Source organism: Paenibacillus sp. SSG-1 (assembly GCF_002224835.1).
GTDB lineage: Bacteria > Bacillota > Bacilli > Paenibacillales > Paenibacillaceae > Paenibacillus_AQ > Paenibacillus_AQ favisporus.
In genome coordinates this window covers 4,415,297-4,472,967 of record NZ_MBRK01000001.1, presented here as the reverse complement: position 1 = coordinate 4,472,967, position 57,671 = coordinate 4,415,297, and the positions used below count along the sequence as shown (strand labels likewise).

Here is a 57,671-nt window from a genome sequence, read left to right as displayed (position 1 = left end):
TGAAATCTACCACTTTGTGATCTATGTCCTGCCCGGGGCACACCGCAGCCGGGAGAAAGTACGGCAGCAGAAGGAACTTCAAGCATAAGGCAGCATGCTCTAACAGAGCCCGGCTGCACCAGATCGGCAGCCTTCCGAGTGAAGGCTGCCGTTGCTGCGTTTCAGGGCCGAAGATGGTGCAAAAACGAAAAAATTGTGCAGGAAACCGAAGTTCATGCTACAATGAACCAAACATCCTATGTTTGGAGGTATTCAAATGAACTTGCAGCGTCCAACGCGTTCAACGCTTGTCGAGCAGGTCGCATCCCAGCTGGAGAAGCTGATTGAAGAAGGGCAGTGGCCCGTTGGGGAACGCATTCCTCCGGAACCGGAGCTGGTGGAGAAGCTGGGCGTCAGCCGAAACACGATCCGTGAGGCGATCCGTGCCCTGATTCATGCGGGACTGCTCCGGACGCGGCAGGGGGACGGGACGTACGTCGTCGCGTCGAGCAGCCTCGGTCCCGTCCTTCAGCGGCGGATGGAGCGCTCCAAGCTGAGCGAGACGCTGGAGGTTCGCGCTGCGCTGGAGCAGGAGGCCGCCCGGCTCGCCGCCCAGCGGAGCACGGCGGATGATATCAAGCAGATCCGGCTTACGCTTGCGGCCTGCAGCGCCGCAGAACAGTCCGGAGATATAGAAGCTTATCTCATCGCCGATTTGGCCTTTCACAAGCAGGTGATCGCCGCTGCGTATAACCGGCTGCTCAGCGAATTGTATGACAGCATTAGCGAATCCGTGACGAGTTCCCTCTCGCTGGGCAGCCTGAGCTGGGATCTGGTGCTTGTGCACGGCCGGCTCAATGAGCGTCTGCTTGAAGCCATCATCCGCCGGGACGCGGCGGAGGCGGGTGAAATTGTCCGGTCTTATATCCAGGCATCCCAAGATGCCTTGCTTGATTTGTCTGAAGGAGGAAATACAGAACATCATGAATAAAACATACGAAATATCTACGCAGCCGGCGGAGAATCCCCAGGTTTCCACAGGGATGAAGGCGCTGCTGCTGGTTCTTGGAATTATCCTGATCGCGACGACGCTGCGGGCGCCGATCACTTCGGTGGGTCCGCTCGTTGAAACGATCCGGCTCGATACGGGAATGTCGCATACCCTTGCGGGGCTGCTGACGACGTTCCCGCTGCTGGCCTTTGCCGTCGTCTCCCCGATTGCTCCGAAGCTGGCCCGGAGATGGGGCATGGAGAAGACGCTGTTTAGCGGAGTGGCCGCTGTAACGCTGGGCATTGCCCTGCGGTTCGTTCCTTCGGTCGCCGCTTTATTTGCCGGCACGATTCTGCTCGGCCTCGGCATCGCGGTCAGCAATGTGCTGCTGCCGAGCCTGATTAAGCGGGATTTTCCGCTGCGGGTGGGTGTCATGACGGGAATCTATTCCGTTTCGATGAACATCTTTGCGGCTATCGCCTCCGGCGTCAGCCTCCCGGTGTCGAATCATCTCGCTTCCGGCTGGCGGGGATCCCTGCTCATCTGGGGAATCCTGTCGTTGATCGCCCTCATCGTCTGGCTGCCGCAGCTCCGGTACCGGCATCGGACCGGCGGGGTGCGGATTTCGTCGAAAAGCAGCATCTGGCGCTCGAAACTGGCGTGGCAGGTCACGATTGTTATGGGTTTGCAATCCTTCGTATTTTACTCGGTCGTGTCCTGGCTGCCTGAAATTTTGACCGATCGGGGCATGAGCGGATCGACGGCAGGCTGGATGCTGTCGCTGATGCAGTTTTTCAGCGTCCCGGTCACGTTCTTCGTGCCGATTCTGGCGGGACGCTTTCAGAATCAGCGCGGCCTGGTCGTCGGGACGTTCCTCTGCTTTGTTCTGGGCTTTGTACTGCTGCTTAGCGGATGGAATGCGATTGTTCCGGTCGCGGTCGTATTGGTCGGAATCGGCACCGGTGCGGCCTTCGGCCTCGTAACGATGTTCTTCATGCTCCGCACCCGCCGGACCGAACAGGCTGCGGAATTGTCCGGTATGGCCCAGTCGGTCGGGTACCTGCTGGCCGCTGTCGGACCTCTGCTGATTGGACTTGTCCATGACCTGAGCGGCAGCTGGACGACCGCGACCTCGGTCCTGCTGATCGTGGCGACCGTCTATATGCTGGCCGGATGGGGCGCCGGAAACAACACTTACATTGAAGAATAAAGCACAACCTCCGCCGGAAGGGCGGAGGTTGTTTGCATTTTTCTTGAGACGGCCGTTACAAATAGATGCCGCTGCTGAAGCCCTGAATGTACATGGCATGCTTTCTTCGGGAGCTGCGGCGCACCGTAAGGATGCGGGACTTGCTGCCGCTACCGGTTGCAGATTTGTGCCGGGAGTACCTGGAGTGTCTGGAGGCTTTTCTCCGCTTCCTCATGACGACCCTTTCACTCTGTTCCCTTTCGCTTCGGTGGCGGGAGGATGGTTTTCTAGGCGAATGTTTGCGGGTTTTGCGTTTCATAAGCAGATGCCGGGCTTTTCTGTCCGTGCTTCTTTTGATGGGCGCCGGGAGTACCGGCTCCTTGCTCCATGGCGTTAATCTCAGATGATCCTGATAGAGGACATATCCTGGGGAAAGCGGGTCCCAGCACTTCATGTCACCGGCAAAGTGAACGATTTTCTGCTGGAGGTCCATTTCTGCACCCGGGACGTAAAACCAGTTGAACCGTTGGTCCAGCAGCAGGCAGTTTCCCCCGAATACATGGTTCAGGCAGTCCTGGTCCGGCATCGAGGTGCCGGGAAAGGCGCGGAAAAAGTTCAGCATTTCTTCAAACCACGTCACGTGCTGCCGAATGGCATTGAGGTCAAATAAAAGGACCCCGGAGTTAAAATAGGTTTCGGGGTTTAAACCCTGGACGGCCACAACTTCTGCGATGCCGTGGATGCCTTGGTCGTGGATAGCCCCAAGGTAGCCCCCGTTCAGGTTGATCTCCCACAACTCGGTGATGTCCATATTGACCATCACGTCGCAGTCGAGATAGATTACCCGTTCAGCAGGTACCACGGCTGGCAGCAGCAGCCGGTAAAGACTGCCCCACGTCCATCGGTCGATGGAGCCGGTTCCCGACAGAACGTCCATCATCTCGACAGGCAGGGTCACAGGATAGAAGTGGATCGGGTGCTTGAAATCCGCCGCCAGCTGGGCGAGCTTGTTCCTGTTTTCTTCCAGGAGCGAATCGTCATGGAGGATGTGAACCTGAAGCTCGGAGGAAGTGTTACGGAACACCGAAGCCAACGCGGCGGCAGCGTGCTCGGAATAGCTTCCGTCCTTATCCGTAAAAGCTAAAGCCAATTCAATCATTTGCGGGGACACCTCTCTTTAGAATTGGTTTTCCGTTACATACCTGCATCACGAGAAGGCAGGCGGGTGAAGCATGGGCTTACGGCGCAGGGTCACCGGAACCGGAATCCGGTGATTGCGGGTCCTCTTTTAACAGCTCGCTCATTTCGTCCTGCAGGTGCTGCTTCAGCTGCGCTCTTTGCTTCGTCAGTGCCAAAATGGCCTTCACATAACCCAGCGGATCACCGACGTCATGCCAGCGGCCTTTAATCTCGCAGGTATAAATCGCTTCTTTGACAAGTAATTGATTCAATGCGTCCGTCAGCTGGATTTCGCCGCCAACTCCCGGGGATTGGTTTTCCAGGATATCGAATATGGATGGAGTCAAAATGTAACGGCCCACCATGGCCAGCCTCGAAGGAGAGGCATCGACCGCGGGTTTTTCCACCAACCGGTTCACATACGCAAACGAATCGACCAGCGGTTTGGCGTCGACGATGCCGTAGCTCGATACCTTGTCAGCCGCCACGCTTTGCACGCCTACAATGGACGTCTGCAGCCGGTCATACCCATCCATAAGCTGTTTTAGCGACGGCGGATCAGCGTCAAAAAACGTGTCTCCAAGCAGGACGGCAAAGGGCTCGTTTCCGATAAACTTGCGCCCTACCCCGATGGCGTGCCCCAGACCTTTACGCTCTGATTGGCGGATATAGTGGATATCGACAATGCCGGTAAATTCCCGGATTTTGCGGAGTTCCTCGAACTTGCCTTTTTGCTCCAAATAATATTCGAGCTCCAGCGCCGAGTCGAAGTGATCCTCGATCACCTTTTTGCCTTTGCCGGTCACGATCAAAATTTCCTCAATCCCGGAAGCCGCGGCTTCTTCGATAATAAACTGGATGGTGGGCTTATCGATAATCGGCAGCATCTCTTTGGGCATTGCTTTGGTGGCGGGAAGAAACCGCGTTCCGTAACCGGCTGCCGGAATGATCGCTTTACGAATCTTCAAGCGGTCCTCCTCCTTTGCTGATAGCAATTTCGCATACTGTCATCTTATGCCGGAGAGAGCTGCGGATCGTGGACATTTATCCAGTGCGGAAAAATTATTGGACGGCCGTTTTTTTGCAGGCAGAAGTAAGACTCCAAAAAAAATTTATCCGTTCCGGGACACGGTTTTTTCGCTGCTCTGCCAGGTTGGGAAAAGCCCAATCTTTTTTTTCTGTGGTATATTTTAATGGATGGGTCGGAAGCGGGTAATGATGAAATATCAATTCAATTGAAACTAAAGGAGGGAATGGAACTCTTGAAAAGCTTCGAACTGCTCACCAATTATTTGAAGAAAAACGCGCTTCTCTACCTGACCGCCGTCATCCTGATCATCCTGTCCAACGTGGATCAGGCGCTGCTGCCGCAGATTCTCGGTAAGGTGACGGACGGACTGAAGGAACGTTCGATCGGTCGTGAGGACATCATCCGCTACAGCCTGATCCTGCTGGGGATCGCCGTGTCCTATGGCGTTCTGTTCGGCTTAGGGCAGTTTACCATTATGCGTCTCGGCCGGCGGTTCGAGTTTTTGACAAGGGGCCAGATCTTTGCCCAGTTTTCCCGCCTCAGTGAGGATTTTTTTTCCAAACAGGGGACCGGCAAGCTGCTCAGCTATGTCATGAACGACGTGACTTCGGTTCGGGAAGCGATTTCATTCGGAGTCACGCAGACGACCAACGCCGTGTTCATGGTCATCTCCTGTGTTGTCATGATGCTGGTTACAGGTATACCGGTAACTCTAATTCTGGTCAGCGTGTGCCCGCTGGTCGCCATTCCGTTTCTGGTCATTTATTTCGGTCCCCGTATCCGGAACCGGTCGATGGATGTGCAGGAAGGGTTGGCCACGATGACGGAATCCGCCGATGAGCAAATCGGGGGCATCCGCGTCACGAAGACGTTCGCCATCGAGGAGACGGCGCAGCGCCGGTTTGACGAGACGGTCGACGGGGTGCGCAGCGCGCAGCTGTATCTGGTGAGGATGTCATCCTTGTTCCAGGCGTTGCTTCCTTTCTTAGGGGCGTTATCCCTGGTCGTCTCGCTGCTGGTCGGCGGATATATGACGATTCAGGGCCGGATGACCCTTGGAAGCTTCGTTGCGCTGACCTTCTACCTCCGGATGCTGACGGGACCGCTCCAGCAGATCGGCAACGTGATTAACATGATGCAGCGCTCGGGAGCATCCCTGGAACGCGTCAACCGGCTGCTGGCCCGGGTGCCGAGCGTGAGGGACAAGGACGACGCTTCGGACCTTGCCCGCATCGGGGATATCGCCGTGGACAACTTGACGTTCTCTTATCCGGGGACGTCGGAACAAGCGCTTAAGGACGTCAGCTTCACCATTCCGGAAGGCCGCACCGTCGGGCTCATCGGCCGCACCGGCAGCGGCAAATCGACGCTGGCAAAGCTGCTTCTGCGCATTTATGAGCCTCCGGCCGGCAGCATTAAGGTGAACGGCCAGGATATTACCCGTGTGACCCTGGAGTCGCTGCGCCGCAAGATCGGCTATGTGCCGCAGGACGGGTTTTTGTTCAGCACGGATATCGCCGACAATATCGCCTTCAGCGACCGCTCCGCCAGCATCGAGCAAATCCGCGAGGCAGCGGCCCAGGCTTTGCTGCTGGAAAGCGTCAACTCCTTTGAAGCGGGATTTGAGACCCGGCTCGGCGAGCGGGGCCTTACGCTGTCCGGCGGTCAAAGGCAGCGCGCGAGCCTGGCGAGAGGGCTGATGAAAAAGCCCGAGCTCTTGATTCTCGACGACAGTATGAGCGCCGTCGACGCGATGACGGAATCGGGCATCCTCGGCAATTTGATCCGGGAGCGAAGCGGCAAATCGACGCTCATTATCGCGCACCGGATCAGCAGCGTCCAGCATGCCGATGAAATCATCGTGCTGGATCAAGGCCGGATTGTCCAGCGGGGCAGCCATGAGGAATTGATGGCCTGTCCGGACGGGCCATATGCATCTTTATACCGGATCCAACAGGAGGGACTGCAGCATGCCTAATTCTTCAGCCGCTGCCCTCAAGGCAACGCAAGCAAAGGATGCAGCGGACAAGAAAAAATCATTTGAAGCCTTCAGGGCGATACTGGCTTACGGCAAACCGCACAAGTGGGCTTTTGCCGGCGTGTTTGTCTGCGCGATCCTCGGCATTTCCGCCGATCTGCTGCAGCCGTATCTGGTCAAGATCGTGATCGACGATCATTTGGCTGTCGGCGGCAGGGACATGGGCTATATCGCTACGATCGCCGGCATTTATCTCGGCATTTCGATCGTCAGCTTCTTATTCACGTATTTGCAGAATAACCTGCTGCAGTACGCGGGTCAAAGCATCGTGGCACGGATCCGGAAGGATTTGTTCCAGCATATTTCCAAGCTGTCGATGTCCTATTTCGACCGCGTGCACCGCGGCAGTCTGGTGACCAATGTCTCCAGCGACACGGAGACGATCAGCCAGTTTTTCACGCAGGTGCTGCTCAGCTTGATCCGCGACGGCATGACGCTCGTACTGATCATTGTCTTTATGTTTCAGCTCGATACGACGCTGGCCTGGTATTCAATGATCGTCCTGCCCGTCATCGGCCTCGTGGCCTTCCTGTTCCGCCGATATCTACGCCAGGCGTACCAGGTAACCCGGAGCCGCTTGTCGCGGTTAATCGGATTCATTGCGGAGAATTTGTCCGGGATGGGGCTGATTCAGGCGTTCCGCCAGGAAGAGGAGCAGACCCGGCGTTTTAACGAAAATAACCAGAGCTACTGGGAAGCGAACATGAGGGAGGTCCGCGCCAACGTGCTGTTTAACCGGACCTTCGACATTCTGGGCAACGTCGCCCTCGTCACGGTTGTCTGGCTGGGCGGACTGGCGGTATTCCATGAGCATATGGCCGTCGGCGTTCTGTACGCGTTTACGAGCTACATCCGGCAGTTTTTCCAGCCGATCAACCAGATCACGATGCAGTGGAACACGTTCCAGTCGACGACCGTATCGATGGACCGGATCTGGAAAATATTCAGTACCGAGCCGGAAGTGAAGGACCCGGAGCCTGACAAAACGTGCCGGCTGCGCTTGTCCGAAGCCCGCGGCCGGGTCGACTTCAACCACATTTCTTTCGGCTATTCGGAATCCAAGCCGGTCATTCCCCATCTCGACCTTCATTTGAAGCCCGGGGAGATGGTCGGCATCGTCGGCACGACGGGAGCGGGGAAGAGCACGATGATCAGCCTCTTGAACCGGTTCTATGACGTTAATTCCGGCAGCATCAAAATCGACGGGGCGGATATCCGCGATATTCCGCAGCAGCAGCTCCACCGTCTCGTCGGACTGATCCAGCAGGAGCCCTATCTGTTCGCGGGAACCGTTCTCGATAACGTCCGGCTGTTTCAGGAGGACATCTCCCGTGAAAAGGTGATGGATGCCTGCCGGTTCGTCGGCGCGCACGACATGATCATGCGGATGTCCGGCGGATACGACACGCTCCTATCGGAGCGGGGCAGCGGCCTGTCAGCCGGGGAGCGGCAGCTGATCTCCTTCGCGCGGATCATGGTCTTTGAGCCGCGGATCCTCATCCTGGATGAGGCGACCGCCAACCTGGATTCGCATACGGAGCAGCTGGTGCAAAGCGCGCTGGCGAACGTGTCTACAGGGCGGACGACGCTGGTGATCGCCCACCGGCTGTCCACGGTCATGCACGCCGACCGCATTCTGGTCATGAAAGACGGCCGGGCGATTGAGGAAGGCACCCATGACGAACTGCTGGCCATGCACGGATACTATGAACAGCTGTACAATCATGCAAGACAGGCGGCCGATGAAGAGTAGCCCGGGATGCAGGGGCCGATTGGAAGCCGGCTGAACCGGATGTATAGAAACGGGGAGAGAGCGATGCTCTTTCCCCGTTTTATTTTGCAGACAGGAAAACGAGGCTGCCAGCGTAACAGGATCGGATCATAGCTGTAGCTGCGGCGCTCCCCTGGGCGCAGGCTCTGACGCGTAAAATACTCCCTCAACCGACGAGTTTTTAGAGGCAAAACGGATTCAACTGCGACTTTTTAACCATTTACTTAAGACCTAGTGATCTTCTAAGATAGTGAATAAACCTAACATGAACCTCTGTGATAAAGCCAATTGGTTTATTAGCAAGCGTTTTCAATGTTATATAATATTACATAACTATTTCATAAACCGACGTAGGAGGGATCATATGCAGCATTGGTTCGGAACATCCTTGAAGCATAAGCTGTCTCTGCTCACCATTCTGGCCGCGCTGGTTCCGCTGCTGTTCCTCGGCATTTTCTCCTACAAAATGGCCGAGAGCCTGACCGAGGAAAAGGCCAAAACCTCCGGGATGAACAATCTCAGGCAGCTGGATGTCTACCTGGAGACGATGGTCAAGGACGTTGAGAACATTTCGCTTTTTCTGATCGGCAACGAAGGCGTGCAGTCCTATTTAAAAAGCTCGGAAAGCAATTACGTGCAGCAGACCGCCGTCATCAACTTTCTGACAAGCCTCGCCTTTTCCAAAGATTATATCGCGAACATCATCGTCGAGCCGCTTGGGGCCAAGGACTCGATCTCCTACAAGTCGCTGGTGCGGTCGGAGTTCCAAGATGTCACGGAGAGGGATCCTGATTATTATGTCGAGCATCCCAAGTGGTGGTCTTCGGTCCACCGGCAGTGGACCTTTGAAGGGGTGAGGAAGATGATCACGCTGGCAAGACCGATCCGCAGCACCGATAAATACAAGCCGATCGGAAACCTGCAGATCAATCTGGATCAGGGGGTCATCGCCAGCCAGGTCCGGCAGGTGGCATTGGAAAAAACGGGCTTCGTGCTGCTGCTGGACGAGAACAACCGGATTCTCGCAGGCCCCCCGGATATGGAAACGAATCTTGCGCTGGACGCTTATTATCCTTCGATCGGCCCTTTTGAGGGACAGAGCGGGGATTTGGTCTACGGGCAGGGGAGCGGCAAGAAGACGATTTTGTATAAAAAGATGTCCAGCGTGGGCTGGAAGCTTGTCGGGATCATACCGGCTGCGGAATACAGCTCGCAAAACCAGTATTTTCTAAGGCTTACGGCTGTCGCTGTCACCGCTGCGATCCTGTTTGTCATCATTCTGGTTCTTTTTCTGATTCAAAAAATAACTAACCCGCTCTCCGCGCTCACCAAATTCCTCAGAAACGCCAGGCCGGAAGAACCTCTGCCTGCACTGCCGGTCAAAACGATAGACGAGGTAGGTCAGCTGATCATCAGCTATAACCGGCTTACTTCGCGGATCGTAAAGCTCACCGATGAGGTCAAGCGCAATGAATCACTGAAGAAGGAAGCCGATATGCATGCGCTGCAGGTGCAGATTAACCCGCATTTTTTGTATAACACCCTCTCCTCGGTGCAATGGCTGGCGCTGATGAATCAGGACGGTGCCAAGATCGCCGAGATGGTCGGCTCGCTGAGCGATTTTCTGCGGTTCAGTTTAAATGCTGGCCAGGAATACTGCACGGTGCTGCAGGAGATCACGCATGTCCGTCATTACATGAATATCCAGTCGATCCGGTATCCCGACAAATTCGATTTTCGGGTCGATGCGGCTGAGAGTTTGCACCATCTAACGATGCTTAAGCTGCTGCTTCAGCCGCTGGTGGAGAATGCGATCCTTCACGGCCTGCTCGGCCGAGACGGGCGGGGCATGATCCGGATTGCGGTGGAACGCAGCGGGGGGTTCCTCGATTTCGCCGTTGAGGACGACGGGATCGGAATGCCTGAAGAGAGGCTTCAGTGGCTCCGGAATCGGCTGGCGGAGCATCCTGCGGCCTACGGGCAGGGGCCTGACGCCCACGGGAGCTACGGGCTGCGCAACGTCAACAAGCGGCTGGCGCTGCATTACGGCAGGGAGGCCGGACTTCAGGTGGAGAGTGCGGAAGGAGCGGGCACGCGGATTACATTCAGGATCCCGATCGTGCAGGAGCCAAAGGAATGGACTCGGGAACAATCAAGCAAAGGGGAGAACGAAGATGAAGGTTATGATCGTTGATGACGAAGTGATTATCCGAAACGGGCTAAGCACGGTGGTCAATTGGGAGGAGAACGGTTTTACGGTGCTGGAGCCGGCCGCTTCCGCCGAAGAAGCGCTGCAGCGGATTCCGGATGAGCAGCCCGAAATTATATTTACCGATATCCGGATGACGGGGCTCAGCGGGATCGATATGGCCCGGGAGGTGAAAAAGCAGTTCCCGGATACCGAAATCATCATCATTTCCGGATTCGACGAGTTTGCCTATGCCCAGCAGGCGATGCGCGAAGGAGTCAGCGACTATTTGCTGAAGACGAGCAGACCGGGGGAAATCATCCAGTCCGCGGCCAAGGCCAGAGAGCGGCTGGAGGTTCGCCGGCGGAACGAGGAAGGCGGCAGGGTCCAGCAGACGATCGTGAACCGCGGGTTCTTGAGGAGACTGTTGGCTTCGGGATCCGCGCCCGATGCCCGAACCGAAGCCGAGTTTTGGGACCGGTTCCCCGACCTTCGGCCCGATGCTGACGGGTTCACTATGCTCCGGATTTGGCTGCTGTCGGCCCATTCCTCCGGCTCGGGGGAGAGCATCAGCCGTCCGGACACCGATGTATACCGCATCGTCGGCAGCCGGCTGGCTGAACGATTGCCATGCGCATGGCTCGAATGGAACGGTGCACTGCTTCTTCTGGTAAAAAGCCGGGGCGAGGACGACTGGAGCCGCATGAGGCCGGTGCTGGGCCATGTGGAGGCTGAGCTGGGCTGCCGGGTCACGGCTGCCGTCGGGTTGCCGTTCACCCAGCTTCAGGATCTGCCCGGCGCCTTAGCTGCCGCAGCGGAGGCCGGCTCCTATGCATGGCTGCTGCGTGCAGAACGGCGCATCCGGTATGAAGAGGTAGCTTCCCGCCGGGGCATCCGGACGGTATGCACGGCGGAGGAAGAAACCGAGCTGTTTGCCCTGCTCCGGGCGGGCGACACGTTCCGCCTGCGGTCCTGGATTACGGATTTGCTTGAACGGATCATACGGGACCCCGAGGCTACACCAGGATCGATGCAGGCTTACCTCCATTCCATTCTTGTCTCGGCCCGTCGGTGGCTGGAGCGTGCCGCCGCTTCGATCGGTTACTCCAGTCCGCTTCCTTCCGGGACTCCATTCGATATCTACGAGCTGGCCAAGTGGCCAGAACGAATCATGGTTCATGAATTGAAACAGATCATGCAGCAGTACAGCGGGATGGTATCGGCGTCCAGTCCGGTAGAACGGGCCATTGCTTACATTCACGACCACTTGGACCAAAGCCTGTCGCTGCAGCAGGTGGCGAAGCACGTCCATATGAACCCGAACTATTTCAGCGAGCTGTTCAAGCGGGAGACCGGCCGCAACTATCTCGAATACGTCACGCAGGCGAAACTTCGCAAGGCGATGAGGCTCCTGCGGGAAACGCCGGCCAAAATCAGCGAGGTCGCCGGCGAGATCGGTTACGAAGACCTGAAGTATTTTAATCGCCTGTTCAAGAAATTCACCGGTCTGACCCCTTCGGAATATCGGGCAAGTGCTGAAGTTTGTCCCTCCCTTGACTGAATTCTATCCCCTGTGGGAGACGTTCATCCTCTTTTATACTTGGGCTAATCATCGCAAGGCTGATTGAACTTCAGATTTATATCAGAGGGGGATGACCATGAAAACTACACGTAAATTAGGCATTGTTCTGCTGCTCATGACGATGCTCCTTGCCGCCTGCGGCAGCGGGGAGAGCGGCAAGCAGGCAGAGGGAAGCGCGGACGGTCAGGAGAAAGTGAAACTGACGATCTGGCACAATTTTGCAGGGGATGATTTGCGGGCCAAATCGGTCCGGAGCTTCATCGAGCAGTTTGCCAAAGACCATCCGGAGGTAGAACTCGACGCCCAGGCCATCCCGCCTGACGGTTACCGCCAGCGACTGAGCACGGTTGCCGCGGCGAATGAAATGCCGGACGTATTTTTCGTCTATGCGGGCAGCCAGTCCTCCGAGCTGTATCAGGCCAAGCTGCTTCAGCCAATTACGGAGGTGCTTGACGCGCATTCGGATTGGAAGGACAAGTTCCTGCCAGGCGCTTTTGAACCGTATGAGTTCGAGCAAGGTCAGATCTACTCGGCTCCGCTGGGCATGTCGGCCACCTCAATCCTGTACTATAACAAGGCCTTGTTCGAAAAAAACAACGTGAAAGTCCCGACCACATGGGATGAGATGATGACGGCCGTCAGCGCATTCAATGCCAAAGGCATCACCCCGATTGCGCTGGGCAACAAAGCCCCGTGGGTAGCGCAGTCCACGATTCTCGGTTCGCTCGCCGACCGGGTAACGGGAACGGAATGGTTCAAGAACGCCGCTGCGCAGAAAGGGGCCAAATTCACTGATCCGGAATTCATCCAGGCGCTAGGTCATTTTAAGGAGCTGGTGGATCACAAGGCGTTCCAGGACGGCGCCAACAGCATCGACAATACGCAGGCTGAGCAGTATTTCATACAGGGCAACGCGGCGATGATGATCAGCGGCGCCTGGACGCTCACGAACCTGGCGGCATCCTCTACGGAAGACCAGATGAAGGATATCGAAGTGACTGTGCTGCCGCCAATCCCCGGAGGGAAAGGGAAGGCAGGCACGATTTCCGGCGGTGCCGGCGGCGGACTTGCGCTCAGCAGCCGGACGGAAGGCAAAGCAAGGGAATTGGCGCTGGAGCTGATTTATGCGGTCAGCGGGCCGGATGCCCAGAAAGCGATCGCCGAGAGCAACTCCATGGTGATGTACGACACCGATATCGACAAGTCTAAGGTAACTTCCCTCTACTATAAAGCCTTCAACCTCGTCAAATCGACCGAAGTCACGCCGGTCTATGATGCTTATTTGTCGGCGGAAGCGGCCGAGGTCATTAATAACGGCCTCCAGGAAATCATGATGGGCGGCTCCGTAGAAGGCGTCGCACAGAAGCTGCAGGACGCGCAGGCCCGGTCGGCCGCGCCTTAATGACGGACATGAGAAAGGGAGGAAGCTGCCATGCCAACAGCGATGCGAAGTAAAGGATTCATAGCGCTAGCTCTTCTTCCGGCGCTTCTGCTGTTTTTGATCTTCGTCATTATTCCGGTGTTCTGGTCGGCGTATTACGGGTTTTTCAGCTGGAAAGGCTTTGGCGACGCCAAATTCATCGGGCTGGACAATTATAAGGAGATGTTCCGGGATCCGATTTTCTGGCGGGCGCTGCGCAACAATCTGATCTTGGTCGTATCGTCGATCGTCGGCCAGGTTCCGGTTGCGCTCGTTTTGGCCATCGTATTGTTCAAGAACTCGTTGTTCTCCCGGTTTGTCCGTTCGGCCGTTTTCATGCCGATGGTGCTGTCGACCGTCGTGGTCGGCCTCATCTGGGGATACATTTATCACCCGCAGTTCGGGGTTGCGAACCATGTGCTGGATCTGCTCGGCCTCCACTCCTGGACCCGGGCCTGGCTGTCCGACCCGAAGGTCAACATGCTGGCTATATCCATTCCGATCAACTGGGCGAACATCGGCCCTTACCTGGTCATTTTTGTCGCGGCGCTGCAAAATATTTCACCCGAAATCCACGACGCAGCCAAAATCGACGGCTCCGCCGGCTGGAACAAGCTGATTCACGTCACTCTCCCCATCATTTGGGGGACGGTGGTCGTCACGATCGTACTTTGCATCTCCGGAAGCCTGAAAGCCTTCGACCATGTCATCGTCATGACGGGCGGGGGGCCGGCGCGGTCAACCGAGCTGCTGGCGACGTACATGTACAACAGCACGTTCAGCGTTTACCGGTACGGTTACGGCTCGGCCGTATCCACCATGATCATGATCGTCAGCGCGGTGCTCATCGCCTTGAACTATTTGGCGACGCGCCGCAAAAGCAGCTGAGGGGAGGAGAAGCTAGGATGAATGCAACGATTACGGCCGCTTCCCGGAGCGGCACGGGCAAAAGAGCCGTCTTCAAAGGGCTGGCCGGCTTCGGCAAGCTGATCCTGCTGGCGTATGCCGTCGTTACGCTGTATCCGCTGTACTGGCTGTTTACGAGCGCCTTTAAAACAAACCAGGACTTCTTTGCCAATCCGTATGGACTGCCGAAACAGTGGATGGCGCAAAACCTGGTGAGGGCTTGGGATCTGGGGAATATGGGAAGGGCGATGCTGAATTCCGCGGTGGTTACGGTCTCGGCGGTCATCCTGACTGTCCTGCTCAGCGTGCTTGCGGGGTATGTGCTGTCGAGATTTTCGTTCCCGTTAAAAAAAGTCGTCGTCGTGCTGTTTACGATGGGTCTTCTGATTCCGATCCACAGCACGCTGGTTCCCTTGTTTATCATGATGAAAAACATGGGTCTCCTCGACACCTACGGTGCGCTCATTCTGCCCTATACAGCGTTTGAGCTGCCGATCGCCGTGTTTCTGTCCATGGCCTACATGTCCTCGATTCCGAAAGAGATTGAAGAGGCGGCGATGATCGACGGCAGCGGATGGTGGGGAATATTCGGCCGGATGATCCTGCCGCTCTGCACGCCGATCGTGGCGACGATTTCGATTCTGGCGTTTCTACGGTTCTGGAACGATTTTTCCTTTGCGCTCGTCTTTATCAACACGCAGGCGCTGAAGACGCTGCCGCTCAGCCTGTCCCTTTTCTCGGACGGTTTCGGCACGGATTACAGCCTGACGATGGGGGCGATGGCCATCGCGGTGCTTCCAACGATCGTCATCTATCTGATCCTTCAGGAGAAAATCATGAAGGGCATGGTGGCCGGCTCCACCAAAGGATAGGGTGGATGTTCCATGATCGAAAACAATCTGCTCGCGTAAAATCAGGCAATCCGTCAACGGTTCATACCGGGCGGGTTGCTTTTTGGTATAACCGTTTATTTGTCCGGCTGCGGCTTGGCGTCAGGTGCGAAGCTCTCCCTGTATTGGGCCGGCGACATCCCGTAGGTGCCGCGGAACACGCGGTGATAGTAAGAGTAGCTGGCAAAACCGCAGGTTTCAGCGATCTCCTCCTGGGTCATGGTGCTGTATTTCATCCGTTCGATGGCGGCGTTCAGCCGGATTTCCAAGGCGTATTGGATCATCGTTTTGCCGTACTGCTCCTTGAAGATTTTGACGGCTCTGGACAGGCTCAGGCCAACATGGGCGGCGGCTTCCTCCAATTTAAAGGTAACGGTGGCATGCTCCTCGACGAAACGCTTCAGCCTCAGCGCGGTATAAGCGGTGCGGTTCGCCGGCTTCGTCTCCGTGATGGCCCGGTCCAGGCAAAGGCACAAGCTTCGCAGCAGGTAACCGGTGAGCTCCACGTTCTCCCCCTCCAGGCCGCGCCTTTTTTCTAGCAGCAGCTGCCTCCACAGACCGAGCAGGCGATCGTCGCTGCCAATCCGGCTGACAACCGGCCGGCTCATCCGGCTCCACCAGGCATCGATCCAGCCGCCTTCGCAAAACAGAAAATAATCCCCGCTCGAGACGCGTCCCCCGCCGGCATCTTCATGCACCATAAGCTCGTATTCGTCTCCCGGTTTCAGCAGCAGCAGGTCCCCGCCTTGGACATGGTAATCGGTACCGTTGCAGAATATGGTGCAGGATCCTTCCGTCTGCAGCCGGAACAAATAGGTCGTCAAGCCCGCGCGGTGGCTGTTGCTGAACTGCTGGAAATGGTAGGAGTAATCGCAAATCAGCAGCCTGGCTTCCATCATGTGCTCCCCTTTCTCAAAAAACAAGCAAATAGTTCATGTTGCAATCATATTGTTTATGTTCATTTTAGCTTACTTGCATGTATGATAGTAGCAGATAGAGCAATCATTTTATTGGGAAACGAGGTGCCCTTTTTATGAAAAAATTGAACATTGGCTTGCAATTGTATACGCTTCGTGATGAAACGGCTAAGGATTTCCGAGGAACGCTTCGCAAAGTGGCTGAGCTTGGGTATGAAGGTGTGGAGTTTGCCGGATACGGTGACATTCCTGCCGAAGAAATGAAAACGCTTCTTCAAGATCTTGGTCTTCAAGCGATCGGCGCTCATGTGGGCCTGCATCTGCTTCGGGCCGACCTGCAGAAAGAGATCGATTACCTGAAAACGATCGGCGCGACAACCATGATGTGTCCTTACGTTGCACCGGAAGACCGGGAGAACATCGAGCAGTGGAAGGAACTGTTTGCTTTCCTGGAGGAAGTGGGTACCGAGGCGCGCAAACAAGGATTGACCTTCGGATATCACAATCACGATTTTGAATTCGCGGACAAGATTGACGGCGAGTTTGTATTCGACGCTATGTATTCCTCCACTTCGCCTGAAGCTGTTCAAGTGGAAATGGACGTATGCTGGGTACAGTTTGCCGGACAGGATCCGCTCACCTATATCCCGAAATATGCCGGACGCCTGCCGCTCCTTCACCTGAAGGACTTCAGCAGGGATGCCGAAGGCAACATGAAGACGCTTGAGCTTGGTCAAGGGGACGTGAATTTGCCGGGCGTCATTCAGGCCGCTACCGATGCTGGTACGCAGTGGCTGATCGTCGAGCAGGACGTGTGCCAGAATCCTCCGCTGCAAAGTGTGGAGAACAGCATGAACTGGCTGAAACAGAACTACCTGAACCAATTTTAATGTGATTGAGATTAGAGCTGAAGAAAGGGAGATTTATATCCATGAGTAAAATTAGAGTAGCGGTTTTCGGCTGCGGCTCCATCGCCCAGCGCAGACATATTCCTGAATACGCAGCGAACCCGAACGTGGAGCTGGTTGCTTTTGCGGATCCGCTCAAGGAGCGCGCTGAAGAAGTGGCGGCACAATACGGTGCCAAAGCATACACCGACTACAAGGAACTGCTGAAGAACGAGAAGCTTGACGCAGTCAGCGTATGTACGCCGAACTACCTTCACGCTTCGATGAGCATCGACGCAGCGAATGCCGGGCTGCACGTCCTGGTGGAAAAGCCGATGGCGACCACGAAGGAAGAAGGGGAGCAGATGATCGAAGCGGCCCGCAAAAACGGCGTCTTCCTGATGGTCGGCCACAATCAGCGCCTCATGCCTCCGCACGTGAAGGCAAAAGAAATTCTGGATTCCGGCAAGCTCGGCAGAGTGCTGACGTTCCGCACGTCTTTCGGCCACGGTGGTCCGGAAAGCTGGAGCGTCGACGGACGCGACAGCTGGTTCTTCCGCAAGGATGAAGCGATCATGGGCGCTATGGGCGACCTCGGCGTGCACAAATCCGACTTCATCCGCTATTTGCTGAACGATGAGATCGTGGAAGTCGCCGGCTTTATCGGTACCGTACATAAAGAAGGTACGGACGTGGACGACAATGCGACCTGCATCGTTCGCATGAAGAGCGGAGCTGTGGGTACGCTGATGGCGAGCTGGACGCACTACCGTTCCGGCGACAACGGTACGGTGCTCTGGTGCGAAAACGGCTGCATGAAGATCGGAACCGTTGAAGGCGACGAGGTGATCGTCGAGCTGACCAACGGCACAGTGGAGACATACAAAGTCGGCGCCATGGCGACGAACGAAAAGCAAGTACCGAGCGGAGTCATCGACGCGTTCGTGGAATCGATCCTGACCAACACGCCGCCGCAAATTTCCGGTGAAGAAGGTCTGCGTTCCCTGAATGTCATCCTGGGCGCGTTTGAATCGCAGGACACAGGCAAAATCGTTAAGCTGTAACAAGCATGGAATAGAGAGGACCTTGGGGTAACCCTGGGGTCTTCTTTTTTGTGTTCAGCTGAGCGAATGGGTGGGGAAGGTTATAAAAGAGGAGATTATCGGTGCGTATGCTCCGACGAACTCCTGTAGGGGTTCTCAATTCCCTTCTGGAACCAAAAAAAGCTCTCTAACAAGGAGAGCTTATCAAACGTCTCAGTTCGGGATACCGCCCAAACGGGCGGACTGCGAAGTGGATGCTACCGTATCGTATGCTCCGACGAAGCTCTGTAGGGGTTCTCAATTCCCTCCTGGAACTAAAAAAATCTCTCCAAATAAGGAGAGATTTCTAACGTCCCAGCTCGGGATGCCGCCCAAACGGGCGGACTGCGAAGCGGGTGCTATCAATGTTTATGCTCCGACGAACCCCTGTAGGGGTTCTCAATTCCCTTCTGGAAATAAAAAAGCTCTCCAATAAGGAGAGCTTCCAAACGTCCCAGCTCGGGATACCGCCCTGCGGGCGGACTGCGGAGCGGATGCTAACGAAGTCTATGCTTCGACGAACCCCTGTAGGGGTTCTCAATTCCCTTCTGGAACTAAAAAAAGCTCTCCAATAAGGAGAGCTTTCTTACGTCCCAGGAGGGATTCGAACCCCCGACCGACGGCTTAGAAGGCCGTTGCTCTATCCAGCTGAGCTACTGGGACATGAAAAATTCAAGCAAGAAAGATCATAACATATATTTGGAATAACATCAACATGTTTTTCTTTCCTTTCTCATAGTCCCCCTCATCTGTTCTCAGGGCAAGAGAAAAAAGTTGTTTCAATCCCCGTTTATATTATTAATGGTTTCTATACGTTTTTCATAGAACGAATGGTTTCCCCGTCCATTCACATGTTTTTTTTCAAGTTGAAAGAGGTATGCTATAATCAACAATTATTTGCACAAGCACGGGGAAAGGAGGGAATACATATTAAAGAACATATTTCCCCAGCGAAGGACAACGTCATTCTTTTTCCAAAGACGCTCGACTTCTATCAGATTCAGCTGACCGTCATGCTGGAAAATGAACGGTACGGGGAAGCGATGGAGCTTTTGCGTTTCCTGCTGCAGTGCCAAGGGCAGGATGAGAGGCATTATGAAGAATGGCAGGCGCTTCTGGAATGGCTGGAAGCCGCTTTTCCACAATATATGAATCACGGCGGCGGGCACGGCGCAGGCTTGGACTCTTATGAGCATGAGGAGGAGCCCGATGAGGAAGAAATGAAACGGCAGAACGTGCGGGCCAAGCTGGCCGAAGACCAGCATTACGCCGACAAGCTGCTGCACACCGCCATGGAAGAGCCTTTATCGGAGCAGACCATGCTCGCTCTCGAGCAGCTGTCCTATCTGGAAGGCTCGGATATTGACGACAAGCTGGTGGGGTGGCTGATGCAGGCTCGCCTTCATCCGCTGCTGCAGTTCAGGGTGCTTCAAACGCTGCGCAAGCGCGGTATGCAGGGCACAGTGCAGTTTAAGCGCGGACAGGAGCAGGTAAGCGTCGATATGGAGACGGTGCCCTTAACGCCGGAGGAGTTTCCGCCGCAGGTGGCAATGGTAACGGAGCGCGTGGCTGCGCAGACCGAAGTGCAGGAGCCGACGCTGTATTATTTTGCTCAGGAGCTGTGGTCGCAGTTTATTATGGCGATCTATGGGACGGAGGATTACCGGTCGATCCTTGACGAGGACGACACGACGATCGACATCTGGGCGGCTGCCCTGCATCAGATCGTCACTGAGAGCCTCACAGGCAGCCGCAACGAGGAGGAGTCCCGGGCGATGTACGGGATCACGGACACGATGCGCTTCCGTTTTGAGCAGGCTTATCGAAGCTTCAGGCAGTTCGTGTCGGCCGGCATGCAGGAGTAGGCGATCGGAAACGTTTACCTGAAGAGTTGCCAAGGGCTTGCCCTTGAAAAACACGGCAATGTTGTTTATACTATAATGGTTATTCTGTGCGTGCTGATAACTTAAGTACATGTGAATTATTTTTGGAGGGGAAAGCATAAAATGAAAGCAACCTGGGAAAAAATAGAGAAGAACCTTGGCGTTCTTGAAGTTGAAGTGGAAGCAGACCGCGTAGCTGCAGCCCTCGACAAAGCTTTTAATAAAGTAGCAAAAAAGGCTAACGTGCCTGGTTTCCGTAAAGGTAAAGTGCCTCGGCCGATCTTCGAAGCCCGTTATGGCGTCGAAGCTCTGTATCAAGACGCAATCGACATTTTGCTTCCTGAAGTATACACAGAAGCTGTCGACCAAACGGACATCTTCCCTGTAGACCGTCCTGAAGTGGAAATTGACAACTTTGCTAAAGGCGAAGTGTTCAAATTCAAAGCGAAAGTAACGGTTAAGCCTGAAGTAACTTTGGGCGACTACAAAGGCGTGGAAGTTCCGGTACAGAAGGTTGAGGTTTCGGACGAAGAGCTTGACGCTGAACTGAAGCGTCTGCAAGAACGTCATGCCGAACTGTCTGTTATCGACGAAGGTGCTGCCGAGAACGGAGATGTCGCTGTGATCGACTTCGACGGATCTGTTGACGGCGTTCCTTTCGAAGGCGGACAAGCAGAGCGTTATTCTCTGGAACTGGGAAGCGGCACGTTCATTCCTGGATTTGAAGAGCAGGTTGTCGGTATGGCGACTGGCGACTTCAAAGACGTGGAAGTGACTTTCCCTGAGACATATCATGCGGAAGAACTGGCCGGCAAGAAAGCCGTGTTCAAAGTGAAAGTGCATGAAATCAAGCGCAAGCAGCTTCCTGAGCTGGACGACGAATTCGCTAAAGACGTAAGTGAATTCGAAACGCTCGCCGAGTACAAGGAAGACCTGAAGAAAGAGCTCCTGGCCCGCAAGGAACAAGAAGCCAAAGGCAATAAGGAAGCAGCTGTCGTAGACAAAGTTGCCGCCAACGCCGAGGTGGAAATTCCACAAGCGATGATTGACAGCGAAATTCAAAACATGATGCGTGATTTTGACAACCGTCTGCGCAATCAAGGCATGAACCTTGAAATGTTCCTCAGCTTCTCTGGCCAAACGACGGCCGATCTGCAAGAGCAAATGAAGGACGATGCCGAAAAACGCGTTCGCAACAACCTTGTTCTGGAGCAAATCGCCAAAGAAGAGAACATTGAAGTAACTGAGGAAGACATCAACAAAGAGCTGGAAGTGATGGCTGAATCTTACAAGCGTACGGCTGACGAGATCCGCAACATCCTTACAGCAAACGGTTCGCTGGGAAGCCTGCGCGAAGAAATTTCCCTTCGCAAAACGGTGGATCTCCTGGTTGAGAACAGCAAAGAAGTGGAAGCAGCCGAAGAAGCTGCTGAAACTGCTGAAGAAAAATAAGAAGGAAACGGACGCGGTCATCTGCATCTGATCTAAGTGCGGAGGCTAACATAAGGGACCTATAGAGAGATAAGGCACGTATATTCATTTGCGTGCCTTATTTTTAACTAAAAGTATCCATTTATATCTAAATCTTGCATGAAAATGGATGCTTTGTTTCCATACATATTCGATTCAAGAGTCCGTTTCGGGTTATAATTGTTAGAAGACTCATACACTGTATTAAATGGTGTGGAGTGAAAAAATGACATCGTGCTTTGAACATGTTAGAATAGTGCTGTAAACTTGATTGAAGCACGCATCACATCTTTTACATGGAAAAGAGGTTGGACACATGAGTCTGATACCTATGGTTGTAGAACAAACCAATAGAGGCGAGAGATCGTACGATATTTACTCCAGATTGCTCAAGGACCGCATTATCTTCCTGAGCAGTGCGATTGATGATGATGTTGCCAATCTCGTCATAGCTCAATTATTGTTCCTGGCTGCGGAGGATCCGGAGAAAGATATTCATTTGTATATCAATTCACCGGGTGGTTCTGTCACAGCGGGGATGGGTATATATGATACGATGCAGTTTATCAAGCCTGATGTATCCACGATTTGCGTTGGTATGGCGGCGAGCATGGGATCCCTGCTGTTGACGGCCGGAGCACCCGGCAAGCGTTTTGCGCTGACGAACAGCGAGGTCATGATTCACCAGCCGCTCGGCGGTGTTCAGGGCCAGGCGTCCGACATCCAAATCCATGCGAGCTGGATTATTAAAACCAGGGAAAAGCTCAATCAAATTTACGTGGAGCGCACGGGTCAGCCCCTTGAAAAAATTGAGCGCGATACGGATCGTGACTTTTTCATGAGCGCGGAGGAAGCGAAAGCATACGGCATAATTGACCAGGTTCTCACTTCACCGATTAAATCTTAAAGGGGTGTTTACATGTTTAAATTTAACGATGAAAAAGGGCAGCTGAAGTGCTCTTTTTGCGGGAAATCCCAGGAGCAAGTGCGCAAACTTGTTGCTGGCCCCGGTGTCTATATATGTGACGAATGTATCGAGCTCTGCACGGAGATCGTGGAGGAAGAGCTCGGACATGAGGAAGAGCTGGATCTGAAGGATATTCCGAAACCGAAGGAAATCTGCGATATTTTGGACCAGTATATCATCGGTCAAGAACAAGCGAAGAAATCGCTGTCCGTTGCCGTGTACAACCACTACAAACGGATCAATACCGGCAGCAAAATTGAAGACGTCGAGCTTCAGAAGAGTAACATTCTGCTTTTGGGTCCAACCGGTTCGGGTAAGACACTGCTTGCCCAGACGATGGCCAAAATTTTGAACGTTCCGTTCGCTATCGCCGACGCGACTTCCCTTACGGAAGCCGGGTACGTGGGTGAGGACGTAGAGAACATCCTGCTGAAGCTGATTCAAGCAGCCGATTACGACGTGGAAAAAGCCGAACGCGGCATTATCTATATCGACGAAATCGACAAGGTTGCGCGTAAATCCGAGAACCCTTCGATTACCCGTGACGTATCGGGTGAAGGGGTACAGCAGGCGCTGCTCAAAATCCTGGAAGGAACGGTCGCTTCGGTTCCGCCACAAGGCGGGCGCAAGCATCCGCACCAGGAGTTTATCCAAATCGATACGACGAACATCCTGTTTATTTGCGGCGGTGCCTTTGATGGCCTGGAGCAAATGATCAAGCGCCGGATCGGCAAGAAAGTTATCGGCTTTAACGCGGGTACCGACAACCAGAAAGATCTGAAACCGGGTGAATACCTCGGTCTGGTTCTGCCGGAAGACCTGCTGAAATTCGGGCTGATCCCTGAATTCGTGGGACGTCTGCCGATCATTTCGACGCTGGAGCCGCTCGATGAGAAGACGCTGGTGCGTATTCTGTCCGAGCCGAAGAACGCGCTGACGAAGCAGTATCAGAAACTGCTCGAAATGGATAACGTAACGCTGAAATTCGAGCCGGAAGCCCTTGAAGCGATTGCCCGCGAAGCGATCAAACGCAATACGGGTGCCCGCGGACTTCGGGCCATCATTGAAGGCATCATGCTGGACGTAATGTATGAGGTTCCTTCCCGCGAGGATATCAAGGACTGCATCATTACGGAGCAGGTTGTCAAAGAGAAGATGATTCCGGAATTGATCAGCAAAAAAGATAAAAAACAAGAGGAAAGTGCGTAATCTGATTGTAAAACAGATGCCATTTTCCCAAATTTAGGTGCCGATTCTCCACTTCCGCCCTGCCGCTTGCTTCGCGGGGACGGGGTGGAGTCTTGGCGTTATGGGAGAGAACAATCATGTTTTTGAGACAAGACACACGGCCGGTCAAGGTCGGTAATTTGACGATTGGCGGTAACAACGAAGTCATTATCCAAAGCATGTGTACGACGAAGACCGCTAACGTGGAAGCCACGGTGGCGGAAATCCTTCGGCTCGAAGAAGCCGGCTGCCAGATTGTCCGGGTAACGGTCAACAATGTGGAAGCGGCGGAAGCCATTAAAGAGATCAAGAAACGCATTCATATTCCGCTCGTTGCGGATATTCATTTTAACTACCAGCTGGCGCTGAAAGCCATCGAGAACGGCATCGATAAAGTCCGGATCAACCCGGGCAATATCGGCAGCCGCGAGAAGGTGGAAGCGGTCGTCCGAGCTTGTAAAGAGCGCGGGATTCCGATCCGGATCGGCGTCAACGCCGGTTCGCTCGAAGCTCACCTGCTGGAGAAATACGGGTATCCGACGCCTGAAGCTATGGTGGAAAGTGCCCTATATCACATAGGCATTTTGGAAGAGCTCGATTTCCACGATATTATCGTGTCTCTGAAAGCCTCTGACGTGCCGATGGCCATCGAAGCTTACCGTAAGGCGGCCGAAGTGATTCCTTATCCGCTGCACCTTGGTATTACCGAATCGGGAACGCTCTTCTCCGGTACGATCAAAAGCTCGGCGGGCATCGGCGCCCTGCTCTCGATGGGCATCGGCAGCACCGTGCGTATTTCCCTGAGCGCAGATCCGGTGGAAGAAGTCAAAGTGGCGCGTGAGCTGCTCAAGACCTTCGGCTTGATCTCGAACGCCGCAACGCTCGTGTCCTGTCCGACCTGCGGGCGGCTGGACATCGACTTGTTCTCCATCGCCAACGAAGTGGAAGCCTACATCTCCCAGCTGAAAGTGCCGATTAAAGTGTCCGTGCTTGGCTGCGCGGTCAACGGTCCGGGCGAAGCGCGTGAAGCGGACATCGGCATCGCCGGCGGTCGCGGCGAAGGACTCCTTTTCCGTTACGGAGAGATGATCCGTAAAGTGCCGGAAGCTGAGATGGTGGACGAATTGAAGAAGGAAATCGACAGCATCGTTAAAGTATACGAAGAAACCGGAACGATCCCGGGGCGCAAACACTAATTTTGCCGCAAGAAGCCGCAGTCCTGCTTATGCAGTGCTGCGGCTTCTTTTTTGAATGAGGGCGGACAATTTTCCAAAAAAGATGCAAAAATCCCGGCCCATCCCGTTTACTCATGGGTGAAAAGGCTATACTACCATGTATCAGGCTAACGAACCTATTTCCGGCAAGATGATGTATCAATCTAAAACCATGCCGGAGGAGAAGCCACTGAACTGAGAATCGGGAGGGATTTACTATGGATTTAACCATGATTATGATGCTGGTACAATTTTTCTTTGCGATCATCATCGGCGTCTATTTTTGGAATTTGCTCCGCGGGCAGAAGACGAACCGCACCGCGGTGGATCGGGAATCACGCAAAGAGATGGATAAGCTGCGCAAGCTGCGTTCGGTTTCGCTGACCAAGCCGCTGGCCGAAAAAACGAGACCGCAGTCGCTGCAGGATATCGTCGGACAGAAGGACGGGCTTCGTGCGTTGAAAGCCGCGCTGTGCAGCGGGAATCCGCAGCATGTCATTATCTATGGGCCACCAGGGGTCGGGAAAACCGCAGCCGCCCGGGTCGTGATGGAGGAAGCCAAAAAAAATCCGGCCTCGCCATTTAAAGCCGACGCCAAATTCACCGAAATCGATGCGACCACCGCCCGTTTCGACGAGCGGGGGATTGCCGATCCATTAATCGGATCGGTCCATGACCCGATCTATCAGGGGGCGGGCTCCATGGGCGTCGCCGGCATTCCCCAGCCTAAGCCAGGTGCGGTTACGAAAGCGCACGGGGGAATTTTGTTTGTCGACGAGATTGGGGAATTGCATCCGATCCAAATGAATAAATTGTTAAAAGTACTTGAGGACCGTAAGGTCCTGCTCGAAAGTGCATACTATAATTCGGAGGACAGCAACACCCCGGCCTATGTGCACGATATTTTCCAGAACGGCCTTCCGGCCGATTTTCGTCTGGTCGGGGCAACGACACGCTCGCCGCAGGAAATTCCGCCGGCGCTGCGTTCGCGCTGTATGGAAATCTTTTTCCGCCCGCTGCTTCCTGAGGAGATCAGCCGCATTGCGGAGGATGCGATTCAAAAGATCGGTCTGAAGCCATGCCCGGAGGCGGTCGAGGTTGTGAAGCAGTATGCCACCAACGGACGCGAGGCGGTCAATATCATTCAGCTGGCAGCAGGTTTGGCCTTGACGGAAAAAAGGGACTCCCTGTCGGCTTCCGACGTCGAATGGGTAGCAAGCAGCAGCCAGCTTCAGCCCCGTCCGGACCGGAAGGTTCCGGAGCGTCCGCAGGTTGGCCTGGTCAACGGCCTTGCCGTGTACGGTCCGAATATGGGAGCACTGCTTGAAATCGAGGTGACTGCCGTTCCTGTCGCCAAAGGACAAGGTATCTACAATATTACCGGGGTCGTCGAAGAGGAAGAGATCGGCGGGGGCAGTTCCAGAACGCTGCGCCGAAAGAGCATGGCGAAGGGTTCCATCGAAAACGTGCTGACCGTTCTGCGCTCCATGGGTCTTTCGCCGGGCGATTACGATCTGCATATCAATTTCCCTGGAGGAACGCCGATTGACGGTCCTTCTGCCGGCGTCGCCATGGCTACCGCCATCGTTTCGGCGATGAAAGGGCTGCCGGTTGACAATCGACTGGCCATGACAGGCGAAATCAGCATTCACGGCAAAGTGAAGCCGATCGGGGGCGTTATCGCCAAAGTCGAGGCGGCCTTCCAGGCAGGAGCGACGACAGTGATCATTCCGAAGGAAAACTGGCAGACTCTGTTCGAGGATTTGAACGGACTGCGCGTCATTCCGGTGGAGTCGATCCAGGAAGCGTTCGGGCATATTTTCGGAGGCGAGCTGGACCGTCAAGTCGACAGCAGCGCAGAGGAAACGATCGAACCCAGCGCGGCCCCGGAGACATTCCCGGCAGCTTCAGCTTCCTTCCTGCATGCCAAGCCTGCGCGTAACAGCCAAATAACGGATGCCGGCTCCTGCTGATCAGGCTACAAAGATTGGTGTTTTATGTGAACATTTGCTAAAATAAAATCGAATGTCATAACCCTGAGAACGGCTGGAGGTGCAAAAGCGATGGGGCCCAGTAAATCAAAAGGCCGCCGGTTTCCTTTACTGCCTTTGCGAGGCCTTCTAGTCTACCCGAGCATGGTTCTGCATCTCGATGTAGGCCGGGAGAAATCGGTCAAAGCGCTGGAAAAAGCAATGGTGGAAGATAATTTGATTCTCCTTTGTTCTCAGTCCGAGGTGAACATAGAAGAACCAACGCAAGAAGATATTTTCCGGGTTGGCACAGTCGCCAACGTCAGACAGATGCTGAAGCTTCCGAACGGCACCATCCGGGTGCTGGTAGAAGGGATGGAGCGCGCCGAGATCATTCAGTACACGGACAATGAAGAGTATTACGAAGTCATTGCCCGCGAGCTGAAGGAGGAAGACAGCGACGATCCTGAAGTGGATGCACTGATGCGTACGGTACTCAGTCAATTCGAGCACTATATTAATTTATCGAAAAAGGTAACGCCCGAGACGCTTGCCGCGGTGTCTGATATCGATGAGCCCGGCAGGCTGGCTGACGTCATTACGAGCCATCTGTCGTTAAAAATCAAGGATAAGCAGGATATTCTGGAGACCGTCGACGTTGGCAAACGGCTCGAGAAACTCCTCGATATTCTGAATAACGAACGCGAAGTGCTGGAGCTCGAGCGCAAAATTAACCAACGCGTCAAGAAGCAGATGGAAAAGACGCAGAAGGAATATTATTTGCGCGAACAGATGAAGGCGATTCAGAAGGAGCTGGGCGAGAAAGAAGGCCGCGCCGGAGAAGTGGAAGAGCTGCGTGAGCAGATGAACAAGCAGGAGCTTCCCGAAAGGGTCAAAGAGAAGGTGGAGAAAGAAATCGACCGTCTCGAAAAAATGCCTGCAAGCTCGGCGGAAGGCGGTGTGATCCGCAATTATCTCGATTGGCTGCTTGGCCTTCCCTGGTCGGCTAAAACCGAGGACGATCTGGATATCCATAAGGCGGAGCAGGTGCTCAACGAGGATCATTACAGCCTCGACAAGCCGAAGGAACGCGTACTCGAATACCTGGCCGTTCAGAAGCTGGTGAAGAAGATGAAAGGGCCGATTTTGTGCCTGGTCGGACCTCCGGGCGTTGGTAAAACTTCGCTTGCCCGGTCGATTGCCAAATCGCTGAACCGCAAGTTTGTCCGGATATCGCTCGGGGGTGTGCGGGATGAAGCGGAAATTCGCGGTCACCGGCGCACCTATGTGGGAGCGATGCCAGGGCGGATTATCCAGGGAATGAAAAGCGCGGGAGTACTGAACCCGGTATTCCTGCTGGATGAGATCGACAAGATGGCTTCGGATTTCCGGGGTGACCCGTCTTCGGCGCTGCTGGAAGTGCTCGATCCGGAGCAGAACAACACGTTCAGCGACCATTTTATCGAGATTCCGTTCGACTTGTCCCAGGTAATGTTTATTACGACGGCGAATGCCATTCATAATATTCCGCGTCCGCTGCTGGACCGGATGGAAGTGCTCAACATCCCGGGTTATACGGAACTGGAGAAGCTTCAAATCGCCATGCGCTATCTGCTGCCGAAGCAGAAACGGGAGCATGGCCTGAACGAAGACCAGCTGGAGATCGGGGAAGAGGCGCTCATGAAAGTGGTCCGCGAGTACACCCGGGAATCCGGCGTACGGAACCTGGAGCAGCAGGTCGCGGCGCTGTGCCGGAAGGCTGCGAAGATCATCGTATCCGAAGAGATCGATAAGATTACCATTGGGCCGGACGATGTCAAGGACTATTTAGGCAGTCCGAACTTCAGATATGGCGTGGCCGATCTGGAGGATCAGATTGGTGCGGTAACCGGCCTGGCCTGGACCGAGGTTGGCGGCGTAACATTAATGGTCGAAGTCACGGTCGTGCCGGGATCCGGCAAGCTGACCCTGACCGGCCAATTGGGGGACGTGATGAAGGAATCGGCGCAGGCCGCTTTCAGCTACACGCGTGCCAAAGCCGATGAGCTTGGCATCGACCCCGATTTTCATGAGAAGAATGATATCCATATTCATATCCCTGAAGGGGCGATTCCGAAAGATGGACCTTCGGCAGGCATTACGATTGCCACGGCCCTCGTGTCGGCCCTGACCAAGAAACATGTCTCCAAAGACATCGCCATGACCGGTGAAATCACCCTGCGCGGCCGGGTGCTGCCGATCGGCGGACTGAAGGAGAAATCGCTGGCAGCGCACCGCGCCGGCTACAAAAAAATACTGCTCCCCAAAGACAACGAGCGGGATCTGCGCGAGATTCCGGACAGTGTCAAAGAAGAAGTGGAGTTTGTTCCGGTGTCCCATATGGACCAGGTGCTGAAGCATGCACTGGTGGAGCAGGCGGGAGTGCACTAGAGAGGGTTTAATTTAACATGAAAGTTACGAATGCAGAATTTATTATCAGCGCCGTCGGCCCTGACCAATATCCTGTGGACGCCTTGCCGGAGATTGCTCTGGCAGGGCGTTCCAATGTCGGCAAGTCCTCGCTCATCAACCGGATGATCAATCGGAAGAACCTCGCGAGAACAAGCTCGACCCCGGGCAAAACCCAGCATATGAACTACTATCGTATTAATGAGGCTTTGTATTTTGTGGACTTCCCAGGGTACGGCTACGCCAAAGTGTCCAAGACGCAGCGGGCGGCCTGGGGCAAGATGATTGAGAAATACATGCTGGAGCGGCAGACGCTGAAGCTGGTTCTCATGGTGGTGGATCTTCGCCACCCGCCGACCAAGGATGACGTCATGATGTATGACTGGCTTCAGCATTATGACATTCCGATCTGCGTCGTGGCTACAAAAGCGGATAAAATACCGAAGAGCCGCTGGCAGAAGCATGTCAAGCAAATGAAGGAGAGCCTCCTTCTCCGCAGCACTGATTTGTTCGTCATGTTTTCTTCGGAGCTGGGTGTGGGTAAAGAAGAGTTATGGGCTGTGATTCAGTCATTTACGGAAAACGGAGACTCTCCGCAGTCCGGGGCGGTTCCGCAGGAAGGGCAGCAGCAGGAGAACCCGTAACGTCTCAACCTAACGAAAATGCGATAAATTCGCTGTATACTATAGGGATTCAGACTTTTCACGGGAGGAAAGTGAGCATCCCATAAGATTTTTCGGCTACAATCCGGTTTAATCCGTTATTTTATGAAATATGAAGGAAATTCATGGTTTGCTCAGCAAGCCAATGCTCGAGGATGTGCTGTATAATAATACTAAAGGTTGTTTAAAGAGGCCTTGAGCTCCTTTAACGATCTTCCCCCGCCATGTCCGGCGGAAATTTTTCTTGCGATTATAGAATCGAACCGTGCTGGAGCACATCGTTCTGTAATCATAAAAAAGAATTGAGGAGATTTTTATGGCTCAGCGGTTAGCCACAGAGTATGTTCAAACGACTTTACAAATGACGGAGCAGCAATTGAACCAATTTTTGCATTCGGCGGAAAGCTGTCATGTGCATTCTTATGTGAAAGTACTGGACGGCGGAGGACAAGAAATTGTGCTTGAAGACGAAAGCGGCGAGGCGGTTCATCTCCCTCTGGAGCGTAAAGGTTCGTTATACATCTGTGAATTGTCTTGCCGCTTGGTGAACCCTCATCTGACAAACGCGGTCCGCAAACTGTTCGTCGCCTGCAAAGGAGACGGAATCGTCAATCGCATTTATCAAGGATTCACGATGATGTATTATTATGAAAAAGGCTCGGTTCGCAAAATTGCGGAAGTTACGACTTCCCAGAGTAAGCTGGTGTATGAATATAAGCATACGGCCGGAGAACTCCAGCGAATGTTCCAGCTCACCGAGGTCGAACAGGAAATATCCCGTTTGTACCAGGATATTAATTTTTGGCTCGATGAACGGAACAAAGCGGTGACTCCTGAACAGATTGCTGTTATTGACCAGAAACTGCGCCTCACCACACATAAATGGTTTGCACTTGAGGCTTGAGATGGCCTCGGAGAAAGAGAACCCTTCGGTAACTGAAGGGTTCTTTTTACGTCTTAAATGCCCGGTAAAACGGGTCAGGTGACGCGGGGATGAGTGGCTGAAAATAAATATTTGCAAAGGATAAAAAAGGGTTGCAATTAGGGCGGATAGATGTTATTTTTAATCTCGTTGAAAAGAATTATATAGGAACCAGGATTCACTCAGGACATTGAATGTTGCGAGAGATTATTCCCTCGGGAAGTGAATGACGTAGGTCCTAGCGGATGAAATTTTCAAACATTTTATTCCTAGGAAGGGGGAACCGAAGGATGGAATATTCAACTTTCGGAAGACACGTTGCTGTTGATACTTGGGGTGTAGATTTTGACATGCTGAATGACGCGGAATTTCTGCAGGCTCAAATGGTTGAGGCAGCCGAAGCATGCGGTGCTACAGTCATGTCGGTACAATCCAAGCAGTTTGAACCACAAGGCGCTACAGTACTCGTATTGTTGTCAGAAAGCCACCTCTCGATCCACACGTATCCTGAGAGAGGATTCGCAGCGATCGACTGCTACACTTGCGGTGAGACGGTAGATCCACAGTTGGCCATTGATTACCTGGTATCCGTATTGAAACCTGAGAAAACTTACGCCAAGAAACTGGTGCGCGGTTTGGGTGAATTGACGGTAGAAACCCCTGAACTGAAACAGACCGAGCTGGTGTAACTTCGCGGCACGAATAACGATATCTAAATCATAACCATGGACATCTCCATGGTTATTTGTTTTTTTGGACCCCCATACAATGAGTAGTAAGCTTGTTAACAGGGGGGTTCGCTTAAGCGTGAGAAGGAGAAAACAGAGGGATTTGCTGTTTGTTGGTCTGCTGCTGGTCCTGCTTGTCAGCCTTGTCTACCAAGGATACCGGATGATGTGGCCTCATACCGAAGGAGAGAATGCCGAAAGGATGCTGTTCGAGGTGGCCCAGTTTCAAATGCAGGTGCTGGGAACGTCCCTGGCGGATGCGGCTGGCAGTTCGCGCACCGATGAGCTGAACGCCCTCAAGCTGGCGGCTTATTCGGCGTCGTATGCTCACGACCGGCTGGCAAAAACATTTGGGGACGGTGCCGTCGATCCGCTTAAACCGGTCGGTGATCTGGTTAATGTAATCACAGAGTGGCAAATCGGCGGCAACCGCCTCCTCACCGACGCGGAGAAGGACATGCTGCTTCGGTACAGCCAGCTGTATGCAGGTGTCATGCCGGTATACGATAAGCTGCTGAGCGAGGACGGGCACGTGATCGCCTCGCAAGCGGGCCAGCTGAAGAAAATCGGCAAAGAACTCTCCAAGACGCTGGAAGAAACGCAATAAAGAGGGTATAAAGCCCAGTGCTTTGTGACACAATAAATCACATGTAATTTCATAAACATTTCAAAAATAGTTCAGAGAGAGCAGGACATTTGTGATATAATGAACACGTTGTTAATGAACGTACCGTAAGAAAAAACGTCCTGAACTGGATCTTTTTTTTTGAAATGAAACATAGGCAGGTGAACACGTAATGCACATCGTCGTTGTCGGATTAAACTATCGTACAGCGCCTGTAGAAGTGAGGGAACGTTTTACATTTGATCAAAGCGAACTTCCAAAGGCACTCAGCCAGCTGATGCTGACGAAAAGTGTAATGGAAGGCGTGATTGTGGCTACGTGCAACCGCACTGAAATATACGTGGTGGTAGACCGTCTTCATATGTGCGGATATTTCATCCGCAGTTTTGTGGAGCAATGGTTTGACATCCCAAGAGAAGAATTTACAAAGCATTTATATATATATGAAGACGAACAGGCCATTTCCCATTTGTTCCGGGTGACCTGCGGCCTGGACTCCATGGTGATCGGGGAGACGCAAATTTTGGGTCAAGTCCGAAGCGCCTTCCTGCAAAGCCAGGAGGAGAAAGCGACGGGCACCTGGTTCAACATGCTGTTCAAGCAGGCTGTAACCCTTGGCAAGAGAGCCCATTCGGAGACTTCCATTGGGGAAAGCGCAGTGTCCGTGAGCTACGCGGCCGTTGAGCTGGGCAAACGGATTTTTGGCATGTTCAACGACAAGAAGGTGCTCATTCTCGGTGCCGGCAAAATGAGCGAGCTGACCGTCAAGCACCTGTACGCGAACGGGGCCGAAGAGGTGATCGTCGCCAACCGGACCCTGGCGCGGGCGGAAGAGCTGGCCAGCAAGTTTCAAGGTACGCCGTGCACGATGGAGCAGGCGATTGCCCGGCTTCACGAAGTGGACATCCTGATCAGCTCGACGGGTGCCAAGGATTACGTCCTTACACCGGCGCAGGTCAGCGAGAGCATGAAGAAGCGGCAATCCCGGCCGCTGTTTATGATTGATATTGCGGTGCCGCGGGACATTGATCCGGCTATCGCCGAGATTAGCAACGTATTCCTGTATGATATTGACGACCTGGAAGGAATCGTTGAGAGCAACCTCGAAATGCGCCGGGCCGAAGCCGCAAAAATCGAAGTGATGATCGAAGAGGAGAAGACGGCGTTCTATCAATGGCTCAAGACGCTCGGCATCCGGCCGGCGATCCGTGCGCTTCAGGAGAAGTCCACGGCGATTCATGAAGAAACGCTGGAAAGCCTGTTTAACAAGCTGCCTGAACTGAACGACCATCAGCGCAAAGTCATCCGCCGGTTGACCAAGAGCATCGTCAATCAGATGATGCACGATCCGATCAACCGCTTGAAGGAAATGGCCGGCGGCAAGGAAGGCAACGAGGCGCTAGAGTTTTTCACACACATATTTGCTTTGGAAGAGGACATGAATGCGTCCGGTCATGGCAGCAGCGTCATGGAGAAATCCGGCAAGGTCCCGCAAGGGAATAGCAAGAACCCATCGGACATGAAGCTGTCCAAGGTTTCTTTGACTCCTGCAAGCCTGTAAGCCGGTAGGGGGAGTTGACATTGCTCACTGGTTTTTACGATGCCGGCATTTATATCTACGCCCTGAGCCTTCTGTTTTTTATCTCGGATTGCATACGACGCAATCAGGGGGCAAAGCGGATGGGTACAGGGCTTCTTGTTGTAGTTGGCGTTTTGCAGGGAGGCGCGCTTCTGATTAGAGCGTGGCAGGAGAGCATGCTGCCGATCTTTACCCCATTTGATTTTTTGCTCTTATTTTCATTTAGTCTCGTCATCGCCGCGCTGATCCTGAACTGGGTGCAGCGGTCGGAGTTTGCCGTCCTGCTGCTCGGCATCATCGGATTCAGCGCCATGGTGCTGAACCGCTTATGGTTTGCGGCCGGGAATAACCCGCTGCGTCATTGGGAGACGGTACACGGCCTGCTCATTCTGCATATCACGCTTGCCAACCTAAGCTTCGCCGTTTACACCATTGCCGCCGTATTTGCCGGCATGTATTTGTTCCTTCATAGAAGGCTGAAAGGGAAAAAATGGAGCGACACCGTCCGCAGGCTTCCGAGTCTTGAGCTGATGGACAAGTATACGTACCTGCTCGCATCGATCGGAACCCCGCTCTTATCCGTTTCGTTCATCGTCGCGGTGCTGTCGCTTATTTCCGAAGGCAAGCTCAGCCTGCTGCTGGACTTGAAAGTAGTGGCTACGCTTGCCGGACTGGCGATTTATTATTTTTTTCTGATTCGTAAACGTTCCAAACAGCATTCCGGTCAAGTGATGGCCCAGTGGATTCTGATCGGATATGCGTTTATTATCTTTATTTTCGTACTGAATACGTGGTCCGATTTTCACCGTTGGACAGGAGAGTGAGCCCTTTGTCGGTATATTTGCCCGTAATGCTGGATTGCAAGGGGCGCTGCTGCGCCGTGGTGGGCGGCGGGGCCGTGGCCGAAAGAAAGGTAAACTCCCTGCTTGCGGCTTCGGCCGATGTGACGGTGATCAGTCCGGAAGTGACACAAGGACTGCGGCAGCTTGTAATGGAAGGCCGGATCCGCTGGATTTCCCGCGAGTACGCGGCGGGAGATTTGGCGGGGGCCTTTTTGGTCTATGCGGCAACCTCCTCGCCTGACGTGAACGGTGCCGTGATCGATGAGGCAGAGCGGATGGGTGCGCTGGCAAACGCGGCCGGCGGCAGTAAGCCGGGTTCTTTTATCAGCCCGAGCGTGCTTCGCCGGGGCAGGCTGGTGATCGCCGTGTCCACCTCGGGCGCCGGACCGGCGCTGGCTGCGGAGATTTGCGACAGGCTGGAGGAAGAATACGGCCCCGAATACGAGGAATATCTCGAATGGATGTACCGGATGCGCAGCAGCATCAAGAGGCAGGTTACGCGCCCGGAAACCCGGCAAAGATTATTAATGAAAGCGGCAAAGCTTGAAGTGCTGGATGATATCCGCAAGGGCACGTTTGAGCCGTGGGATACGGAACAAATCAAGCAATGGATAGCGAACAACCAGGAGGAATCATGATGCGGACAATCGTAGTAGGCAGCAGACAAAGCGCATTGGCATTAACGCAGACAGGGCAGGTCATCGACCAGCTGAAGCAGCTGTGCGTGGAACATGGGTTTGATTTTCAATTTGAAGTGAAAAAGATCGTGACGAAAGGCGACCGCATTCTGGATGTGACGTTGTCCAAGGTCGGCGGGAAAGGCTTGTTCGTTAAAGAAATCGAACAGGCTATGCTGGACGGTGAAATCGATATGGCCGTGCACAGTATGAAGGACATGCCTTCGGTTCTCCCCGAGGGTCTGATGAACGGTGCGGTGCCCCGCCGCGTCGATCCGAGGGACTGCCTCATTTCCCTTCATGGGCAAAGCATTGACGAGCTTCCGCAGGGAGCGAAAGTGGGAACGAGCAGCCTGCGCCGCTCCAGCCAGCTGAAGGCTCACCGGCCGGACCTGGAACTGGAGCCGGTTCGCGGCAATATTGACTCGCGTCTGCGCAAGCTCGAGACGGAAGGCTTTCAGGCGATCATTCTCGCCGCTGCCGGGCTGTACCGCATGGGCTGGGAGGATAAAATCAGCTCCTATATTCCGGTGGAGACCTGCCTGCCGGCTGTTGGCCAAGGAGCGCTCGGCATCGAATGCCGCGAAGATGATGCGGATCTGCGCAGACTGCTTGATTTATATAACGATAAGGAATCGGAGCTGACCGTTGCTGCCGAACGCAAGTTTCTCGCCGTACTGAACGGCGGCTGCCAGGTGCCGATCGGGGCCCACGCCGTACTCGTTCCGTCCGAAACGGAGCATTCCCAAGGGACTCCGCCCGTTATACAATTAACGGGAATGGTAGGATCTCCCGAAGGGGACGTCATTTTAAAAGAAACGCTGACGGGAACGGATCCACAGAAGCTTGGGGAAGACGTTGCCAATAAGCTGATTGCCCAGGGAGCCGAGAGAATTCTGGAACAGACCAGGGAGTAGGGGATGAGAACATGGCGGGAAGAGTATTTTTGGTGGGGGCCGGGCCCGGGCATGCCAAATTAATTACGGTAAAAGGGCTGGAATGCCTGCAAAAGGCGGATGTCGTCGTATACGACCGCCTGGCGGGGCCGCAGCTGCTGCATTCGCTCAAGCCGGGAACGGAAAAAATATACGTCGGCAAGCTCCCGGACCGCCATACGATGAAGCAGGAAGAGATCAACCAGCTGCTGGTGGATCTTGCCCTGCAGGGCAAAACGGTCGTGCGGCTGAAGGGCGGCGATCCGACGATATTCGGACGCGTAGGAGAGGAAGCCGAGCTGCTAAGGCGAAACGGCATTCCTTATGAAATCGTGCCCGGCATTACGGCGGCGATCGGGGTACCGGCGTACGCGGGCATTCCGGTGACCCACAGGGATTTGGCATCTTCCTTGTCCATCATCACCGGACATGAAAGCCCGGACAAGCTGGACCGGATGATCGAATGGGACAAGGTTACGAACGCGACCGGAACGCTGGTCTTTATGATGGGCGTGGCCAAGATCGGTTATATCGCCGAGCAGCTGATGCGCCATGGACGCAAGCCCGGCACGCCGGTGGCCTTGATCCGGTGGGGGACGCGGGCGGAGCAGGCGGTGCTCGCCGGGACGCTCGCCGACATCGCGGAGAAAGTGGAGCAGGCGGACTTTCAGCCGCCGGCCGTCATCGTTGTCGGCGACGTCGTGCGGCAGCGCGAGCAGCTCAAATGGGCGGAGTCGCTACCGCTGTTCGGCAAGCGGATCCTCGTCACCCGCTCCCGGGCTCAGGCAAGCGATCTGGTCAACCGGATCGAGGAGCTCGGCGGGGAGCCCTACGAATTTCCGGTGATCGAGACGGTGTATCCCGAAGCGCCCGAGCTTAAGCAGGGCCTCAAGGACGCCTTCGACCGGCTCGGTGAATACGACTGGGTGTTCTTTACCAGCACCAACGGCGTCGACTACTTCTTCCGCCATCTGAAGGAGCAGGGGAAGGACATCCGGCAGCTGCACCGGGCGCGGATTGCGGCGGTCGGCCCGGCCACAGCCGAGGCGCTCGGGCAGCGGGGCATCATCCCCGTGGAGCTGCCGGACCGCTTCCAGCAGGAAGGACTGATCGAGTCGCTGGGCAGCCAGCTGCTCGCCGGCCAGAAGGTCTTCCTTCCGCGCGGGGATCTGGCGCGAAACTGGCTGCCTGAGAAGCTCGCGGAGATGGGACTCGAGGTCACCAGCGCGGTGATGTACCAGACGATCGCCGGGCGGGAGGACGATCCCGAATTGATCCGGCTGCTGGAAGAGGGCGGGATTCATGCCGTGACGTTCACCAGCTCGTCGACGGTGAACAATCTGCTCTCGATTTTGCAGCGGATGGGAGTGCAGGACCCGGCAGCGCTGCTGCAGGGCGTGGAAGTTGCATGTATTGGAGAAATTACGGCCAAGACAGCCCGTGACGCGGGACTTGAAGTAGGCATCATTGCCGAAGAAGCGACGCTGGACAGCCTTGTCCGGTCGCTGTGCCTGTGGAACGCGGAAGCTGCGGCCGCATCAGAATAGAAGGGTCTGGGATGACCCTAGACTCGTAAATATCTACCAACAGGAGGTTTACAGCTATGAGTTTTCCAATAGTAAGACACCGGCGCCTCCGCCAGTCCGCGGGCATACGGAACATGGTGCGCGAAACGGTGCTGAACGTGAATGACCTGATCATGCCGATTTTTGTAACCTATGGAGAAAACATAAAAAACGAGATTTCATCCATGCCGGGAGTCTATCATTTTTCGCTGGACCGGCTGAAAGAAGAAGTGGACGAAATTGCCTCCCTCGGCATTCCGGCCGTGCTGTTGTTCGGCATTCCGGAAACGAAGGACAGCATCGGCTCCTCGGCCTTTGCGGAAGACGGCATCGTGCAGGAAGCCACACGCCTGATCAAGTCCTGGTATCCGGACCTGCTCGTCGTAGCCGACACCTGCCTCTGCGAGTTTACGGATCATGGACACTGCGGCATGGTGCATACCTATGAACGGGATGGCCATGTGTGCGGTGACGTTATGAACGATGAATCGCTTGAGCTGCTGGTCAAAACGGCGGTGTCCCAGGCGAAAGCAGGCGCCGATATTATCGCCCCGTCCAACATGATGGACGGCTTCGTGCAGGCGATCCGCGCAGGGCTTGACGAGAACGGATTTGAGCATATTCCGATCATGTCTTATTCGGTCAAATATGCTTCCGCCTTCTACGGCCCATTCCGCGAGGCAGCCGACTCGGCACCTCAGTTCGGCGACCGCAAAACGTACCAGATGGATCCGGCCAACGCGCGCGAAGCGCTGCGTGAAGCGGAATCCGATGTGCTTGAAGGGGCCGACATGCTGATGGTCAAGCCTTCTTTGTCCTATATGGACATTATGCGCACGCTGAAGGATCAGTTCGACCTTCCGCTCGTCGCCTACAATGTGAGCGGGGAGTACTCCATGGTCAAAGCGGCGGCCATTCAAGGCTGGATCGACGAAAAAGCCGTAGTGCAGGAAATGCTGACGAGCATGAAGCGCGCCGGCGCGGATATCATTATTACTTATTTTGCCAAAGACGTGGCCCGGTGGATCAAGGGATAACCGAAGCATCGGAGCAAAATCCCCGCTTAGCGGGGTGATTTAAACCGATAGATTGGAGTGAATGACATGAGCAGTATGTCAGGAAAGCGCAAGGAGGAGGCTTCCCGGTCGGCCTTTGAAGAAGCCAAGCAATATATCCCCGGCGGGGTGAACAGCCCGGTCCGCGCCTTTAAATCGGTCGGCCTTACGCCGATTTATGTGGACCATGCCCAAGGATCGCGCGTGTACGATATTGATGGCAACAGTTTTATCGACTACGTCGGCTCCTGGGGACCCCTGATTATGGGACACGCCCATCCGGAAGTGATTGCTGCGGTTCAGGAAACGGCGGCCAAAGGCACGAGCTTCGGCGCGCCTACGCTGATTGAGACGGAGATGGCCAAGCTCGTGTGCGAGCGTGTCCCTTCGATCGACATCGTCCGGATGGTCAATTCGGGTACGGAAGCGACGATGAGTGCGATTCGACTGGCCCGCGGGTACACGGGACGCAGCAAAATTTTGAAATTCGAAGGCTCCTATCACGGACACGCGGACAGCCTGCTCATCAAAGCCGGCTCCGGGGTGGCGACGCTGGGTCTGCCTGACAGCCCGGGCGTGCCGGAAAGCGTGGCCAGCAATACGATCACGGTCGCGTATAACGACCTTGAGTCCGTAAAGCTTGCCTTTGAACGTTTTGGCGAGGAGATCGCCTGCGTCATCGTGGAGCCGGTAGCCGGCAACATGGGCGTCGTACCTCCGCTTCCGGGCTTTCTGGAAGGCTTGCGCGAAATTACGGCGAAATATGGCAGCCTGCTCATTTTTGATGAGGTCATGACCGGGTTCCGCGTTCATTTGAACTGTGCCCAAGGCCGGTTCGGCATTACGCCTGACCTGACTTGCCTGGGCAAGGTGATCGGCGGCGGACTGCCTGTCGGCGCATACGGCGGCAAACGCGAAATTATGGAGAAAGTGGCGCCGTCCGGTCCGATTTACCAAGCGGGCACGCTGAGCGGAAATCCGCTGGCCATGGCGGCTGGGTTTACGACACTGAAGCTCCTGACGCCTGCCGTATATGACCAGCTGGAAGAGCGCGCAGCCCGTCTGGAGGCCGGTTTTGTGAAAAATGCCAAAGAGCTTGGCATTCCGGTGACGATTAACCGCGTCGGTTCCATGGTATGTCCTTTCTTCACGGAAGGGCCTGTCGTGAATTACGATACGGCGAAGACGAGCGACATTCCGCGCTTCACCAAATATTTCGGCAATCTGATTGAGGAAGGCGTGAGCGTGGCTCCTTCCCAATTTGAGGGGATGTTTGTATCGGCTGCCCACAGCATCGAAGACATCGATGCGACGATTGAAGCCAACTACAACGCCCTTAAGCAGCTGTGAGCCTGAACCACTGGCTCCGGCGCGGGGAATGGCTGGAGCTGGCTCCGGGCAAAAAAATCGCATCGGCCGAAGACCGCGAAGCGGCGGCCGCGGCGTGGCTGCTGAACGAGGCAGGCATGCCGGAGAAGCTGCTTGGACAGCTTCAGGCATCAAATGGCATCGAGTGGAAAGGGGACCGGCTTCGGCTGGCCCTTTTTGCTTCCCGCAAGGCGGGGATCGAGCCGATCTGGACGGATCTCACCGTGCTGTACGAGGACGACTTCTGCTTGGTCGTTCACAAGCCTGCCGGGATGAAGGTTCACCCGGATGGGCACTCCGACGAAATCACGTTGGATCATGCCGTGGCCGCCCATTATCAGATGCAGGGGGAAGAGATTGCGGTCAGACATATTCATCGGCTCGACCAGCATACCACCGGGCCTGTGCTGTACGCCAAAAATGACTGGGCGCAGCTTGTGCTGGACAAGGAGATGAGCGGCAAGCGGATTTCGCGGATTTACGCCGCCTTTGTCGAGGGGCGGATCCCTTCGGAGCTGAAGGTCATCGACCTGCCCATCGGCAAGGACCGCCATCACAAGCAGCGCAGACGCGTGTCTCCGGGAGGGCAATCTGCGGTGACCCGGATTCTCCATGCAGAAGCCGGGAATCAAGCCAGCCTCGTCTACTTGGAACTGGAAACCGGACGGACGCATCAGATCCGTGTTCATCTCAGTCATGTCGGCCACCCGCTGCTGGGCGATGCCCTGTACGGCGGAAGCATGTCCGCCATCGGCAGGCAGGCGCTTCACGGGGAGCGTCTCTCTTTCGCCCATCCGCTCACACACGAGCAGATTGAGGTGAGCGATCCGTGGCCCGAGGATATGGAGCGTCTCAAAGCCCTTGTGAGAGCGTAAACCTAAGTATCATATGAAAACTGGCATGCTCCTCTTTTTAAAGCATATAAATAGAACGAGTAACGATTTTGGCTCGTGCTGTGGGGATGGCCCACGGTTAGAAATATGCCGAAAAGGAGGACGTTATTTGTGTTTGACCAGTCCTACGGTTTACGCTTTGACATTTACGAACGCATCCATTTAAACGAAGACGTGGCGGGTATCGAAGAACTCGAGGAAATCGAGCTGCTTCCGCATATTCAAGTGATCAGCCAGGACGAACAAGCCAGTCTGCGCGGGCATCTGCTCCTGTCGGGGCTGTACAGAAGCGAAGGTGAGGAAGAAGGGACGCAGCGGCTGGAGCATTTCATTCCAGTGGAGATTACGGTTCCCTTGAACCGGGTAACCTCGCTGGATGACATTGCGGTGGAAATCGAGAATTTTGACGTCGACCTGCTGTCCAAACGGAGCCTGAATATTACGGGCGTTCTCTCTCTGCGCGGCATCGAGACTCAGGTCGCGGAATCACCCGCCTGGAAAGCGGACGAATTCACGGTGGTCCATGCACCGGATGAGGACCTTCCGGAGGAAGCGGCGATCTTCGCGCAAGAGCGGGAGGAAGAACCGTCTTCGGCAGAACCGGAACAGCGTGAATTCACGCCGCCGGACGACCCTGCGCCTGTCTGGACCGCACCGGCTCCGTCCTTTACGCCGCCTCAGTCCCAAATTCAGGCAGAGCAGCCGGAACAGGTTCCGATCGAAGCTGCGGAAGCCAGTGACTCGGATGAAGCACGGGAAGCGGCAGCCTGGGAAGCCGCATGGCAAGCGGCTGCTGTTCCTCCGTCCGAGCCGGAGGAAGCAGCTGTGCCTCAGGCGTCCGATTCCCGCGAAACAGCGCCGTCTACCGCATGGGAATCTGCCCGCGAACCTGAGCGGGAAGTGGCAGCGCCTCCGCCGCAGGTGGCCGGATTATCCGCTTTACATACGGACAAGGAACCATCAGACCGGACAGCGGAGCCCCAGTACCCGAACAAGTGGCATTTTGAGCATGAAGAGGAGTCGGAGCTGCTGCATCCGGAAGCGACGGCGGTTCAAGCGGATGAAGAGCAGGAAGAAGACATCTATTTGAACGCAGCGGGTAAAGACCCGTTCAGCGAGCCTACGTTCCCGTTTGGAGCTTTCCAGGATAAAATTCAGCAGGAAGAACCGCCTGAAGACCGGGAAATGCGGATCGCGTTAGGAAGCAAGAAGGAACCCGAGTCCGGCGAGAAGGAAGCGATCGGTTTTTCCTCGATCTTGTCCTCAAGCCGTTCGATCAAGGAGCTTGAGTACCAGCAGGCGCAGGAGGAGCAGCAGGCTGCTGATGCCGTCGCCAGCGCGGGTGCTGCTGAAGCCGATGATATCAAATGGAAGAACCTGTTCCTCGGCAGTATCTCCGAGCAGACTCCTTTCCGTAAGGTCCGGCTGTGCATCGTTCAGCGGGAGGAGACGCTCGAGACGATCGCCGACCGTTATCAGCTGACGCCGCGGGAGCTTGTGCTGTACAACCGGCTGGCGGACCAGACCGTGCAGGAAGGTCAAATTCTGTATATCCCGTAACGATTTTGAGGCAATCAGAAGAGCCTGGCGTTTTACGGCGCCGGGCTCTTTTTTTTGTTCCCGGGATGAGGTCTGCCTGAACACGGGAAAATGGTCCTGCACTTTGGGCCGAGGGAAGTTGACTATCGACATGAAGCGCGTTATTATGGAGTATATGTTTTGCAGAAAAACATCAACGAAAGTCAAGTACAGATGACATCTCGTATTTGGCCGAAGTTTTTCTAGCGATATGAAACGATTCAGCTTCGCTGAAAAATGATCCATTTCACCATCTTCACAAAAACGATGAACGGGAAGAGTAGGCGGTATTGCCCTTCAGAGAGCGGAATTGCAGCGCTGGAAGATTCCGCAGGAAGCAGCTGTCCGAAGTCGCCCGGAAGTTGTCGGTTTGAGCACTTGCGCCGAAAGCGCGGGAGGTAGAGCCGGCCGGCTGCAGCCGTTATCTGTACGAAGTGTTGCGAAGGCATGCGTGTTTGTGCTTGCTGTCGCAAAACAAAGGTGGTACCGCGAAAGAACAGCCTTTCGTCCTTTGAGGACGAAAGGTTTTTTGTATTTTTGGCAAAGCTGATCTTGTGATGGAGGATGAACAATATGACAGACCAGGAAAACCAAGCAACAACCGGGATGCCGACGACGTATGACCCGAAATCGGCCGAAAAGAAATGGTACAAATACTGGATCGACGGCCAGTATTTCAAAGCCGGGCAGAAGCCCGAGGCGGAGCCGTATACGATCGTGATTCCGCCGCCAAACGTAACGGGGATGCTCCATATCGGGCACGCCCTCGACTTTACCCTGCAGGATATTCTGATTCGCACGAAGCGGATGCAGGGGTACGACGCCTTGTGGCTTCCGGGCTCGGACCATGCGGGCATCGCGACGCAGACCAAGGTGGAGCAGAAGCTGCGTGAGCAGAATATTAGCCGCCACGACCTGGGGCGCGAGAAGTTCCTGGAGAAAGTGTGGGAATGGAAGGACCAATACGCGGAAACGATTCATGAACAGTGGGCCAAAATGGGCTTTTCGCTGGATTACTCCAGAGAGCGGTTTACGCTTGACGAAGGTCTGTCGAAGGCGGTTCGCGAAGTTTTCGTGAAATTCTATGAAAAAGGGCTGATCTACCGCGGCAAAAAGATCATCAACTGGGATCCGGCCGCCAGAACCGCCTTGTCCGATATTGAGGTTGAATATAAAGAAGTCAACGGCCATCTGTATCATTTGCAGTATCCGCTGAAGGACGGAAGCGGCCACATTACGGTAGCGACCACGCGTCCTGAGACGATGCTTGGCGATACGGCGGTAGCGGTTCATCCGAAAGACGAGCGCTACAAGGATATGATCGGCAAGATGCTCGTGCTTCCGATTGTCGGACGCGAGATTCCGATTATCGCCGACGAGTACGTGGAACGCGAATTCGGCAGCGGCGCCGTGAAAATTACCCCCGCACACGATCCGAACGATTTTGAGGTGGGATTGCGCCACGATTTGCCGCAAATCATCGTGATGGACGAGACCGGCACAATGAACGACCAGGCCGCGAAGTACGAAGGCATGGACCGGGCCGATTGCCGCAAGCAGATCGTTCAGGATTTGAAGGATCTCGGCGTGCTGATCAAAATCGAAGACCATGTGCACCAGGTAGGGCACAGCGAGCGCACAGGAGCCGTAGTCGAGCCTTACTTGTCGACGCAGTGGTTCGTTAAAATGCAGCCGCTCGCGGAAAGAGCCATCGAGGCGCAAAAGGCGGGCAAAGGGGTACGCTTCGTTCCGGATCGTTTCGAGAAAACGTACCTGAACTGGATTGAAAACGTCCGGGATTGGTGTATTTCCCGTCAGCTGTGGTGGGGACACCGGATTCCGGCTTGGTACTGCGAATCCTGCGGCGAGATCCACGTAGCCCATGAGGATGTAACTCAATGCTCCAAATGCGGAAGCACCGAGCTTACGCAGGACAACGACGTTCTGGACACCTGGTTCAGTTCTGCGCTGTGGCCGTTCTCTACCCTCGGCTGGCCGGAGCAGACGGCGGATCTGGAACGTTATTATCCGACGAACGTGCTCGTTACGGGCTATGACATCATCTATTTCTGGGTAGCCCGGATGATCTTTACCGCGCTGGAATTTACGGGCGAAATTCCGTTCAAGGACGTGCTGATGCACGGTCTGGTCCGGGATTCTGAAGGACGGAAAATGTCCAAGTCGCTCGGCAACGGCGTTGATCCACTCGACGTCATCGAACAGTACGGCGCAGATGCGATGCGCTACATGATCTCCACGAGCAGCACGCCGGGGCAGGATCTGCGCTTCCGCTGGGAACGCGTGGAGCAGGCGCGCAACTTTGCCAATAAAATCTGGAACGCTTCCCGATTCGCTCTGATGAATCTGGAAGGATTCACATATGACGACATTGACATAAGCGGAGAGCTCAGCACGGCGGACCGCTGGATTCTCCACCGCCTGAACGAAACTTCCCGTGACATTACGCGTCTAATAGATGCCTACGAATTTGGTGAAACGGGCCGGCTCCTGTATAACTTCATTTGGGATGACCTCTGTGACTGGTACATTGAGTTTGCCAAACTCTCTTTGTACGGAGACAATGTGAGCGCCAAGAAAACGACGCAGTCGGTGCTTAGCTATGTGCTGGACCGCACGCTGCGGATGATTCATCCGTTTATGCCGTTCATCTCCGAAGAAATTTGGCAGCATCTGCCTCACGAAGGGGAAACGATCACGCTTGCGGCATGGCCGGAGTATGATCCAGCCTTTGAGGATGCCGAAGCTGCAGCCGAGATGTCGCTGCTGATGGATGCCATCCGTGCCGTTCGCAACATCCGCGCAGAGGTTAATGTTCCGATGAGCAAGAAGATCGAGCTGATGCTGAAGGCGGGCGACGAGCAAGTGCTGCAGATCGTGAACCGGAACGAAGTATACGTTCAGCGCTTCTGCAACACCTCGAGCTTTACGGCAGGTCTCGACCTGACGACACCGGACAAGGCGATGACCGCCGTGATTACCGGTGCCGAGCTGTACCTGCCGCTTGCCGGTCTGATCGACATTGACCAGGAGATTGCGCGGCTGGAGAAAGAGCTGCAGCATCTGAACAGCGAAGTGCAGCGGGTGGAGAAAAAGCTGGCCAATGAAGGCTTCGTGGCTAAAGCGCCGGCAAAAGTCATTGAAGAGGAGAAGGCCAAGATGGCCGACTATTCCGATAAACGCAGCAAAGTCATCGCACGGATCGAAGAGCTGAGAGGCTGATCACGACGCAGCAGAAACTTAACTAAAATTCAGAAGGTGAATGGTATGGGGGATCAATTGGAAGCCGGACGGGAGGCTTCTCTGCGCACATATGAAGAGGCGGCGAATTGGATTAACGGTCTGATTCCGTTTGGGATCAGACCGGGGATGCAGCGGATCGAAACGTTAATGGAGAAGTTCGGGAACCCGCACCGGAGGCTGAAATTCATTCATGTCGCCGGTACGAACGGGAAAGGGTCGACATGCGCTTACTTGACCCGTGTACTTCTGCAAAGCGGTTATTCGGTAGGCACGTATACTTCGCCGTATATCACCAAATTCACGAACCGCTTTCAGTACAACGGGGAAGACATTCCGGAGGAGGTGCTGCTCTCCCTGGCGAACCGCCTGTACCCTGTGGTGCAGGAGATTGCGGCCACGGAGCTCGGATCGCCGACGATGTTCGAAGTGTCCACAGCTCTGGCGATCCTGTATTATGCCGAGGAATGCTACCCTGACGTGGTTGTATGGGAGACCGGGCTCGGGGGAAGGCTGGATGTAACGAACATCGTTCACCCCATCGTCTCCATCATCACCAATGTCGGGATGGACCACACCGATATTCTTGGCGATACGCTTGTGGAAATCGCCACGGAAAAGGCCGGCATTATCAAACCAGGCGTTCCGGTGGTCAGCTGCGTGAACCAGCCGGAAGTCATCGAGGTGCTGAAGCAAAAAGCCCAAGAGTGCCGCGCCACGCTGTATTTGGCGGGAGAGCAGTTCACCTACGAATATACCGGTTTGGACGGTTCGTTGCAGACGTTCCATTTCAAAGGTCCTTTCCGCGAGCTGGATCTGAGCATCGGGATGAAGGGCGAGCACCAGATTGCCAATGCCGCCGGCGCGATGATGGCGCTGGAAGTGCTGCGGCAGTACATGGCTTTTGTCATGGACGATGAAGATCTGCTGAAGGGGTTCCGGGATACGAAGTGGGCCGGCCGGCTCGAAGAAGTGGGCGATTCTCCGCGGATTGTTCTGGACGGGGCGCATAATCCGGAGGGGCTGGAGAGCCTCAGCAAGAGCCTGCAAAGGCATTATCACTTTAAACAGTTAAATTTGATGATGGGAATGCTGTCAAATAAGCATCATGAGTCCTCTTTGAAGCATATACTTCCAATAGTGGATACGCTTATCCTGACCGAGCCGGATTTCCGGAAAAAAATGGACGCTGATGCTTTGCTGGACATTGTGGAGCGGCTGAAGCATTCTCACGGCAAACCAGGTTTGCAGATCATCGTAGAACCGGATTGGAAACACGCGCTAGACATACTTAAGTCACGGACAGAACCGGGGGATTTGGCAGTGGTGTCCGGCACGCTGTATTTGATTTCTGATGTGCGGGCAGCCCTGCTGGGTCAGACCGATTCTGAAAAAGGTTGGTGAAAATCTGTTGAATTCTGAACATGTTCATTTTATCGGTATTGGTGGCTACGGGATGAGCGCCATCGCACGGGTTATGCTGGAAATGGGATACACGGTCACGGGTTCGGACGTGGCTGCCCAGGAATTAACGGAAAAACTGGCTGCCAAGGGAGCCAAAATTTATATAGGCCATACGGCCGAGCAGGTTCACGGAGCGGATTTGGTCGTCTATTCGACGGCGCTTCCCAAGGACAATGTGGAACGAAGAGAGGCGGAGCATCTGAACATTCCGATCCTTCACCGCTCGCAAATGCTGGCCAGATTGCTGAATGAGCGCAAGGGCATCGCCGTTGCTGGGGCACATGGCAAGACAACTACGTCGTCCATGATTGCACTTGCCATGGAGGAATGCGGCGCAGATCCGACGTTTATTATCGGCGGGGAAATTATGAACGTCGGCACGAACGCCAAGGCCGGCAAAGGGGACTACGTGGTGGCTGAGGCGGATGAGAGCGACGGCTCCTTTTTGCAGTACCATCCGTGGCTCGGCATCGTGACGAACATTGAAGCAGATCATCTTGAAAACTACGACGGCGATTTCGAGAAGCTGAAGAGCGCTTATGTGCAGTTTTTGAGCCAGATCAAGGAAGACGGCACGGCCGTCGTCTGCGCTGATGACGCGAATATCCGCGCGATCCTTCCTTCGATCCGCTGCAATGTGGCCACCTACGGGATCGATTCCGATGCGGAATATACCGCCGAGGATCTGGTCCTGGGCGACCGCCACGCATCCTTCACGATGAAGCATAACGGACAGACGCTGGGAACCGTCGAGCTTTCGGTTCCGGGACGCCACAACGTCTATAACGCCATGGCCACGGTGATCGCCTGCCTGAAGGCCGGGATTCCGTTCGAATCCATCGCTGCAGGCGTTTCGAAGTTCCACGGCGCTAAACGCCGTTTCCAGGTGCTCGGCGAGAAGAACGATATTCTGATCATCGACGATTACGCGCATCACCCGACGGAGATCGAAGCTACCATCAGCGCCGCCAAGGCTACGGGCAAAAAGATTATCGCCGTGTTCCAGCCTCAGCGCTATACACGGACCTTCTTCCTGCTCGATGCATTCAGCCGGGCTTTCGGTGGAGCCGATGAAGTGATCATTACCGACATTTATTCGCCAGCCGGAGAGAAGCAGATCGAGGGCGTGAGCTCTTCCAAGCTGGTTGATTTGATCGTCAAAAACAGCAATGCGGGAGCCCGTTATTTGCCGACGAAGGAAGATGTCCTGAACGATCTGAAGCCGCGGCTCCAGCCAGGGGTGCTTGTCCTGACCATGGGGGCAGGCGACATTTGGAAAGTCGGGGCGGAAATCGCCAAGACAATGTAAGGAATGCCTCTGCCGGATGGGCACAGGCTGCATAGGCTCATGACCGAAGAAACCGTAATTCCCTGATTCTGAAGGGGGATTACGGTTTTTTTGCTCTTGTCATTTTCGTGGGACAATCAAACATAACTTCTGGAAATCTATCATATATACATAGTAGATACGGACAAGGGTGAGGTGTTTGGGTGTGAACAAGGCGAGAATGACGTTCCGGTTTGATGAAGAACAAGGGCACCAGCTTGAAGATAAGAAGGACCGCGGACAGCTGACGGTTGCGGGATCGGCTTCACAGAACCCTGCATGGGCGGATGATCGTAATTCCGGAAGCAACCGCCGCGATGTTGAAACAAAGCGTACCCCGATATCGGCTGTGCCTGCTTCGATGCAGGGATGGAGTGACCCGTTCAACAGGGAGGACAGCTGGGAGCGTCTGGAGGAGAGGATGGGTTACGGAATCCAGGAGCGGGCAGACGATACGCCTGAGCATGATTCCGTTGCGGACGGGCCAGATCATCGCTATCCGGACAGCTCTGAAGACTGGGACCTGGATCGTGCCAATAATAGGTACACGGTCAGGGAGGGCTATGATGCCTACGATCACATCGAGAACAGACCCGATGAAGCGGGGCCCGGGCCAATCATCGAGGAGTATTCCTACCGGCCTCACCGGCCGGGATCGATATGGAAAGTAGTCGGAACCGTAACTGGAGCCATCGTCACCGGGGCGTTGTTCGGTTTGGTGGTCCTCTCCTTTTTCAAGGACGGATCTGCGGGGATGGACCCGGGCGGCAACACAGGGAACCCGAGTGCTGTAAGAACCTCTGCGCAGTCCGGTGAGGATCAAGCTTCTGTGCCGGCGGTCGCCGTCGAGGTGGGTCCTCAAACCTACTACATGCTGCAGTATGGCGTCTTCAGCACTGCCGACCGGGTTCAGCAGGCGAAGGATGAGCTGGAGCAGTACGGCATTGCCGCAGGGAACGACCCGGATGAGGAAAACCGGGTGTATGCGGGCCTGTCCACAGACCGCGAACAGGCCAAGCTGCTCAGCAATCAACTGAAGGCGGAAGGGGTTGATCTGTATGTGCGGGAGGTCGATCTCCCGGCCGCAACCTCCCTGCATTTTAACGGAGACGCTGAGGCCGTTAACCAATATTTTCAGGTGAGTGCGGACCTGGTTGCGCTGCTGAGCCAAACGTCGGCGAGCCTCCTTGGCAAGGATCTTCCGGGGAAAATCGGTACCGAGGATATGAGCCGTCTGACCGATCTGCACCGGCAGTGGACGGAGGCGGCCAAGCCGTTCCAGGCTGGCCTGGGCGCGGATCAGCAGGAGATGGGCAGGCAGCTGGAGCAGGCGATGAACAGCTCGCTTTCGTCCGTCGAGGAATACAACAAAAATACGGCGAAGGGGCATTTATGGGAAATCCAGTCCAGGATGATGGAATTCATCCTGCTGCAGAAGCAGCTTGTCGCTTCCCTGGAAAAAGCATAAAACACAAAGATCCGGCGTGGAAATGGAAATACTTCCCCATGCCGGATTTGTGTTTGTATTGACGTCCAAATAACCGTATAATAATGTGGGTGTCAAATTATGGCGAGGGAAGAGAAGAATGAAGAAGAATGTTGGAATATTACTGCTGTTTCTGCTGCTTGGCTGGCTGGCGGGAGCATGGATAGCCAAAGCGCTGGAGCCTGTACAAGCTCTTTCTTTTCTGACCGCATCCACGATGATCAAATGGTCACCGCAAGCTAATTTGGACATTATCAGTTACGACATTACCATTCAAATGAAACTAAGCCTGCTGAGTTTGATCGGCATCATTGTCTCCGTGTGGCTGTATCGCAGGCTTTAACTACCGGACAAAGGAGATCCTTTCATTGAAATCAAACCATTCACGCCGCATTATTCTGGCATCAACTTCACCGAGAAGGCAGGAGCTGATCGCTTCTCTACATATTCCGTTTGAGATCCGTCCCAGTCACGCTGAAGAACATACACCCGAAGATTGGACACCGCAGCAGGTCGTGGAAGGACTGGCCTTACGCAAAGCGGAAGCCGTTCATGCCTCGCTTCATGATGATAAGGAGGATGCCGTGATCGTCGGCAGTGATACGGTTGTTGTGCTGGACAATCAGGTGCTGGGCAAGCCGGTCGACAAGCAGGATGCGGTTCGTATGCTGACATTGCTGCAAGGCCGGACCCACGAGGTATATACGGGAGTCGCCGTCATCGATGTCATGAACGGCAAGACGATGGTGCGCCATCGTGTGACGTCGGTGACGATGAAGCCGCTCACCGGGCGCCAGGTAGAGGCTTACGCCATGAGCGGAGAGCCTGATGACAAAGCGGGCGCCTATGCGATCCAGGGACTCGGGTCAACGATCGTCGAACGGATCGAAGGATGCTATTTTAACGTGGTCGGACTGCCGCTGTCCCTGCTTTCGGACATGCTGGGCGAGTTCGGAATCGACGTTTTGTAAAACTTGCGGATGTTATTTGAATGAAGGGAAAGAAGGGGAACTTATGGAGTCGCAAACTTATCTGCTGCGCGACATCCCCCATGAAGAACGCCCGAGAGAACGCATGCTTGAATATGGGGCGAGTGCTTTAAGCCATGCCGAACTGCTTGCTATTTTGCTTCGGACGGGAACCCGCCAGGAGTCAGCCGTACATTTGGCTCAGCGGATACTGAAGCAAGTCGGCAGTTTGCGAAATCTGGTCGACCTGAGCGTCGAGGAGCTGATGTCCATTCGGGGCATCGGCAGCGCGAAGGCGCTGCAGCTCAAAGCCGGAATCGAGCTCGGACAGCGTTTGTCGAGAGCTCGTAAAGAGGAGCCCGTTACGATACGGAGCCCGAAGGATGCCGCGAACGTGCTCTCAGAGCAGCTGCGGTATTTGCAAAAAGAACATTTTGTCTGTTTGTTTTTGAATACGAAAAATCACATTATTGCTCAAGAGACGCTTTCGATCGGCAGTCTGAACGCCTCCATCGTGCACCCCCGCGAGGTGTTTCGCGCAGCCATTAAATGCAGCAGCGCATCCGTCGTTTGTGCACACAATCATCCCAGTGGAGATCCCACCCCCAGTCCAGAAGATATTTCCCTGACCGCCCGGTTGAAGGAGGCAGGGGACATTGTGGGCATAGAGGTGTTGGATCATTTGATTATCGGTGATGGAGGATACGTCAGTTTGAAGGAGCAAGGCTTGATGTAATATAATAGTTGAGATTGACGAAGAAAGGGAGATTACAGCATGTTAGGGAGCTTCACGAAAGATTTGGGTATTGACTTGGGGACGGCGAATACGCTCGTTTATGTCCGTGGAAAAGGAATTGTCGTAAGAGAGCCCTCGGTAGTCGCTTTGCGCACCGATACGAAGAGCATTGAAGCCGTTGGTGAATCCGCCAAGAAAATGATCGGCCGCACGCCGGGGAACATCCGTGCCATCCGTCCGATGAAGGACGGGGTTATCGCTGATTTTGACACGACGGCCACTATGATTAAATATTTCATCCGTCAGGCGCAAAAGCAGCGCTCTATGTTCCAGCGCCATCCGAACGTGATGGTTTGTGTACCTTCGGGCATCACTGCGGTAGAGCAGCGGGCGGTTGAAGATGCCACCAAGCAGGCGGGTGCGCGTGAGGCTTACACCATCGAAGAGCCGTTTGCGGCAGCCATCGGTGCAGACCTTCCGGTATGGGAGCCGACAGGCAGCATGGTCGTTGACATCGGCGGGGGTACAACTGAAGTTGCGGTTATTTCCCTGGGCGGTATCGTTACGAGCCGTTCGGTCAGAGTGGCCGGCGACGAAATGGACGAATCTATCATTCAATATATTAAACGGCAATACAATTTAATGATCGGGGAACGGACTTCGGAGCAGCTGAAAATGGAAGTGGGCTCTGCGCTGCCGCTGGAACAGGTGGAAACGAGCGAAATCCGCGGGCGTGACCTCGTAACCGGCCTGCCGAAGACGATCACCATCACATCCGACGAGATCAGTGAAGCTCTGTCTGACACGGTCAATGCGATCGTTGAAGCGGTGAAGGTGACGCTGGAGAAATGTCCGCCGGAGCTTGCCGCCGACATTATGGACCGCGGTATCGTCCTGACCGGAGGCGGAGCCCTGCTGCGCAACTTGGACAAGCTGTTGGCACAAGAAACCGGCATGCCGGTCATCGTGGCGGACAATCCGCTGGATTGCGTCGCAATCGGTACAGGCAAAGCCCTGGAGAACATTCATCTATTCAAATCCCGCAGCAGTTCGGCCGTGCGTTCCAAACGCTAGGCAGTTATAAAGCGGGTCACCCCTGATCATGGGAGAGAAATCAGTAAGTTAGAGGGTGTTAGAACTGTTTAAACTGCTCGGTAATAAGCGATTGTTTGTCATACTGATTGGTTTGGTTATGTTTATTGCGCTCATGGGATTTACGTTGGGGCCCCGGGCCTCGTTATCCTGGCCCGAGAAGTTTCTAAGAGATACGGTCGGATTTGCCCAAAATATCTTTTATAAGCCCGCTGGTTACATAGCGGGCTTGTTTAAAGATATTGCCAATATGCGGGACATTTACAAAGAAAACGAGGAGCTCAAAATTGCTCTTGCCCATTATACACGCGATAAAGTCCAATATAATCTTATGGACAAGCGAAATAAGGATCTGGAAGAAGCGCTGCATTTTACGAATGCCCAGAAAGAGCAAAACAATTATACTTATCATATTACCCAGGTCGTTAGTGTCAACTCGGATACGGTAAACCGCTCCCTGGTCATTGATCTGGGCGAGCGGGACGGCATCAAGGTCGGCCAGTCCGTCATTTCGAGCGAGGGCCTTGTCGGAGTGATCAGCCATGTCAGCAACTTTACGTCGACCGTCAAGCTGATTACGACGATGGATGCGAAGGACCCGAATTCTAACGGCATTTCGGCAACGGCACTAAATAATCATAACGTGTTCGGAATTATCGAAAGTTACGACGAGGTTAGCAAGACCCTGCAGATGACCCAGATCAAAGAGGACGATCCGATTAAGGAAAAGGATACCATCGTTTCCGCAGGAGATCCGAGCAAGTATCCGCAAGGTCTTATTATCGGAACTGTCGAAAAAGTACAGGTCAGTCCGTTCGGGAAAACGAAGACGGCGACAATCAAGCCTGCGGCGGAGTTCCAGGACTGGAAGCTGCTCTTCGTCGTATCGCAACCGGAGGTACCGCAATAATGGTCCGCAAGCAAGTGCTGATCCTGCTGCTGTTCGTCCTTTTTCTTCTCGAAGGGACGGTCGTTCCCTGGCTGCTGCCGGGCTCCTGGCAGAACGTCATTTCGCCGAATCTGGTCCTTATCGTCCTGTTATTCGTTTCGGTATACCATCACCGTCATACCGCGCTCGTTCTCGGGATTATATTCGGCATGCTGCATGACGTCGTCTTTTACGGGGATATGATTGGCACGTACTCCTTTGTTATGGGGGTTACGGCTTATATTATGGGCTTTATTTTTCGGATGCCGCGCGCCCAAATGCCGGTCATGATGACGGTCATCATTTTGGGAAGCCTGCTGTTTGACAGCCTGCTGTACGGGATCTACCGGGTGTTCTCGCTCACGGCCGTTCCGTATAACTGGAACCTGCTGCACCATATTCTGCCCGATCTGGTCGTTCATTTCGTTTTCGGGTTAATCATTTATGTTCCGCTGCGCAAGCAGCTCGAGAAGCTTGGTAAACGCGCAAAAGTGGAAAAGGCGGCGTAAACCGCCCTTACAATTTGCATAATCAGGCAGGAACTTATGCATCCGGGAACGAAATGTATAGAGATGGGAGGGACAGGCATGGCAGTCAAATCGAATCATGTGACGATTAAGGGCATCAAAGATGGCCTGGTTTTCCTGCTCGATGACGAATGTGAATTTGAGGAACTGCTGGGTGAGCTGAGGTATAAGCTGGAGCATACTCATCAAAATATTTTGACCGGACCGATTATTCATGTAGACGTGAAGCTTGGGTCAAGGCGTATATCGGAAGACCAGAAACAATCCATGCTGGACATCTTGAAGCAAAAGGGAAATTTGCTGATCCGTTCAGTAGAGATGCCTGAGGGGGAAACCGAACCCGGGAAAGAGCCGGCCTATGCGGTCATGAGCGGAATGGTCCGATCGGGCCAGGTGCTGCATCATCACGGGGACCTGCTGTTCCTGGGTGACGTGAACCCGGGCGGAAGCATTCTGTGCACGGGTGATATTTATATATTGGGGGCTCTGCGTGGAATGGCCCATGCAGGCGTAGAGGGAAATGAGGAAGCGATCATTGCAGCCTCCTATTTTGCCCCCACCCAGCTCCGGATTGCCGAAAGAATCAGCCGGCCTCCGGACGAATGGAACATTCGGGAGACAAGCATGGAGTTTGCGTTTTTGCGCGACGGAGCCATGCAAATCGATAAAATTAGCAATATTGTCCGGATACGGCGGGATTTTAACGTGTTTAAAGGGGTGTAACACATGGGAGAAGCTATCGTCGTTACTTCCGGTAAAGGCGGTGTGGGCAAAACGACCACATCGGCGAACATCGGAACCGCGCTTGCGCTGCTTGGCAAAAAAGTGTGCCTGGTCGATACCGACATCGGCCTGCGCAATTTGGACGTCGTGATGGGCCTGGAGAACCGGATCATTTACGATTTATGCGATGTGGCGGAAGGGCGCTGCCGATTGAACCAGGCGCTGGTGAAAGATAAGCGCTTTGACGAGCTGTATATGCTTCCGGCCGCCCAGACCAAGGACAAAAACGCGGTGTCGCCGGAACAGGTCAAGGATATCATTCTTGAGCTGAAGAAAGAGTACGAATATGTCATTATCGACTGTCCTGCCGGCATCGAGCAGGGGTTTAAGAACGCGATTGCCGGAGCGGACAAGGCAATCGTCGTTACCACGCCGGAGAACGCCGCGGTTCGTGACGCCGACCGTATTATCGGGCTGCTGGAGAGCTCTGCCGTGGAGTCGCCCAAGCTCGTCGTGAACCGGATTCGGCCGAATATGGTCAAATCCGGAGACATGCTCGACATCGAGGATGTGCTCCAGGTGCTCAACATCGATCTGATCGGGATCGTGCCGGATGACGAGTACGTCATCAAGGCAGCCAACAGCGGGGAACCTACGGTGATGAACCCGGAATCGCGGGCCGCGATCGCGTACCGCAACATTGCGCGGCGCATCCTGGGCGATACGGTGCCGCTGATGCAGCTGGACCAGAAGAAAAGCATGTTCACCCGTTTCAAAAAGCTGTTCGGAATGGGATGACCGGATCTTTTATACGATGATTATTCTATAGAGAAGGGATGGAGCCAAGCGGCTTCATTCCTTTTTTTTTGCGTTTGAGCTCCGCATCATTTCCTCCAAATTCCCTTGATGTATAGGCCATTTCCTTTCATTCATCGATCCCGGGCGTGAATAGAGGCTTGGCGAATTGGGTTAAGTTACTACAAAGACAACCTGAGAATAGACAAGGGGTGCTTACTATGCTCGGAATACTGATTTTTATTTTCGTCATCCAAATCGTGTACGTCTCTTTCTTTACGCTGCGCATGATCCTGACGTTGAAAGGCCAAAAGTATTTGGCCGCGGTGCTCAGTATGTTTGAAATTACGATTTATGTGCTCGGACTCAGCATCGTGCTGAAGTATGTCAATCAGCCGCTGTCCCTGATCGTGTATGCCGTGGGCTACGGTCTTGGCGTTCTGGTGGGCTCGTGGATCGAAAACCGGATTGCGCTCGGCTATATTACGATGAAGGTCATCGTCAATGATCCCGGGAGCGATATGGCCAACACGCTGCGCAACATCGGGTATGGCGTCACCTCCTGGATCGGCAGCGGCCGCGACGGCCATCGTCTGGTCTTCGAAGTGCTGGCCAAACGGAAAAACCAGAAGAAGCTCTACAACTCCATCCTGGAGCTTGACCCGAAGGCATTCATTGTCGTCACCGAGCCTGTCATGCTTCATGGGGGATTCTGGACCCGGGGAACAAAAAAATAGTACCGGCGGACGTTTCATTGCGGGATCGGGGGACAGTGCTGCAGAGGCTGCATTTTCTTTTTATAAAAAAAGCCCCTGCCTGTTTCATTTTGCAGCAGAATGGGTAATAAACTAAAACCTGCTGTGAGCCAGCCAGGCAGGAGGTCCCAAATTTGTTGCTTGGAACCGGATCCACAGTCGCATTTCGCCAATCTTCCGTCCAGGTCCAAAAGAGTTAGGCTTGTCTATTTGCAGTTTGGCATGTCTGTTGAACGCGAGAATCTAAGGATGCACGGATGCTTAGCTTCATCCATTCGTTGCATATGGCAACGCTCACGCAGTATTTGGATGATTCCTTTAACTCCCCGTTAGGAAAACCGCTTTTCCACTACATAACAGGCCGTGAGCCTATCTATGAAACAAGCTCGGTTACTTGAAGATTGAAGCCATGTTTGATGGACCCGCTCCCTTTTGCGGACGGACCATGTCTTTGCGCCGGATGGCGGATGATATGCGAAATGCTCCACATACTATGAATACAGCTGGCTAAAGGAGCGATTGAATGATTGTACTGGAACATGTAAACAAAGTGTATGATGACGGGTTTCATGCCCTCAAAGACATCAACCTGGAGTTTAAGAAGGGTGAAATTACTGTCTTGATCGGCCCCAGCGGCTGCGGCAAATCGACGACCATGAAGCTGATCAATGCCCTGAACACCCCTTCCTCCGGAAAAGTACTGATCGACGGAAAAGACATCTCCGGGCTTAACCCGGTGGAACTGCGCCGGAATATCGGATATGTCATTCAGAGTGTAGGCTTGTTTCCTCATATGAATATCGCCAAAAACGTGGCGGTCGTCCCTCATTTGAAAAAGTGGGATAAAGAGAAAACCGACCGGAAAGTGAACGAACTGCTCGACCTGGTTGGTCTCGACCATACCATATACCGGAACCGTTATCCTTCCGAGCTCAGCGGCGGGCAGCAGCAGCGG

Annotated in this window: 49 protein-coding genes, 1 tRNA gene and 1 other annotated feature (1 of these 51 cut by a window edge); of the genes, 46 read left to right on the top strand and 4 right to left on the bottom strand. The window is 54.4% G+C overall.

Annotated elements, in window-relative coordinates; genetic code table 11:
* From BCV73_RS20760 to BCV73_RS20750, 3 genes are all read left to right on the top strand, one after another.
* Positions 1-88 carry the 3' portion of a phosphatase PAP2 family protein gene (locus BCV73_RS20760; RefSeq protein ID WP_218828163.1) on the top strand. The gene continues 524 nt to the left of window position 1, outside the view, so the window shows 88 of its 612 coding nt (coding positions 525-612); the start codon falls outside the window, past its left edge; its stop codon occupies positions 86-88.
* Positions 89-256: 168 nt separating this feature from the next.
* Positions 257-970 carry a FadR/GntR family transcriptional regulator gene (locus BCV73_RS20755; RefSeq protein ID WP_076174266.1) on the top strand — a complete coding sequence of 238 codons (714 nt, stop codon included), beginning with the start codon at positions 257-259 and terminating at the stop codon, positions 968-970.
* Positions 963-2,180: a CynX/NimT family MFS transporter gene (locus BCV73_RS20750; protein ID WP_089548397.1), complete on the top strand. Its 1,218-nt coding sequence runs from the start codon at positions 963-965 to the stop codon at positions 2,178-2,180. The genes BCV73_RS20755 and BCV73_RS20750 overlap by 8 nt, the downstream gene beginning before the upstream one ends.
* 55 nt (positions 2,181-2,235) lie before the next feature.
* Here BCV73_RS20750 and BCV73_RS20745 read toward each other — a convergent pair whose 3' ends face one another.
* Both BCV73_RS20745 and galU read right to left on the bottom strand, forming a co-directional pair.
* The gene (locus tag BCV73_RS20745) at positions 2,236-3,318 is read right to left on the bottom strand and encodes a glycosyltransferase family 8 protein (protein WP_089548396.1); all 1,083 of its coding nucleotides are present in this window, start codon (positions 3,316-3,318) and stop codon (positions 2,236-2,238) included.
* 79 nt (positions 3,319-3,397) lie between these two features.
* Positions 3,398-4,306, bottom strand: a complete 909-nt coding sequence (gene galU / locus BCV73_RS20740) for a UTP--glucose-1-phosphate uridylyltransferase GalU (RefSeq protein ID WP_089548395.1) — start codon at positions 4,304-4,306, stop codon at positions 3,398-3,400.
* 294 nt (positions 4,307-4,600) lie between these two features.
* Here galU and BCV73_RS20735 point away from each other — a divergent pair, with 294 nt between their 5' ends.
* From BCV73_RS20735 to BCV73_RS20705, 7 genes are all read left to right on the top strand, one after another.
* Positions 4,601-6,346, top strand: coding sequence for an ABC transporter ATP-binding protein (locus BCV73_RS20735; RefSeq protein ID WP_089548394.1), 1,746 nt, complete (start codon positions 4,601-4,603; stop codon positions 6,344-6,346).
* The gene (locus BCV73_RS20730; protein ID WP_089548393.1) at positions 6,339-8,159 is read left to right on the top strand and encodes an ABC transporter ATP-binding protein; all 1,821 of its coding nucleotides are present in this window, start codon (positions 6,339-6,341) and stop codon (positions 8,157-8,159) included. Before BCV73_RS20735 ends, BCV73_RS20730 begins: the two co-directional genes overlap by 8 nt.
* Positions 8,160-8,541: 382 nt before the next feature.
* On the top strand, positions 8,542-10,371 hold the full coding sequence (locus BCV73_RS20725) for a sensor histidine kinase (RefSeq protein ID WP_089548392.1): 1,830 nt from the start codon (positions 8,542-8,544) through the stop codon (positions 10,369-10,371).
* Positions 10,352-11,926: a response regulator transcription factor gene (locus BCV73_RS20720; RefSeq protein WP_089548391.1), complete on the top strand. Its 1,575-nt coding sequence runs from the start codon at positions 10,352-10,354 to the stop codon at positions 11,924-11,926. The genes BCV73_RS20725 and BCV73_RS20720 overlap by 20 nt, the downstream gene beginning before the upstream one ends.
* Positions 11,927-12,023: 97 nt before the next feature.
* On the top strand, positions 12,024-13,349 hold the full coding sequence (locus tag BCV73_RS20715; RefSeq protein WP_076174284.1) for an extracellular solute-binding protein: 1,326 nt from the start codon (positions 12,024-12,026) through the stop codon (positions 13,347-13,349).
* A gap of 30 nt (positions 13,350-13,379) precedes the next feature.
* Positions 13,380-14,255, top strand: coding sequence for a carbohydrate ABC transporter permease (locus BCV73_RS20710; RefSeq protein WP_089548390.1), 876 nt, complete (start codon positions 13,380-13,382; stop codon positions 14,253-14,255).
* Between the two features lie 17 nt (positions 14,256-14,272).
* Complete coding sequence (locus tag BCV73_RS20705; RefSeq protein WP_076174289.1) at positions 14,273-15,145, top strand: carbohydrate ABC transporter permease; 873 nt, start codon at positions 14,273-14,275, stop codon at positions 15,143-15,145.
* Positions 15,146-15,240: 95 nt separating this feature from the next.
* Here BCV73_RS20705 and BCV73_RS20700 read toward each other — a convergent pair whose 3' ends face one another.
* Positions 15,241-16,059, bottom strand: a complete 819-nt coding sequence (locus tag BCV73_RS20700) for a helix-turn-helix domain-containing protein (protein ID WP_089548389.1) — start codon at positions 16,057-16,059, stop codon at positions 15,241-15,243.
* A 137-nt stretch (positions 16,060-16,196) separates the two neighbouring features.
* Between BCV73_RS20700 and BCV73_RS20695 the strand changes: the two genes are divergently transcribed.
* Both BCV73_RS20695 and BCV73_RS20690 read left to right on the top strand, forming a co-directional pair.
* Positions 16,197-16,970, top strand: a complete 774-nt coding sequence (locus BCV73_RS20695; RefSeq protein WP_089548388.1) for a sugar phosphate isomerase/epimerase family protein — start codon at positions 16,197-16,199, stop codon at positions 16,968-16,970.
* A 41-nt stretch (positions 16,971-17,011) separates the two neighbouring features.
* Positions 17,012-18,031 carry a Gfo/Idh/MocA family protein gene (locus BCV73_RS20690; RefSeq protein WP_089548387.1) on the top strand — a complete coding sequence of 340 codons (1,020 nt, stop codon included), beginning with the start codon at positions 17,012-17,014 and terminating at the stop codon, positions 18,029-18,031.
* A 607-nt stretch (positions 18,032-18,638) separates the two neighbouring features.
* On the opposite strand, the gene BCV73_RS20680 is transcribed toward BCV73_RS20690, so the two are convergent.
* A tRNA-Arg gene (locus BCV73_RS20680) sits at positions 18,639-18,712 on the bottom strand.
* A 260-nt stretch (positions 18,713-18,972) separates the two neighbouring features.
* On the opposite strand from BCV73_RS20680, the gene BCV73_RS20675 reads away from it, so the two are divergent.
* The 34 genes from BCV73_RS20675 to BCV73_RS35880 form a co-directional block, all read left to right on the top strand.
* Complete coding sequence (locus tag BCV73_RS20675; protein WP_179232153.1) at positions 18,973-19,914, top strand: hypothetical protein; 942 nt, start codon at positions 18,973-18,975, stop codon at positions 19,912-19,914.
* 141 nt (positions 19,915-20,055) lie between these two features.
* Positions 20,056-21,384, top strand: coding sequence for a trigger factor (gene tig, locus BCV73_RS20670; RefSeq protein WP_089548385.1), 1,329 nt, complete (start codon positions 20,056-20,058; stop codon positions 21,382-21,384).
* Between the two features lie 334 nt (positions 21,385-21,718).
* Positions 21,719-22,309 (top strand): ATP-dependent Clp endopeptidase proteolytic subunit ClpP, encoded by a 591-nt coding sequence (gene clpP / locus BCV73_RS20665; protein WP_076174335.1) that lies wholly within the window; start codon positions 21,719-21,721, stop codon positions 22,307-22,309.
* Positions 22,310-22,321: 12 nt separating this feature from the next.
* Complete coding sequence (clpX, locus tag BCV73_RS20660; protein ID WP_076174338.1) at positions 22,322-23,578, top strand: ATP-dependent protease ATP-binding subunit ClpX; 1,257 nt, start codon at positions 22,322-22,324, stop codon at positions 23,576-23,578.
* Between the two features lie 116 nt (positions 23,579-23,694).
* Positions 23,695-24,792 carry a flavodoxin-dependent (E)-4-hydroxy-3-methylbut-2-enyl-diphosphate synthase gene (ispG, locus tag BCV73_RS20655; protein WP_076174340.1) on the top strand — a complete coding sequence of 366 codons (1,098 nt, stop codon included), beginning with the start codon at positions 23,695-23,697 and terminating at the stop codon, positions 24,790-24,792.
* 236 nt (positions 24,793-25,028) lie between these two features.
* A complete protein-coding gene (lonB, locus tag BCV73_RS20650) occupies positions 25,029-26,783 on the top strand; it encodes an ATP-dependent protease LonB (RefSeq protein ID WP_076174342.1) in 1,755 nt (584 codons plus the stop codon).
* 90 nt (positions 26,784-26,873) lie between these two features.
* A complete protein-coding gene (gene lon, locus BCV73_RS20645; protein WP_089548384.1) occupies positions 26,874-29,210 on the top strand; it encodes an endopeptidase La in 2,337 nt (778 codons plus the stop codon).
* 17 nt (positions 29,211-29,227) lie between these two features.
* On the top strand, positions 29,228-29,872 hold the full coding sequence (yihA, locus tag BCV73_RS20640; RefSeq protein ID WP_089548383.1) for a ribosome biogenesis GTP-binding protein YihA/YsxC: 645 nt from the start codon (positions 29,228-29,230) through the stop codon (positions 29,870-29,872).
* 334 nt (positions 29,873-30,206) lie between these two features.
* Positions 30,207-30,794, top strand: coding sequence for a non-ribosomal peptide synthetase module (locus BCV73_RS20635; protein ID WP_089548382.1), 588 nt, complete (start codon positions 30,207-30,209; stop codon positions 30,792-30,794).
* 308 nt (positions 30,795-31,102) lie between these two features.
* Positions 31,103-31,501, top strand: a complete 399-nt coding sequence (gene speD / locus BCV73_RS20630) for an adenosylmethionine decarboxylase (RefSeq protein ID WP_089548381.1) — start codon at positions 31,103-31,105, stop codon at positions 31,499-31,501.
* Positions 31,502-31,619: 118 nt separating this feature from the next.
* Complete coding sequence (locus tag BCV73_RS20625; protein ID WP_143811884.1) at positions 31,620-32,147, top strand: hypothetical protein; 528 nt, start codon at positions 31,620-31,622, stop codon at positions 32,145-32,147.
* A 190-nt stretch (positions 32,148-32,337) separates the two neighbouring features.
* Positions 32,338-33,726, top strand: coding sequence for a glutamyl-tRNA reductase (gene hemA, locus BCV73_RS20620; RefSeq protein ID WP_076174358.1), 1,389 nt, complete (start codon positions 32,338-32,340; stop codon positions 33,724-33,726).
* A 119-nt stretch (positions 33,727-33,845) separates the two neighbouring features.
* Positions 33,846-34,568 (top strand): cytochrome c biogenesis protein CcsA, encoded by a 723-nt coding sequence (gene ccsA / locus BCV73_RS20615; protein WP_089550339.1) that lies wholly within the window; start codon positions 33,846-33,848, stop codon positions 34,566-34,568.
* 5 nt (positions 34,569-34,573) lie between these two features.
* Positions 34,574-35,224, top strand: coding sequence for a precorrin-2 dehydrogenase/sirohydrochlorin ferrochelatase family protein (locus BCV73_RS20610; protein ID WP_244169402.1), 651 nt, complete (start codon positions 34,574-34,576; stop codon positions 35,222-35,224).
* Entirely contained in the window at positions 35,224-36,180 is a 957-nt protein-coding gene (gene hemC, locus BCV73_RS20605) for a hydroxymethylbilane synthase (RefSeq protein ID WP_089548379.1), read from the top strand. Before BCV73_RS20610 ends, hemC begins: the two co-directional genes overlap by 1 nt.
* Positions 36,181-36,191: 11 nt before the next feature.
* The gene (gene cobA, locus BCV73_RS20600) at positions 36,192-37,745 is read left to right on the top strand and encodes a uroporphyrinogen-III C-methyltransferase (RefSeq protein WP_089548378.1); all 1,554 of its coding nucleotides are present in this window, start codon (positions 36,192-36,194) and stop codon (positions 37,743-37,745) included.
* 56 nt (positions 37,746-37,801) lie between these two features.
* The gene (hemB, locus tag BCV73_RS20595; RefSeq protein WP_089548377.1) at positions 37,802-38,800 is read left to right on the top strand and encodes a porphobilinogen synthase; all 999 of its coding nucleotides are present in this window, start codon (positions 37,802-37,804) and stop codon (positions 38,798-38,800) included.
* Positions 38,801-38,866: 66 nt separating this feature from the next.
* Positions 38,867-40,168, top strand: coding sequence for a glutamate-1-semialdehyde 2,1-aminomutase (hemL, locus tag BCV73_RS20590; protein WP_179232038.1), 1,302 nt, complete (start codon positions 38,867-38,869; stop codon positions 40,166-40,168).
* On the top strand, positions 40,165-41,061 hold the full coding sequence (locus BCV73_RS20585; protein ID WP_089548376.1) for an RluA family pseudouridine synthase: 897 nt from the start codon (positions 40,165-40,167) through the stop codon (positions 41,059-41,061). The genes hemL and BCV73_RS20585 overlap by 4 nt, the downstream gene beginning before the upstream one ends.
* Before the next feature lie 129 nt (positions 41,062-41,190).
* Entirely contained in the window at positions 41,191-42,639 is a 1,449-nt protein-coding gene (locus BCV73_RS20580; protein ID WP_256992924.1) for a LysM peptidoglycan-binding domain-containing protein, read from the top strand.
* Positions 42,640-42,915: 276 nt separating this feature from the next.
* Positions 42,916-43,172: a binding site (T-box leader), on the top strand.
* Between the two features lie 58 nt (positions 43,173-43,230).
* A complete protein-coding gene (locus BCV73_RS20575; RefSeq protein ID WP_089548374.1) occupies positions 43,231-45,897 on the top strand; it encodes a valine--tRNA ligase in 2,667 nt (888 codons plus the stop codon).
* Between the two features lie 45 nt (positions 45,898-45,942).
* Complete coding sequence (locus BCV73_RS20570; protein ID WP_089548373.1) at positions 45,943-47,319, top strand: bifunctional folylpolyglutamate synthase/dihydrofolate synthase; 1,377 nt, start codon at positions 45,943-45,945, stop codon at positions 47,317-47,319.
* A 4-nt stretch (positions 47,320-47,323) separates the two neighbouring features.
* Positions 47,324-48,688 (top strand): UDP-N-acetylmuramate--L-alanine ligase, encoded by a 1,365-nt coding sequence (murC, locus tag BCV73_RS20565; RefSeq protein WP_089550337.1) that lies wholly within the window; start codon positions 47,324-47,326, stop codon positions 48,686-48,688.
* Positions 48,689-48,872: 184 nt separating this feature from the next.
* A complete protein-coding gene (locus BCV73_RS20560; RefSeq protein WP_089548372.1) occupies positions 48,873-50,174 on the top strand; it encodes an SPOR domain-containing protein in 1,302 nt (433 codons plus the stop codon).
* A 118-nt stretch (positions 50,175-50,292) separates the two neighbouring features.
* On the top strand, positions 50,293-50,535 hold the full coding sequence (locus BCV73_RS20555) for a DUF4321 domain-containing protein (RefSeq protein WP_076174380.1): 243 nt from the start codon (positions 50,293-50,295) through the stop codon (positions 50,533-50,535).
* Between the two features lie 25 nt (positions 50,536-50,560).
* A complete protein-coding gene (locus BCV73_RS20550) occupies positions 50,561-51,163 on the top strand; it encodes a Maf family protein (RefSeq protein ID WP_089548371.1) in 603 nt (200 codons plus the stop codon).
* A gap of 43 nt (positions 51,164-51,206) precedes the next feature.
* Positions 51,207-51,896 carry a RadC family protein gene (gene radC, locus BCV73_RS20545; protein ID WP_076174385.1) on the top strand — a complete coding sequence of 230 codons (690 nt, stop codon included), beginning with the start codon at positions 51,207-51,209 and terminating at the stop codon, positions 51,894-51,896.
* A 39-nt stretch (positions 51,897-51,935) separates the two neighbouring features.
* Entirely contained in the window at positions 51,936-52,970 is a 1,035-nt protein-coding gene (locus BCV73_RS20540) for a rod shape-determining protein (RefSeq protein ID WP_076174388.1), read from the top strand.
* Positions 52,971-53,025: 55 nt separating this feature from the next.
* Complete coding sequence (gene mreC, locus BCV73_RS20535; protein WP_076174390.1) at positions 53,026-53,898, top strand: rod shape-determining protein MreC; 873 nt, start codon at positions 53,026-53,028, stop codon at positions 53,896-53,898.
* Complete coding sequence (mreD, locus tag BCV73_RS20530) at positions 53,895-54,425, top strand: rod shape-determining protein MreD (protein ID WP_397345588.1); 531 nt, start codon at positions 53,895-53,897, stop codon at positions 54,423-54,425. Before mreC ends, mreD begins: the two co-directional genes overlap by 4 nt.
* Before the next feature lie 78 nt (positions 54,426-54,503).
* Complete coding sequence (gene minC / locus BCV73_RS20525; protein WP_089548370.1) at positions 54,504-55,166, top strand: septum site-determining protein MinC; 663 nt, start codon at positions 54,504-54,506, stop codon at positions 55,164-55,166.
* Between the two features lie 3 nt (positions 55,167-55,169).
* Positions 55,170-55,964 (top strand): septum site-determining protein MinD, encoded by a 795-nt coding sequence (minD, locus tag BCV73_RS20520; RefSeq protein WP_076174396.1) that lies wholly within the window; start codon positions 55,170-55,172, stop codon positions 55,962-55,964.
* A gap of 218 nt (positions 55,965-56,182) precedes the next feature.
* Positions 56,183-56,698, top strand: a complete 516-nt coding sequence (locus BCV73_RS20515) for a DUF2179 domain-containing protein (RefSeq protein ID WP_076174398.1) — start codon at positions 56,183-56,185, stop codon at positions 56,696-56,698.
* 541 nt (positions 56,699-57,239) lie between these two features.
* The coding region (locus BCV73_RS35880) for an ATP-binding cassette domain-containing protein (RefSeq protein WP_256992923.1) at positions 57,240-57,671 on the top strand (432 nt) is incomplete at its 3' end.

Excerpts from the sequence above, each read along its gene's own strand:
- BCV73_RS20710 (WP_089548390.1), top strand. The coding sequence starts at position 13,380 with ATGCCAACAGCGATGCGAAGTAAAGGATTCATAGCGCTAGCTCTTCTT.
- lon (WP_089548384.1), top strand. The coding sequence starts at position 26,874 with ATGGGGCCCAGTAAATCAAAAGGCCGCCGGTTTCCTTTACTGCCTTTG.
- clpP (WP_076174335.1), top strand. The coding sequence starts at position 21,719 with ATGAGTCTGATACCTATGGTTGTAGAACAAACCAATAGAGGCGAGAGA.
- ispG (WP_076174340.1), top strand. The coding sequence starts at position 23,695 with ATGTTTTTGAGACAAGACACACGGCCGGTCAAGGTCGGTAATTTGACG.
- lonB (WP_076174342.1), top strand. The coding sequence starts at position 25,029 with ATGGATTTAACCATGATTATGATGCTGGTACAATTTTTCTTTGCGATC.
- clpX (WP_076174338.1), top strand. The coding sequence starts at position 22,322 with ATGTTTAAATTTAACGATGAAAAAGGGCAGCTGAAGTGCTCTTTTTGC.
- BCV73_RS20635 (WP_089548382.1), top strand. The coding sequence starts at position 30,207 with ATGGCTCAGCGGTTAGCCACAGAGTATGTTCAAACGACTTTACAAATG.
- speD (WP_089548381.1), top strand. The coding sequence starts at position 31,103 with ATGGAATATTCAACTTTCGGAAGACACGTTGCTGTTGATACTTGGGGT.
- hemA (WP_076174358.1), top strand. The coding sequence starts at position 32,338 with ATGCACATCGTCGTTGTCGGATTAAACTATCGTACAGCGCCTGTAGAA.
- BCV73_RS20570 (WP_089548373.1), top strand. The coding sequence starts at position 45,943 with ATGGGGGATCAATTGGAAGCCGGACGGGAGGCTTCTCTGCGCACATAT.
- BCV73_RS20755 (WP_076174266.1), top strand. The coding sequence starts at position 257 with ATGAACTTGCAGCGTCCAACGCGTTCAACGCTTGTCGAGCAGGTCGCA.
- BCV73_RS20690 (WP_089548387.1), top strand. The coding sequence starts at position 17,012 with ATGAGTAAAATTAGAGTAGCGGTTTTCGGCTGCGGCTCCATCGCCCAG.
- BCV73_RS20745 (WP_089548396.1), bottom strand. The coding sequence starts at position 3,318 with ATGATTGAATTGGCTTTAGCTTTTACGGATAAGGACGGAAGCTATTCC.
- BCV73_RS20540 (WP_076174388.1), top strand. The coding sequence starts at position 51,936 with ATGTTAGGGAGCTTCACGAAAGATTTGGGTATTGACTTGGGGACGGCG.
- BCV73_RS20695 (WP_089548388.1), top strand. The coding sequence starts at position 16,197 with ATGAAAAAATTGAACATTGGCTTGCAATTGTATACGCTTCGTGATGAA.
- BCV73_RS20720 (WP_089548391.1), top strand. The coding sequence starts at position 10,352 with ATGAAGGTTATGATCGTTGATGACGAAGTGATTATCCGAAACGGGCTA.
- yihA (WP_089548383.1), top strand. The coding sequence starts at position 29,228 with ATGAAAGTTACGAATGCAGAATTTATTATCAGCGCCGTCGGCCCTGAC.
- hemC (WP_089548379.1), top strand. The coding sequence starts at position 35,224 with ATGCGGACAATCGTAGTAGGCAGCAGACAAAGCGCATTGGCATTAACG.
- BCV73_RS20725 (WP_089548392.1), top strand. The coding sequence starts at position 8,542 with ATGCAGCATTGGTTCGGAACATCCTTGAAGCATAAGCTGTCTCTGCTC.
- BCV73_RS20575 (WP_089548374.1), top strand. The coding sequence starts at position 43,231 with ATGACAGACCAGGAAAACCAAGCAACAACCGGGATGCCGACGACGTAT.
- minD (WP_076174396.1), top strand. The coding sequence starts at position 55,170 with ATGGGAGAAGCTATCGTCGTTACTTCCGGTAAAGGCGGTGTGGGCAAA.
- BCV73_RS20700 (WP_089548389.1), bottom strand. The coding sequence starts at position 16,059 with ATGGAAGCCAGGCTGCTGATTTGCGATTACTCCTACCATTTCCAGCAG.
- BCV73_RS20730 (WP_089548393.1), top strand. The coding sequence starts at position 6,339 with ATGCCTAATTCTTCAGCCGCTGCCCTCAAGGCAACGCAAGCAAAGGAT.
- BCV73_RS20555 (WP_076174380.1), top strand. The coding sequence starts at position 50,293 with ATGAAGAAGAATGTTGGAATATTACTGCTGTTTCTGCTGCTTGGCTGG.
- BCV73_RS20705 (WP_076174289.1), top strand. The coding sequence starts at position 14,273 with ATGAATGCAACGATTACGGCCGCTTCCCGGAGCGGCACGGGCAAAAGA.
- radC (WP_076174385.1), top strand. The coding sequence starts at position 51,207 with ATGGAGTCGCAAACTTATCTGCTGCGCGACATCCCCCATGAAGAACGC.
- cobA (WP_089548378.1), top strand. The coding sequence starts at position 36,192 with ATGGCGGGAAGAGTATTTTTGGTGGGGGCCGGGCCCGGGCATGCCAAA.
- tig (WP_089548385.1), top strand. The coding sequence starts at position 20,056 with ATGAAAGCAACCTGGGAAAAAATAGAGAAGAACCTTGGCGTTCTTGAA.
- hemB (WP_089548377.1), top strand. The coding sequence starts at position 37,802 with ATGAGTTTTCCAATAGTAAGACACCGGCGCCTCCGCCAGTCCGCGGGC.
- minC (WP_089548370.1), top strand. The coding sequence starts at position 54,504 with ATGGCAGTCAAATCGAATCATGTGACGATTAAGGGCATCAAAGATGGC.
- BCV73_RS20750 (WP_089548397.1), top strand. The coding sequence starts at position 963 with ATGAATAAAACATACGAAATATCTACGCAGCCGGCGGAGAATCCCCAG.
- ccsA (WP_089550339.1), top strand. The coding sequence starts at position 33,846 with ATGGGTACAGGGCTTCTTGTTGTAGTTGGCGTTTTGCAGGGAGGCGCG.
- hemL (WP_179232038.1), top strand. The coding sequence starts at position 38,867 with ATGAGCAGTATGTCAGGAAAGCGCAAGGAGGAGGCTTCCCGGTCGGCC.
- BCV73_RS20515 (WP_076174398.1), top strand. The coding sequence starts at position 56,183 with ATGCTCGGAATACTGATTTTTATTTTCGTCATCCAAATCGTGTACGTC.
- BCV73_RS20715 (WP_076174284.1), top strand. The coding sequence starts at position 12,024 with ATGAAAACTACACGTAAATTAGGCATTGTTCTGCTGCTCATGACGATG.